Source organism: Propioniciclava sinopodophylli, from assembly GCF_004324755.1.
GTDB lineage: Bacteria > Actinomycetota > Actinomycetes > Propionibacteriales > Propionibacteriaceae > Propioniciclava > Propioniciclava sinopodophylli.
The window spans coordinates 1-55,441 of sequence record NZ_SDMQ01000017.1; the positions used below are offsets into that span (position 1 = coordinate 1).

General features: G+C 69.2%; 51 protein-coding genes, 2 pseudogenes and 1 riboswitch (1 of these 54 cut by a window edge). Of the genes and pseudogenes, 21 read left to right on the plus strand and 32 right to left on the minus strand.

Annotated features, from left to right (window positions below; translation table 11 throughout):
* Window positions 1–203 precede the first annotated feature (203 nt).
* Window positions 204–959 carry an abortive infection family protein gene (locus tag ET989_RS13210; protein WP_206662370.1) on the plus strand — a complete coding sequence of 252 codons (756 nt, stop codon included), beginning with the start codon at window positions 204–206 and terminating at the stop codon, window positions 957–959.
* 97 nt (window positions 960–1,056) lie between these two features.
* Complete coding sequence (locus ET989_RS13215; protein ID WP_131169768.1) at window positions 1,057–2,136, plus strand: hypothetical protein; 1,080 nt, start codon at window positions 1,057–1,059, stop codon at window positions 2,134–2,136.
* Window positions 2,137–2,464: 328 nt separating this feature from the next.
* Here the strand turns inward: ET989_RS13215 and ET989_RS15035 are convergent, their stop codons facing one another.
* The 3 genes from ET989_RS15035 to ET989_RS13230 all read right to left on the minus strand — a co-directional run bounded on the left by ET989_RS15035 (window position 2,465) and on the right by ET989_RS13230 (window position 6,617).
* A complete protein-coding gene (locus tag ET989_RS15035) occupies window positions 2,465–3,001 on the minus strand; it encodes a phosphotransferase (RefSeq protein ID WP_241656356.1) in 537 nt (178 codons plus the stop codon).
* Window positions 3,002–3,879: 878 nt separating this feature from the next.
* On the minus strand, window positions 3,880–4,788 hold the full coding sequence (locus tag ET989_RS16030) for a sensor histidine kinase (RefSeq protein ID WP_131169772.1): 909 nt from the start codon (window positions 4,786–4,788) through the stop codon (window positions 3,880–3,882).
* On the minus strand, window positions 4,785–6,617 hold the full coding sequence (locus tag ET989_RS13230) for an AAA family ATPase (protein ID WP_165490177.1): 1,833 nt from the start codon (window positions 6,615–6,617) through the stop codon (window positions 4,785–4,787). The genes ET989_RS16030 and ET989_RS13230 overlap by 4 nt, the downstream gene beginning before the upstream one ends.
* Before the next feature lie 441 nt (window positions 6,618–7,058).
* Here ET989_RS13230 and ET989_RS15175 point away from each other — a divergent pair, with 441 nt between their 5' ends.
* Window positions 7,059–7,244 carry a hypothetical protein gene (locus ET989_RS15175; RefSeq protein ID WP_180320791.1) on the plus strand — a complete coding sequence of 62 codons (186 nt, stop codon included), beginning with the start codon at window positions 7,059–7,061 and terminating at the stop codon, window positions 7,242–7,244.
* Window positions 7,245–7,350: 106 nt separating this feature from the next.
* On the opposite strand, the pseudogene ET989_RS15690 reads toward ET989_RS15175, so the two are convergent.
* Both ET989_RS15690 and ET989_RS13240 read right to left on the minus strand, forming a co-directional pair.
* Window positions 7,351–7,608 (minus strand): annotated as a pseudogene (locus ET989_RS15690) (helix-turn-helix domain-containing protein); the annotation flags it as partial.
* On the minus strand, window positions 7,493–8,089 hold the full coding sequence (locus ET989_RS13240; RefSeq protein ID WP_010534181.1) for a recombinase family protein: 597 nt from the start codon (window positions 8,087–8,089) through the stop codon (window positions 7,493–7,495). The pseudogene ET989_RS15690 and the gene ET989_RS13240, both read right to left, overlap by 116 nt.
* Before the next feature lie 193 nt (window positions 8,090–8,282).
* On the opposite strand from ET989_RS13240, the gene cmtR reads away from it, so the two are divergent.
* The 3 genes from cmtR to ET989_RS13255 all read left to right on the plus strand — a co-directional run bounded on the left by cmtR (window position 8,283) and on the right by ET989_RS13255 (window position 10,026).
* On the plus strand, window positions 8,283–8,642 hold the full coding sequence (gene cmtR / locus ET989_RS13245) for a Cd(II)/Pb(II)-sensing metalloregulatory transcriptional regulator CmtR (protein WP_006590980.1): 360 nt from the start codon (window positions 8,283–8,285) through the stop codon (window positions 8,640–8,642).
* Window positions 8,639–9,241 carry a cadmium resistance transporter gene (locus ET989_RS13250; RefSeq protein WP_131169776.1) on the plus strand — a complete coding sequence of 201 codons (603 nt, stop codon included), beginning with the start codon at window positions 8,639–8,641 and terminating at the stop codon, window positions 9,239–9,241. Before cmtR ends, ET989_RS13250 begins: the two co-directional genes overlap by 4 nt.
* 224 nt (window positions 9,242–9,465) lie before the next feature.
* The gene (locus ET989_RS13255; RefSeq protein ID WP_241656357.1) at window positions 9,466–10,026 is read left to right on the plus strand and encodes a recombinase family protein; all 561 of its coding nucleotides are present in this window, start codon (window positions 9,466–9,468) and stop codon (window positions 10,024–10,026) included.
* 117 nt (window positions 10,027–10,143) lie between these two features.
* Here ET989_RS13255 and ET989_RS13265 read toward each other — a convergent pair whose 3' ends face one another.
* The 3 genes from ET989_RS13265 to ET989_RS13275 all read right to left on the minus strand — a co-directional run bounded on the left by ET989_RS13265 (window position 10,144) and on the right by ET989_RS13275 (window position 13,420).
* Window positions 10,144–12,378: a copper-translocating P-type ATPase gene (locus ET989_RS13265; RefSeq protein WP_131169780.1), complete on the minus strand. Its 2,235-nt coding sequence runs from the start codon at window positions 12,376–12,378 to the stop codon at window positions 10,144–10,146.
* A gap of 71 nt (window positions 12,379–12,449) precedes the next feature.
* Window positions 12,450–12,782: a heavy-metal-associated domain-containing protein gene (locus tag ET989_RS13270; protein ID WP_131169782.1), complete on the minus strand. Its 333-nt coding sequence runs from the start codon at window positions 12,780–12,782 to the stop codon at window positions 12,450–12,452.
* Between the two features lie 71 nt (window positions 12,783–12,853).
* Complete coding sequence (locus ET989_RS13275; protein ID WP_206662371.1) at window positions 12,854–13,420, minus strand: sensor histidine kinase; 567 nt, start codon at window positions 13,418–13,420, stop codon at window positions 12,854–12,856.
* A gap of 448 nt (window positions 13,421–13,868) precedes the next feature.
* On the opposite strand from ET989_RS13275, the gene ET989_RS16035 reads away from it, so the two are divergent.
* Window positions 13,869–14,138 (plus strand): restriction endonuclease, encoded by a 270-nt coding sequence (locus ET989_RS16035; protein WP_131169861.1) that lies wholly within the window; start codon window positions 13,869–13,871, stop codon window positions 14,136–14,138.
* A gap of 187 nt (window positions 14,139–14,325) precedes the next feature.
* Here ET989_RS16035 and ET989_RS13285 read toward each other — a convergent pair whose 3' ends face one another.
* The 4 genes and pseudogenes from ET989_RS13285 to ET989_RS13300 form a co-directional block, all read right to left on the minus strand.
* Window positions 14,326–14,610 carry a hypothetical protein gene (locus tag ET989_RS13285; protein ID WP_131169784.1) on the minus strand — a complete coding sequence of 95 codons (285 nt, stop codon included), beginning with the start codon at window positions 14,608–14,610 and terminating at the stop codon, window positions 14,326–14,328.
* Between the two features lie 759 nt (window positions 14,611–15,369).
* A pseudogene (locus tag ET989_RS13290) lies at window positions 15,370–17,762 on the minus strand (cobyrinate a,c-diamide synthase).
* Between the two features lie 99 nt (window positions 17,763–17,861).
* Window positions 17,862–19,298, minus strand: coding sequence for a cobyric acid synthase (locus ET989_RS13295; RefSeq protein WP_131169786.1), 1,437 nt, complete (start codon window positions 19,296–19,298; stop codon window positions 17,862–17,864).
* Entirely contained in the window at window positions 19,295–20,239 is a 945-nt protein-coding gene (locus tag ET989_RS13300) for a cobalamin biosynthesis protein (RefSeq protein ID WP_131169788.1), read from the minus strand. Before ET989_RS13300 ends, ET989_RS13295 begins: the two co-directional genes overlap by 4 nt.
* Window positions 20,240–20,272: 33 nt before the next feature.
* Between ET989_RS13300 and ET989_RS13305 the strand changes: the two genes are divergently transcribed.
* Window positions 20,273–21,040 (plus strand): cobalt-precorrin-6A reductase, encoded by a 768-nt coding sequence (locus ET989_RS13305; protein ID WP_131169790.1) that lies wholly within the window; start codon window positions 20,273–20,275, stop codon window positions 21,038–21,040.
* Here ET989_RS13305 and cobA read toward each other — a convergent pair.
* The gene (cobA, locus tag ET989_RS13310; protein WP_131169792.1) at window positions 21,006–21,746 is read right to left on the minus strand and encodes a uroporphyrinogen-III C-methyltransferase; all 741 of its coding nucleotides are present in this window, start codon (window positions 21,744–21,746) and stop codon (window positions 21,006–21,008) included. The genes ET989_RS13305 and cobA overlap by 35 nt on opposite strands.
* Window positions 21,747–21,770: 24 nt before the next feature.
* On the opposite strand from cobA, the gene cbiT reads away from it, so the two are divergent.
* The gene (gene cbiT, locus ET989_RS13315) at window positions 21,771–22,337 is read left to right on the plus strand and encodes a precorrin-6Y C5,15-methyltransferase (decarboxylating) subunit CbiT (RefSeq protein ID WP_131169794.1); all 567 of its coding nucleotides are present in this window, start codon (window positions 21,771–21,773) and stop codon (window positions 22,335–22,337) included.
* Here cbiT and ET989_RS13320 read toward each other — a convergent pair.
* Genes ET989_RS13320 through ET989_RS13335 form a run of 4 tightly spaced genes read right to left on the minus strand, consistent with a single transcriptional unit; the run spans window position 22,312 to window position 24,902 of the window.
* The gene (locus tag ET989_RS13320) at window positions 22,312–23,139 is read right to left on the minus strand and encodes an energy-coupling factor ABC transporter ATP-binding protein (protein ID WP_241656358.1); all 828 of its coding nucleotides are present in this window, start codon (window positions 23,137–23,139) and stop codon (window positions 22,312–22,314) included. The genes cbiT and ET989_RS13320 overlap by 26 nt on opposite strands.
* Window positions 23,136–23,900, minus strand: coding sequence for a cobalt ECF transporter T component CbiQ (gene cbiQ / locus ET989_RS13325; RefSeq protein WP_131169798.1), 765 nt, complete (start codon window positions 23,898–23,900; stop codon window positions 23,136–23,138). The genes ET989_RS13320 and cbiQ overlap by 4 nt, the downstream gene beginning before the upstream one ends.
* Window positions 23,900–24,229 (minus strand): energy-coupling factor ABC transporter substrate-binding protein, encoded by a 330-nt coding sequence (locus ET989_RS13330; protein WP_131169800.1) that lies wholly within the window; start codon window positions 24,227–24,229, stop codon window positions 23,900–23,902. Before ET989_RS13330 ends, cbiQ begins: the two co-directional genes overlap by 1 nt.
* Complete coding sequence (locus ET989_RS13335; RefSeq protein WP_131169803.1) at window positions 24,222–24,902, minus strand: energy-coupling factor ABC transporter permease; 681 nt, start codon at window positions 24,900–24,902, stop codon at window positions 24,222–24,224. The genes ET989_RS13330 and ET989_RS13335 overlap by 8 nt, the downstream gene beginning before the upstream one ends.
* Before the next feature lie 180 nt (window positions 24,903–25,082).
* On the opposite strand from ET989_RS13335, the gene ET989_RS13340 reads away from it, so the two are divergent.
* A complete protein-coding gene (locus tag ET989_RS13340) occupies window positions 25,083–25,751 on the plus strand; it encodes a precorrin-8X methylmutase (RefSeq protein ID WP_131169805.1) in 669 nt (222 codons plus the stop codon).
* Complete coding sequence (cobF, locus tag ET989_RS13345) at window positions 25,744–26,523, plus strand: precorrin-6A synthase (deacetylating) (RefSeq protein ID WP_131169807.1); 780 nt, start codon at window positions 25,744–25,746, stop codon at window positions 26,521–26,523. The genes ET989_RS13340 and cobF overlap by 8 nt, the downstream gene beginning before the upstream one ends.
* Window positions 26,524–26,527: 4 nt before the next feature.
* On the opposite strand, the gene nrdF is transcribed toward cobF, so the two are convergent.
* The 8 genes from nrdF to cobI form a co-directional block, all read right to left on the minus strand.
* Window positions 26,528–27,502 carry a class 1b ribonucleoside-diphosphate reductase subunit beta gene (gene nrdF / locus ET989_RS13350; RefSeq protein WP_131169809.1) on the minus strand — a complete coding sequence of 325 codons (975 nt, stop codon included), beginning with the start codon at window positions 27,500–27,502 and terminating at the stop codon, window positions 26,528–26,530.
* A 23-nt stretch (window positions 27,503–27,525) separates the two neighbouring features.
* On the minus strand, window positions 27,526–29,682 hold the full coding sequence (gene nrdE / locus ET989_RS13355) for a class 1b ribonucleoside-diphosphate reductase subunit alpha (RefSeq protein WP_131169811.1): 2,157 nt from the start codon (window positions 29,680–29,682) through the stop codon (window positions 27,526–27,528).
* Window positions 29,679–30,065 carry a class Ib ribonucleoside-diphosphate reductase assembly flavoprotein NrdI gene (gene nrdI / locus ET989_RS13360; protein WP_206662372.1) on the minus strand — a complete coding sequence of 129 codons (387 nt, stop codon included), beginning with the start codon at window positions 30,063–30,065 and terminating at the stop codon, window positions 29,679–29,681. The genes nrdE and nrdI overlap by 4 nt, the downstream gene beginning before the upstream one ends.
* Window positions 30,066–30,079: 14 nt before the next feature.
* Entirely contained in the window at window positions 30,080–30,328 is a 249-nt protein-coding gene (gene nrdH, locus ET989_RS13365) for a glutaredoxin-like protein NrdH (RefSeq protein ID WP_131169815.1), read from the minus strand.
* Between the two features lie 83 nt (window positions 30,329–30,411).
* A riboswitch (cobalamin riboswitch) is annotated at window positions 30,412–30,633 on the minus strand.
* A 91-nt stretch (window positions 30,634–30,724) separates the two neighbouring features.
* Entirely contained in the window at window positions 30,725–31,966 is a 1,242-nt protein-coding gene (locus tag ET989_RS13370) for a CbiX/SirB N-terminal domain-containing protein (RefSeq protein WP_241656359.1), read from the minus strand.
* A complete protein-coding gene (gene cobJ / locus ET989_RS13375; protein ID WP_131169817.1) occupies window positions 31,963–34,443 on the minus strand; it encodes a precorrin-3B C(17)-methyltransferase in 2,481 nt (826 codons plus the stop codon). Before cobJ ends, ET989_RS13370 begins: the two co-directional genes overlap by 4 nt.
* Complete coding sequence (cobM, locus tag ET989_RS13380; protein WP_131169819.1) at window positions 34,440–35,252, minus strand: precorrin-4 C(11)-methyltransferase; 813 nt, start codon at window positions 35,250–35,252, stop codon at window positions 34,440–34,442. The genes cobJ and cobM overlap by 4 nt, the downstream gene beginning before the upstream one ends.
* On the minus strand, window positions 35,249–35,989 hold the full coding sequence (gene cobI / locus ET989_RS13385) for a precorrin-2 C(20)-methyltransferase (RefSeq protein WP_131169821.1): 741 nt from the start codon (window positions 35,987–35,989) through the stop codon (window positions 35,249–35,251). Before cobI ends, cobM begins: the two co-directional genes overlap by 4 nt.
* A 216-nt stretch (window positions 35,990–36,205) precedes the next feature.
* On the opposite strand from cobI, the gene ET989_RS13390 reads away from it, so the two are divergent.
* From ET989_RS13390 to ET989_RS13400, 3 genes are read left to right on the plus strand one after another with little or no spacing between them, the layout of a single operon-like run.
* The gene (locus ET989_RS13390; RefSeq protein WP_165490179.1) at window positions 36,206–37,588 is read left to right on the plus strand and encodes a PrsW family intramembrane metalloprotease; all 1,383 of its coding nucleotides are present in this window, start codon (window positions 36,206–36,208) and stop codon (window positions 37,586–37,588) included.
* Window positions 37,589–37,594: 6 nt separating this feature from the next.
* On the plus strand, window positions 37,595–39,436 hold the full coding sequence (locus ET989_RS13395) for a GTPase domain-containing protein (protein ID WP_131169825.1): 1,842 nt from the start codon (window positions 37,595–37,597) through the stop codon (window positions 39,434–39,436).
* Window positions 39,426–41,030, plus strand: a complete 1,605-nt coding sequence (locus tag ET989_RS13400; RefSeq protein WP_131169827.1) for a GTPase — start codon at window positions 39,426–39,428, stop codon at window positions 41,028–41,030. Before ET989_RS13395 ends, ET989_RS13400 begins: the two co-directional genes overlap by 11 nt.
* 44 nt (window positions 41,031–41,074) lie before the next feature.
* On the opposite strand, the gene ET989_RS13405 is transcribed toward ET989_RS13400, so the two are convergent.
* Entirely contained in the window at window positions 41,075–41,626 is a 552-nt protein-coding gene (locus ET989_RS13405) for a YceI family protein (protein WP_131169830.1), read from the minus strand.
* A gap of 145 nt (window positions 41,627–41,771) precedes the next feature.
* Between ET989_RS13405 and ET989_RS13410 the strand changes: the two genes are divergently transcribed.
* Both ET989_RS13410 and ET989_RS13415 read left to right on the plus strand, forming a co-directional pair.
* The gene (locus tag ET989_RS13410) at window positions 41,772–42,275 is read left to right on the plus strand and encodes a single-stranded DNA-binding protein (RefSeq protein WP_165490180.1); all 504 of its coding nucleotides are present in this window, start codon (window positions 41,772–41,774) and stop codon (window positions 42,273–42,275) included.
* A 64-nt stretch (window positions 42,276–42,339) separates the two neighbouring features.
* The gene (locus tag ET989_RS13415; RefSeq protein ID WP_131169834.1) at window positions 42,340–43,341 is read left to right on the plus strand and encodes a type IV toxin-antitoxin system AbiEi family antitoxin domain-containing protein; all 1,002 of its coding nucleotides are present in this window, start codon (window positions 42,340–42,342) and stop codon (window positions 43,339–43,341) included.
* 51 nt (window positions 43,342–43,392) lie between these two features.
* On the opposite strand, the gene ettA is transcribed toward ET989_RS13415, so the two are convergent.
* Window positions 43,393–45,075, minus strand: a complete 1,683-nt coding sequence (gene ettA, locus ET989_RS13420) for an energy-dependent translational throttle protein EttA (RefSeq protein ID WP_131169836.1) — start codon at window positions 45,073–45,075, stop codon at window positions 43,393–43,395.
* A gap of 80 nt (window positions 45,076–45,155) precedes the next feature.
* Here ettA and ET989_RS13425 point away from each other — a divergent pair, with 80 nt between their 5' ends.
* Entirely contained in the window at window positions 45,156–45,914 is a 759-nt protein-coding gene (locus ET989_RS13425) for a DsbA family protein (RefSeq protein ID WP_131169838.1), read from the plus strand.
* Complete coding sequence (locus tag ET989_RS13430; RefSeq protein ID WP_131169840.1) at window positions 45,914–46,753, plus strand: cytochrome c biogenesis CcdA family protein; 840 nt, start codon at window positions 45,914–45,916, stop codon at window positions 46,751–46,753. The genes ET989_RS13425 and ET989_RS13430 overlap by 1 nt, the downstream gene beginning before the upstream one ends.
* Before the next feature lie 2 nt (window positions 46,754–46,755).
* Here the strand turns inward: ET989_RS13430 and ET989_RS13435 are convergent, their stop codons facing one another.
* The 3 genes from ET989_RS13435 to ET989_RS13445 are packed head-to-tail and all read right to left on the minus strand — an operon-like array spanning window position 46,756 to window position 50,584.
* Entirely contained in the window at window positions 46,756–47,307 is a 552-nt protein-coding gene (locus tag ET989_RS13435; RefSeq protein WP_131169842.1) for an NUDIX hydrolase, read from the minus strand.
* Entirely contained in the window at window positions 47,304–50,075 is a 2,772-nt protein-coding gene (locus ET989_RS13440; RefSeq protein WP_131169863.1) for an FAD-binding and (Fe-S)-binding domain-containing protein, read from the minus strand. Before ET989_RS13440 ends, ET989_RS13435 begins: the two co-directional genes overlap by 4 nt.
* A gap of 53 nt (window positions 50,076–50,128) precedes the next feature.
* Entirely contained in the window at window positions 50,129–50,584 is a 456-nt protein-coding gene (locus tag ET989_RS13445) for a MarR family winged helix-turn-helix transcriptional regulator (RefSeq protein ID WP_131169845.1), read from the minus strand.
* A 101-nt stretch (window positions 50,585–50,685) separates the two neighbouring features.
* On the opposite strand from ET989_RS13445, the gene ET989_RS13450 reads away from it, so the two are divergent.
* Genes ET989_RS13450 through ET989_RS13460 form a run of 3 tightly spaced genes read left to right on the plus strand, consistent with a single transcriptional unit; the run spans window position 50,686 to window position 54,203 of the window.
* Window positions 50,686–52,500, plus strand: a complete 1,815-nt coding sequence (locus ET989_RS13450; protein ID WP_131169847.1) for an AMP-dependent synthetase/ligase — start codon at window positions 50,686–50,688, stop codon at window positions 52,498–52,500.
* A complete protein-coding gene (locus tag ET989_RS13455; RefSeq protein ID WP_131169849.1) occupies window positions 52,501–53,379 on the plus strand; it encodes an acyl-CoA thioesterase in 879 nt (292 codons plus the stop codon).
* Window positions 53,380–53,408: 29 nt separating this feature from the next.
* A complete protein-coding gene (locus tag ET989_RS13460; RefSeq protein ID WP_165490181.1) occupies window positions 53,409–54,203 on the plus strand; it encodes a shikimate dehydrogenase family protein in 795 nt (264 codons plus the stop codon).
* On the opposite strand, the gene ET989_RS13465 is transcribed toward ET989_RS13460, so the two are convergent.
* On the minus strand, window positions 54,200–54,934 hold the full coding sequence (locus ET989_RS13465) for a DsbA family oxidoreductase (protein WP_131169853.1): 735 nt from the start codon (window positions 54,932–54,934) through the stop codon (window positions 54,200–54,202). The two genes, ET989_RS13460 and ET989_RS13465, sit on opposite strands and share 4 nt — an antisense overlap.
* 16 nt (window positions 54,935–54,950) lie before the next feature.
* On the minus strand, window positions 54,951–55,441 hold the 3' portion of the coding sequence (locus ET989_RS13470) for a DUF4328 domain-containing protein (protein ID WP_165490182.1). The gene runs 244 nt beyond the window's last position; only the last 491 of its 735 coding nucleotides appear in the window; its start codon lies beyond the right edge, outside the window; it ends in the stop codon at window positions 54,951–54,953.

The window sequence follows — 55,441 nt, forward strand, 5'->3', positions numbered from 1 at the left end:
CAACGTCAACCTCGAAGCACCCGACGAAGACGCCTACAACCTGGTCATTGCACTCGCCTCCGGCACCGCGAACTACCAGGACGCCGCGGCTCTACTCACCGAATGGCACTGACGGAGCGCGGCATGAGCGGAAGTCTCGGGAGGCGTCGAGAAGTTGACTCATCGGCCGCCGCGATCCAGTATGCGTGACACACGATCCTGACGTGACGACCTCTTCCGGCAGTGGCTTGCCGTTCCGGGTCCTGAAGAAGGCGACGGACATGTTCGCCCGAGACACCGGCTTCAGTGGGCCCGAACTGCACGACCTGTTTGCTGAGCACACTGACGCGCTCGGCCCCTACCAAGGCTGGGGAGGCGGCGCCGCCTCACGGTGGCAAGTCTTCCAGGATGGTGTCAACGCACTCAGCCCGGCGGATCAACGAAGCTTTCTGCTAGCGCTGTGCGACTACGACGGTTACTGCAAATACGGCATACCTTCGATGGAGGACAGGTCGGCCCTTCGCGCGATGCTCCTTGAGGACACCGTTCCGGGCGCAACGGCGGCCGGCAAGGCGTTGGCCAAGTTGACTGATTGGACCGCGGTGACCAGAGCCTGGCAGGCCGCCCTGGACAAGGTAGACACCGATCGTGAGGGAGCCATCACCGCCACTCGCACGATGCTGGAGAGCATCTGTAAGCACATATGTGACGAGCGCAACGCAATTTATGAGGACGGCTGGGATCTAGCAAGGCTGTACAAGGCAGCGGCTTCATCCATGGAGATTGCCCCGGATCAGCACAGTGAGCAGATCATCAAGCAGATCCTCACGGGTGTCACGACAGTTGTTGGTGGGCTCGCCGCCATGCGCAACACTCTTAGCGATGCCCATGGGAAGAGCAAGCGGGTCAGTCCGGCCAGCGCCGAGGCATGCGAAGCTCGCCGTCAACGCCGGCTTTGCGGTCGCCGGATTCTTGATTGACACTCATGTGGAGAAGAAGTCGTCACAGCACTGACGATGCGGCAGGGTGGCGCGAGCGCCAGGCCGATCGGTGCCATATGCGCGGAAGGACGCCAGAATGACCTCTCCCAGTTCGAAGGCGCGTCGAGCGACACACGCCGCGAAGGTCGCGGCTCGAAGCGCTCAGAGGTGGGGCACGATCAAGTGCTACGTAGAGCGATTCGAACGTCCTGGCGGAGTACCCGACATCTGCCTTCGCGAGAAGCGAACCCGGCGAAGGGTGCGCATCCTCAGTGGCGAACCCCTGCACCAGTATGTTCCGCCACTGTCGAACCTACTTCAGGACTGCCATGCCCACGGCGGCGGGCTCATCGAGCCTCGCAGTCGCCATGAGCATGTCGCCATCGTCGCACCGATCTTCAGGCAGAACGCTCAGGAGATCTCTGTTTGGTTCGACGACGAGTTCTCTGTGACGGTGCACATCATCACGACAGGCGCCACCTCGCCACCCGTCTCCGTCTGGTGCTACATCGAGGAGTACCCCAGCGAGAGCGGGGGTCTCGGCGTCCGACTCCGGCAGAAGTCGACCGGCCGCAAGGTGGAGATGTACGGGAAGTCACAAAACCACTTGGCCACCTTTCTTGCCAGCCCGACTTTCACGGGCGCGCGCGAACACATGCCGAATCTCTATGAGAAGGACGGATATCACGACTACGTGTTGGTCTCTGGAGGGACGGCCGTGGACTCCTACGACTTGCTCCTGTTCAAGGACGGCCCCGAGCTCACGTATCTGCTCGGGCCAACACCGGATACGGCTTACCGAGACGCATTCCGCGTCCTGAAAGAGGAATCTCCTGCGGATGCGCACCATAGGACGGCGCGCAGTCATTTCGAGAGGGGGCACTACCGCGAGGCCGTGCTCTCCGCCCGTCTTGCCGTCGAAATGGCCTGCGGCGAAGGTGGGCCCGGTGTGAAGCGTCGGTTGGCCGGCGCCCCCAGAGATGTGGCGATGGCCGGTAAAGCTCTCTTCGAGAAGCGCAATACCGCCGTACACGAGGGCGGCACGAGAGTCGAACAGCCGGACGCGCGGGAAGCGATTGACGCGATGAGAGTCATCCTTGACTATCTGGCGCCACACCGACCCACCGTGACCGTCGGGGCAGCACTTCCCCGGAAGCCTCTTGGCGGAGGGGTGTAGCTGGACGCCGGAAGCTCCGCCCGGGCTAGGAGAAGCACTTGACGCGGCATGTCCATTCGATCTCTCGGGCACGGGAGAGCTAACGCGCGGCCGGCCACCGCGCGCAGTGCGGCATGGTCGAGCGCGCATGAGGGGTCCAGCCTGAAGGCCACCTTCCCCCACAGGGCGGCCAATACAGGAAGTTCTGAACGCGAAGGTGTTCGAAACCTCAACGACGTCGCTCGTGGACTAACGCCCCTTCTCGAACCCGTTCTCCACGATCCCGCACACCCGACCTCAGAAGCACACTCGTACGGACGGCATCATCCAGCAGCGTACCAACCGGACTTCACCCGCTGAATCCGCGAACTTCTCGAAGAGCGCTACTGGCCACCGCAAGTGCTTGCCAAGGCTCAACATCTGGGTACTTCAGCTGTCGCATAGCGTGTGCATAAGCGACGGCAGCGCAAGCTCGCGCATTTGCAACACTATTCGCCCAAGCACGACAAGCCAGGATGAACTCTGGGTATGGAGACGCCGCAGCGAAGCGCCCCGCGTCAGGCCACTCAGCGCAAACCTCTCGACTCAACCACTCAAGATCCCCCGGCCGGTCTTTGTGAAACAGAACGCTCATCTCAAGGGTGACCGGATCCAGGCAAGATGGCGACTCTCCACAATCACCGAAATCGATCATCACCGGGTTGCCACGCCTGTCGATCAACACGTTCTCGCCATGTAGATCGCCGTGTTGGGGCCAAATGTCCATCTCGACGTCTATCTCTTCCTCTGCAAGAAGTGCATCGATTTGATCCCTGAATGGTTGCAATTTCTTCATGGCCAACTTTTCATTACTCACACGCTCGGCGCGCAGATCACTTAAGGCCACCCTTCGCTTCTCACCACTACTACCCCAAGGCCCAGTGGCTTCACGCAAAGGCCCAAGTGTAGCCGCTGCCACGGAAGGATCCGAGTTCAAGAGCTGGAAGAGGGATCGGCTTCGGCTATCGGCAAGCGTCGAAAATAGGGCCACTCTGCCCCTCAATCCGTGAACGATGGGAGACATAGCTGGTGCAAACGACCCGGGTCGGAGCCTCCCAGCGACGTGTATCTCATATCGGGTGAGCTCCGCTAAGCCGACGCCTGACGGCAAGACCTTAACGAAGCAGTGACCCCGAGAGATTTCCCCTTCGGTGAAAGACACGCGCGCGGTTGCTGCGCCCGACAAGCCGGACAGAAACTGCACCTCAGCGCGATCCGCGCCGATGCGTCGCGCATAGATCTGTGTAGCACGGACCAACATGGCTTGGTCCTCATTGCCAGGCCGTGCATCGACTTCGCAACGACTCCGCACATCCAAGAGCGCGTCGACCATCCTCTTCACGAGGCCTTCCGCTTCGCCTGGCATGTCCTTTTCGGCGAGCTGAACTATCGGAAAGTTGATTACTCCGAACAGCTCACCGACCCCGCCTTGCGAAAGAGCATCCTTAACGTTTCTCCTGGTAGCAAAATTCGTGAGGAATATCAATGGGGTGCCTGGCTGTGTTAGACGAGCGGCAGCATGCACCGCAAGGCCGTGCGCCTCGTCAGCACCTAAACCCTGATCGTGGGCTGGAATGCGCAGATCGCACAAGACTAGATCGAATTACTCCGTCTCCAAGTTCCTCACGGCCGTGCTGTGACTTCTTGCAAAAGAGACGTTGCATCCTGGCACGATATTCTGAAGCCAGCGCGATGTTCGAGCGGCACTGGCGTCTTCGTCTTCCACTAATAGGACTCTCCAGAAGTCGGATCTGAAGTCATTGTCCAGCGGATCTCGCATGCCGTTCCTCCTCCATCTCGCGGCCTAAGGGTTAGACTCCCCCCGAGGGAGTGGATAGCTCTTTGAGCTATAGTCAGTCCCCAGCCAAAGTGATTAGTCTTCGACTTGGTGGTCTGACCCGGTTCCGCTGCCCCAGAAAATCCCGTCGGCAAACCAATGCCCTCATCTAGGACTGTTATCCAAACATCCGAGTCAGTGTGCCCGCAAGTGCAAACTACTTTTCGCCCCGATCCCTCACTGGCCTCTACCGCATTCCTGATGACGTTAACGTATGCCAATTCGAGCAGATCAGGATCCCCAAACACAATGACGGGCTCGTTACGCGCAGTAAGGACCTCATTCTCCCCGTAGCCTGCGTCGCGCGCACCCGAGGCCAAGAAGTCGCCGAGGTCGAACTCGCGGTTGCGTGGCGACGCAGCTGCGTCATGAAGTTGGTGGACAACCCGAAGAAAAGCTCGCATTCGATCGATTGCTCTAGCGGTCTCACTCGACTCGAAATGGTCTGCCAACTCTTCTCTCGCCGAATCGTCGATCCTCATGAGGAGGCCACGACTCTCATGTACGAGCACCCTGGTCACCACGCTAATTGCTTCCGCACGAGCGTCCTCCAAATCCTCGTTCTCGGCAATGCTGATCCACGTCTCTCCACGTTCGAGTGACCCGGTTTCGTCCCGCCAGCGGCGCGACATATCCTCCAGGGCTCGAAGTACCCAGGAGTCCGACTCATTCCTGGCGAGAGCCCTGATCTCCGGAAGTAGGGTTGCATCGCCCACTTCAGCCAGAAGCCTTACACCTTTTAACCGCTCACCCGCTCGCGTGGACCTCAGCTGCACGAGGGCCTGTTCGACGGTCATATGCTCGGTCCTAGCTGGGCGCCATAGAAGCGTGCCCGAGCCGAAAAGGCCTCCGGACCTCCTTCCATAATCTGAGTCACGGACTGAACTATTTCATGAGCGTCGAGCGGGCCGGACTGTCTCACGTAGCCACGGTCACCATCGGAATCCATCACGATAATTCTGTCCGCATTGCCGAGTACAGGGATATTTGCGTTGTGGGATGCAAAGATGAACTGATCCGGCGACGTCCTCCTCCTCAGTGCGGGCACCAGGGTCGAGGCAATAAAGGCGTTATCAAGATGGTCCTCGGGCTGGTCGATGAGAAGCGGGTCTCCATGATGCCCCAAAAGCACGGGGAGGACCACCGTACAGCGCTGGCCGATCGATAGCCGGTCACTCGTCTTGTAGTCCCGACCATCCAAGAGGGACAGAGTAACTCCATCGTCAATGCCAGCGGATACGATTCGGCTCACACCTGATCGTCGTAGTGCGCCCACTATTGCCGCAGCCCGGTCTGGTGTGACGTCGAGCGTATTTGCCAACTTGATGTGTTGACCCAGCTCTACCCAAGAAGCTAATTCGAGTGGCGAGACAGCGCTCACAATCAGGCGAGCCAGGGTGTTGTAGTGCAAGCCGCTACCACGGAGCGCCTCAATTATTGCAGATTCGTATTCCGCGGTGGAGCTAGATCGGGTCACAGAAACCTTCACTAGGGGAAGTAGGCGTGCATTCAGTTGGTCCGCCGCTTCTCGTCTCTCACTGAAGATTCTGCTACGGAGATCGTCTAACTGTTCGTACAGTCCGTCCCTCTGCTTCGAGAGCCTCTGAAATACATCTGTATGCTGACTCAAACGCTTCCTGAGCGCAATCAACTGTCCGTGTTGTTCTTGCAATTCCGCAACACGCCTTGTTGCCGAGCCGACTCCTGCTTGTACTGAGTTAAGCAATTGGCGTAATTGCCTTCCCTGGGAGTCAATTTCGTGCCTACGTTCCGCGGAGCGGTGCTGCGCTTCCGTCAAAATGCCCATCATCTGGCTCGCCAGTTTTTCGGCAGCGGCAAGATGTCGATCGATTGCAGCCAAGCACTCACGGGCAGGTCCTAAGATGACATCCGGTTTCGCAGAAGAAGCCGGCGGGAGCACTTGCTCCGTCTGGCCCTTGGCCGCAAAGAGTGTCCGGGTGAGTGTCTGGCTCGCATGGACTGCTTGCTCGATTGTGGCTGCTTCAAGTGCCGCGGTTTCCGTACTAGCCTGCAGCTTAAGCAGTCTCGAACGCTCGGCCTCGGTAGCCTGCGACGCCGCTAGGATTGACTGCTGCTCGGCCTGGGCGGCCGCTAGTTCCTCCGGTACAGCAGCCAAGGAGGAAATCTGTTCCCGTAGCAGACTTCCCTCTTGGATTGCTGCATGAAGTTCCTGCGTTAGACTCTCAATCTCCGTTTGGAGTCCCAGAAGAGAGCGTCCGGTCCCTTCTCGCGTGGGACGGAAACGGTCCAGAAGGTGAAGTCGCCCTGCAGCTTGGGCACCCACCGCCTCGACTTCGTTTTGAGCCAGGACCGTACAAGGGAATGACCTCCCACCGGATGAAGCAATGTGCCCGGACGACGTTCTGGTGATCACGTATTGAACACCGGAGTCGTTCACCGTTACGGTGACCGCTCCGCCTTCGAGGACCGCCAGAGCCTGTTGATTGCCGATAGCCGCGGCGTCCGCAGTGAAGGCCCCTGCATTCAAGGCATATCGTATGAGTTCTATGAGCGAGGTCTTGCCTGTTCCCCGAGCACCAATGATCACGTTCAAGCCCGGGGTGAACTGTACGTCGAGATTGGCAAGGAAGCCCTCGGCCTCCACCTGAACTCGCTCTATATACACTCTTGGCCTCCGTTGTGAGAGTCCGATGAGTATCTCATGCGGCGCGCCGTCGGGGCTGAGGTCGATGAGCCCTCCATCGCGGGAACCTTGGGGCTTGACGGCGAACGGCGAAGGGTCGCGCGCGAAGTAGAGGTGAGGCACGAGCTACAACGCCACAACGTCGCACAGTCGTGAGCGAACTTGGGCTGTGACTCGCGGACGTCCGGGTCGTATCGGTGAGGAGATCACGTGGTCGGCAGGCGGCGGCGCCCGTCCGACTCTGGGCAGTTGAGTAACCACACGCCCTTCGGCAGAGTCGAGCACACCTGATGGGCGCCCAAGGGGATGAGGGCCGCTTGGCCGCTTGCTCGGACGTCCAACAGGGTGTACTCCATGGACGGCTGAAACAGCTCCCAGCCTGACTGTGACTTCGTCTGCTGAATGGCGGGGTTCTTCGGTCGCTTCGTGGCGGGGTCAGGTGACACCGATGACCAGGGTGCTCTGTGCGGCTTCGATGACGTCGTTGGTGATGGTGTCGAGTTCGTTGATCTTCAGGACCCGCTGGATCTGGGGGAAGAGGCGTTCGAGGAGCCGGAAGTTGCCGCGGGTGATGGGGGTAGTGGCTGAACTGCTTCTCCAGGCCGGGCATGCCGATCAGGATCACGTCGACGAGGTCGGGCGGAAGGCGGCGGGAGCCGGCGTCCGCCCGTGAGGCTGTCTCCAGTCCGGCGTAGCCGTCGGCGCGGTAGCGGGCGTGCCAGCGCTCCAGGGTCCGCAGCCCTACATCGGTCTCGCGAGCTAAGCGCGCGAGGGGCAACTGGTCCTCGACGTGGAGCCTGAGGATTCGCCACCGCGCTCGAGCGTCCACGACGCACCTACTGCAAGGCGTTCTCGCGCCCGCGCTCGGCGCGCTGAAGGGCGCGGTAGACCGTGGAGCGGCCCACGCTGAACAGCTCGGCCAGCTCGCCCACGGTGTGCTCGTCGGCGGCATGTAGCTGGACGAGGTGAGCTTCTTGCCGGGGGGTGAGTTTCGGTGACTTCCCGCGCAGCCGGCCCTTGGCCTTGGCGACCTTCATCCCCTCGCGGGTGCGGGCACGGATGAGGTCGGCTTCGAATTCGGCGACCATCGCCAGCACGTTGAACAACAGTTTCCCCATCGGGTCGGTCGGGTCGTACACCGATCCGGCGATGCTCAGCTTCACTTCCCGCGCCGCGAGGTCGTCGGCGATCTGGTGGGCATCACGGACTGAACGCGCCAGCCGATCGAGCTTGGTGACCACGAACGTATCGCCGTCCCGACAGGCAGCCAGCGCCTGCCGCAGGCCCTCACGGTCGGCGTTGCGGCCCGTGAGCCCGTGATCGACGTAGATGCGCTTGGGATCGACGCCGAACGCCGCGAGTCCGTCACGCTGCGCGGTCAGGTCCTGCTCGTCGGTGGAGACTCGGGCATAGCCGACCTTCAAGGGGGACATGCTCCCCAGTGTGTCATATAGCCTCCCTTCACCGGACAGTTCACCGGACGGGTCTTACGGGACAGCCCGCCAGGCGTGCCGTCGTTCCTCTCGATAAGTAGCGGTGGTGTCCGGTGGGGGTTCCCCTTACGGGCATGCGATCTGGGCTGACGCCTGTGACCGAGTGTTCAGTGCGTGCGGTATAGTTCAGTCCATGCTGACTATTGCTTCGCGTCTCGACGTGATGAACCGCCTGGGTCGTGCACTGGCCGACCCCACTCGATCCCGGATCATCTTGACCCTGCTCGACCATCCCGCTTACCCGGCGGAACTGGCCCGAGATCTGGACCTGACACGCCCGAACGTGTCCAACCACCTGGCATGCCTGCGCGATTGCGGGATCGTCGTCTCCGAGCCCGAGGGTCGTCGGACACGATATGAGATCGCCGATTCGCACCTGGCGCAGGCGCTGACGGCACTGGTCGATGCCACCCTGGCAGTGGACGAAGACGCCCCGTGCATCGATCCCGCCTGCTCGCTTCCCGGATGCGACGCAGCTGGGGAGGGCGCATGATCCTCACCTCGGTCTTGCAGGCGATGGGCCTGTTCGCAGCGACCAACATCGACGACATCATCGTGCTCTCCCTCTTCTTCGCGCGAGGGGCAGGCCAGCGCGGCACTACCGCCCGCATTCTGGCCGGCCAGTACCTCGGATTCGCCGGCATCCTCGGTGCCGCGGTCCTGGTGACCATCGGTGCCGGAGCATTCCTGCCCTCGGCAGCCATCCCGTACTTCGGTCTCATCCCTCTGGGCCTCGGCCTCTGGGCCGCATGGCAGGCCTGGCGCGGAGACGATGACGACGATGACGACGAGGCCAAGGTTGCCGGCAAGAAGGTCGGCGTGTGGACCGTCGCAGGAGTCACCTTCGCCAACGGCGGAGACAACATCGGCGTCTATGTCCCCGTCTTCCTCAGCGTGGAACCTCTCGCAGTGGTCGCCTACTGCATCGTCTTCCTCGCGCTCGTCGCGGTCCTGGTCGTAGTCGCCAAGTTCGTTGCCACCCGGCCGCCGATCGCCGAAGTGCTCGAACGCTGGGAGCACATCCTCTTCCCCATCGTTCTCATCGGCCTCGGCATCGCGATCCTCGTCAGCGGCGGAGCCTTCGGACTCTGACGTAGCGGCAGCGATCCAAACGGCCCCGACCGGGCGCACCCCTCTCGGTTCAGACCGCGACACCTACCTGCAGCCAGTCCTGCGTGATCGCGGCAACAAGACCGCCACGGAGCGCTGCAAAAACCCCGCCACCAAGCGAACGAAGCCACAGCCTGACCGTAAACCTAAGCCTCGCATGCGACACTTTGACGAATGCGACGGAAGGTCTAGATGTGGGTGGACGGGTGTACGGATATGCGCGTGTTAGCTCGAAGGATCAGAACCTGGAGCGCCAACGTGAAGCGCTCGCTGGCGTCGATGTGCTGGTCGAGGAGCAGGTCTCTGGGAAGAATGTCGCCGATCGCGAGAAGCTCCGTACGCTGATGGCGTTCGCGCAGGCGGGGGACACCATTCGGGTGAAGTCGATCGACCGGCTTGCCCGTGACACTCGGGATCTGCTGCGGATCGTGGACGAGTTCGCGGCCAAGGGCGTGGCGATCGAGTTCCTGGACTCACCCATGCTCAACGTGACCACCAAGGAAGGGCGCGCGATGCTGACGGTCTTCGCGGCCTTCGCCGAACTCGAGCGCGAGGCCATCCGCGAGCGTCAGGCCGAAGGGATAGCCCTCGCGAAGGCGGCGGGCAAGTACCGCAAGGCCCGAAGGCTCACCGCTGAGGAGATCGCTGCCGCGCGGTTGCGCATCGAGGTTGGGGTACCCAAGGCGCGGGTGGCCAAGGACCTCGGCGTGAGCCGCCAGACCCTCTACTCGGCGTTGGAGGGCAGGGGCAGCTACTCGGCGGTCTGATGATACGTGTGCGCACCTGGTGTACCAGGTCGAACATCTCCTCTGGGCCGGAGTAGGCATCCTTGTCGATCCCGTAGGGTTGAGGGTTCATATCAGAGTTCGCGCCAAGAGGCGCGATCAGGAGGTCGCGGGTTGAAGGGCAGCCTCCGGCCGGGGGGCGCCGAGGGGGGCCAGGTGGCCCGGGTCCAGGTTGATCCGGCGCAGCAGTTGGGCGTTGAGGGCGACCACGATGGTGGAGGCGGACATCAGGATCGCGCCCACCGCGGGGGAGAGCACGAACCCGATCGGGGCGAGCACGCCGGCGGCCAGCGGCACGGCGAGCACGTTGTAGCCGGTGGCCCACACCAGGTTCTGGATCATCTTGGTGTAGCTGGCCTGGGAGAGCTCGATCATCGACAGCACCGCGCGGGGGTCGTTGCTGGCCAGCACAACGCCGGCGGACTCCATGGCCACGTCGGTGCCGGCGCCGATGGCGATGCCGACCTCGGCCCGCGCCAGTGCCGGGGCGTCGTTGACGCCGTCGCCCACCATGGCCACGGACAGTCCCCGGGACTGCAACTCGGTGACCTTGGTGTCCTTGTCCTGGGGGAGGACCTCGGCGAAGACCTCGTCGATGCCCAGGTCCGCCCCGACGGCCTCGGCGACCTGGCGGGCATCGCCGGTGATCATCGCGACCTTGATGCCGCGGGCGTGCAGGGCGGCCACGGCGGCCCGGGACTCGGGGCGGACCTTGTCCTCCACGGCGACCGCGCCGATAACGGACCCCTCGCGCAGCACGTGCAACACCCCGGCCCCGCGCGCGGTCCAGGAGGCGGTGTGCTCAGTGATCTCCGCCGGCATGGTCAGGTTAAGCTCGCGCAGCATGTTCGGGCCCCCGACGAGGATCTCGGAGCCGTCCACGGTGGCGCGCACCCCGCGGCCCATGGCAGCACTGAAGTCCGTGCCGCGCTTGCGCAACGTGCTGGCCTGCGGGTGCTGCCCGGCGGCGGTGACGATGGCCCGGGCCACGGGGTGCTCGCTGTCAGCCTCGGCCGCGGCGGCCACCGCCAGCAGTTCTGCCTCGGACACGCCGGGCATCGCGGTGACGGCGGTGACGACGTGGGCGCCCTCGGTCAGGGTGCCGGTCTTGTCGAACAGGACCACGTCGATGGTGCGCATCCGCTCCAGGGCCATCCGGTCCTTGATCAGGACCCCGGACTTGGCGGCCTTCTCCGTGGAGAGGGCGATCACCAGCGGGATGGCCAGGCCCAGGGCGTGCGGGCAGGCGATGACCAGCACGGTCACGGTGCGGGTGACCGCGTCGGTGGGCTGGCCGATCGCGGTCCACACGATCGCGGTGATGATCGCCGCGACCAGGGCGAACCAGAACAGCAGGGCCGCCGCCCGGTCGGCCAACGCCTGGGCGCGGGAGGAGGATTCCTGGGCGTCGGCGACCATCCGCTGGATCCCGGCCAGGGTCGTGTCGGTCCCGACGGCGGCCACCTTCACCCGCACGGTGTTGTCGGTGGCCACGGTCCCAGCGACCACCGTGTCCCCGGCCTGGCGCAGCACGGGCTTCGACTCCCCGGTGATCATCGCCTCGTCGAACTCCGCGGCGCCCTCGAGGATGGTCCCGTCGGCCGGCACCCGGGCCCCGGCCCGCACTAGCACCACATCGCCCACGGCCAACTCGGTGATCGGCACGGTGATGGTGTCACCGTCCACGACCTTCTCGGCCTCCTCCGGCAGCAGCGCCGCCAGCGCGTCCAAGGCGGAGGAGGCCGCGCCCAGGGCGCGCATCTCCATCCAGTGGCCCAGCAGCATGATGACCACCAGCAGCGCCAGCTCCCACCAGAAGTCCAGCATCAGGTCCCCGATGCCCAGGGTCGTGACCCAGGAGGCGACGAAGGCCACCGTGATGGCCATCGCGATCAGCAGCATCATCCCGGGCTGGCGGGCGCGCAACTCGGTCAGCCCGCCCTTCAGGAAGGGCATGCCGCCATAGAGGTAGATCACGGTGCCCAGCACCGGGGCGATCCACGCCGAGCCCGGGAACTCGGGGACGTGGTAGCCCAGCAGTTGCCCGACCATGTGGCTGAAGAACACCACCGGGATGGAGAGCACCAGTGAGACCCAGAACCGGTTCTTGAACATCGCGGTGGAATGCCCGGCGTGCTGACCGTGGTCGTGGACCTGGTGGTCCTCGTCCAGGGCCGAGTGGGCGTGACCCTGCGGCATGGCCTGACCGTGGGTGTCGGCGTCCGCGGGGTGGTGGGCGTGGCCGGCGTGCCGGTCGCGATTGGCGTGGGGGTTCGGGTCTGGGTGCTCGGCGGTCTGGCCGGTGGGGTGCTCGGGGTGGTGCGGGGTGCTCATGGTGTTCCTTCTGCTCGGCGGCCTACGCGGTGGCCTACTCGGGGATGAAGCTCCGGCGCTGAGGGGATGGGTCAGTGGGTGAGGACGCGGTAGCCGGCCGCTTCGATAGCGGCCTGCACGGCCCCTGCGGAGGCGGGCCCGGTCACGGTGACGGGGGAGGCCCCGCCGGCGACCAGTTCGACCCGGACGTCGTCCGCCCCGTCCAGGGCGCTCACCGCCTCGGCGACGGAGCCCACGCAGTGTCCGCAGGTCATGCCCTCCACCTGGTAGGTCGCGGTGCCTGCGCTCGTCCCGGTCGGATCGGCACTTTGGCGCCCGGCGGGGGCCGGGGTGTCGGCGGCCGGGGCGCAGCACGAGCAGTCGGTGGTGGCCATCGGCAGCGGGGTGCGGGGGGATTCGGTCATGACGGTCTCCTGCAGGTCTTGGGGCGGCACCGGACGGCACCTCCACCCCCGGTATATACCCCACGGGGGTATCATTCAAGGGATGGGACGCCGATGTTCGCGGTGGATGAACGGGTGCGCCGGTCCGTGGGTTGTTCGGTGGGCAGGTCGATGGTGAACGTCGCCCCGGCCGTGGTGGAGGTCGCGGTCAGGGTTCCGCCGTGGGCCTGGACCAGGGCGCGGGAGATGGCCAGGCCGACCCCGGAGCCGCCGTGGTCCCGGTCGCGGGCGGTGTCCCCGCGGTAGAAGCGTTCGAAGATGTGCGGCAGATGCTCGGGGGAGATGCCCTCGCCGGTGTCGGCGACCCGGAGGGTGACCTTCGACGGGCCCTGCCGGGCCTCGAGGGTGACCCGGCCGCCGGGCGGGGTGTGGCGCAGGGCGTTGGTGAGCAGGTTGCCCAGCACCTGACCCATGCGCTGTCGGTCCACGTCCACGGCCAGGCCCGGATCGGCGTCCAGGGCCAGGGCCACGCCCTTGGCGGCGTAGGCCTCGCGGTGGGCCTCGGCGGCGGCGTGCAGCAGCTCGGCCACGGGTTCGGTGGTGCGGTCCAGCCCGATCCGTCCCTCCTCGGCGCGGGAGACGTCGTTGATGTCCTCCACCAGCGGTCCTGAGCGCGAAACCAGCCAACCAGGAGCGCTGGCTGCCACAGGCCCGCATCATCCCGGGCCAGAACGTGACGGACCGTCCTGGCTGGTTCTGTGGCGCGCATCCGAGCAATGCGGTCGCCCAGAGTGCCCAACTCCGAGGTGATGCGCGAGGACATGCAGCAAGGATACGAACAAATGGTCCAGCTGATCGATTGATGAGTGGGTGGCTGAATGGTGCGGGCTCGGCGACAGGATCTACTAGGCCGAGGGGGAGTGCCACTCGGAGGCTCCTGCCCGCCGATAGGCTGCCAAGCACGGGGCACGCACAGCAGCGGCGCTCCCACCCGTGTACCGAGGAGGACACCCCGTGGCGACCCGCACCACTGTCCAGCAGGTCATCGACGAGTTCCGCACCACATACGACACGAACGTGGCACGCGGGGAAGCGTTCGAGAAGCTGATGGTCGCCTACTTCCGGCTGGACCCCACCCTTGCGGCCGAGTATGACCTCGTGGAGCGCTGGCCCAACTGGAACCACAACGAGGGCACCCACGACTCAGGCATCGACCTGGTGGCGCGTACCACCGCAACCGGCGAGTGGACGGCCATGATTCCTGGACGAGGGTGCCGACCTCCGCAACTCCACCTACGCCAACGGTGGCGAGATCCTTTGCCAGCCCCACGGGATCGAGGGTGTCGCTGTAGTACGAGGTGGCGTCAGCGTCCTTGATTCGGCGTTGGGCGGGCCGGCCAAGAACCCGCTGAAGCCGCGCCCACGTGCCGCAATGCGGCGTGTGGGCGCGGCATTGTTGGACCCGGGCGTCGACGGGCTGGTGGCGACAGGCACGCCGGGGGAGGATGGGGCTTCGGCCCCAGCTTCTTCGAACCGACTAGGCCAACCCGATGCTGCGGCCACCTCACCTGCAACCAGGCCCCACTCGGAGTGCTCGGTAGCCCGCGTTCGCCAAGGTCCACGGGCCCGTGCTGTCGGTCTCGGGGCCTTGCAGTCCGCCGGCCAAGAACCGAACCAGTCGTGTCGGTGAGTTGTAGCCGGCGTTGACGTGGGCCAAGGTGGCGGCCCCCCTAACGAGCGTCTCAATGGAGACCTGGCTGGCAACCAACCTGTCGAAGTACTCGATCACCTTGAGTGCATCCCCGGCGGTGGGGTCGAGCAGCGACAAGCGGCCGCGAAGCTCGTGCATTCCTCGATCCCCTTTCGCACGGTGCGCACGGTGGCCTGCCGGGCTAGGGGCTGACGCACCCGTGAGTCTCTCGACCATAGAGGGCAGTAACTCGTGGCGCCAGCGTCGCGGAAGAGCGCGTGGACCTGACAGCGCGCGGGTACATGTGCGGGGCCCGCCAGCACCGCGGGAGTTGGGCCATGCCTGGGTTCTCCGATTGGGTCTGTCTCACGCGAGACTGAGCTGGAGCGGCACCAACTTTGGTACCAACGACCCCCGCAGTTGCTCGTTCTGGGGCCACTGGGCAAGTCTCGCCACGCGGCCGGTTCCAGCGTTGCGGCTACGGGAAACAAGGGTCAGCAGCGGTCATAAGTGGACGTCGCGCTCACTCAGAGGCTTCGTGGTCCAAGACTGGCTGCTGCAGTCGCGATGATCTTCGGTCTGCGCTTCGGGCGGGCTCGTATGGAGGCGAGGTGGCCCACCTGCAGTCGCCGCCGACCCCGGTTCCCGCTCTTCGGTCGGATGGTTCGGGCCTGCGGGTGTCGGTACCGAGTTTGGTACCGACCACCCCCTTTAGCTGCCGTTCCTAGGTGCCACTACGGGGAACGCCGCTGATGCCCGATATTGAGCGTGGCGACAAGGGGGTTCAGGGGTCTCCAGGGACGCTCGCGGGTAGGGTCTGATCTAGTCCGATGGTTGCCCGTTCGAGTCGGGCCGGGGGCGCTGTCATACGCGGTCAGCGCCTTGATTGGCGCCAATCAGTGTCATCGTGACGGCACCTCAGCCAGACGTGGACGGGTGGCTGCCGGCGGCCTGTGCGATGGCTGCGAGGGCTTCGGCCAAGGCTGTTGACGTGGCCTCGTCGCGGACGGCGGCCCTGAACCAGTCGGGGCCGAGTCCGGGGAACGTCTCCCCGCGACGGACAGCGAACCCGTGCCTGGCGAGCCGTGGTCGGATGGATTCCCGCCCCAGTCTGGTGCTGGGGACGAGGACGAACGGCGTCCGGGGGGTGCCGGCGACAGGGAACCCCACGTTGGCCAGTGCTGAGCACAGCAAAGCGCGGTCGTTGTCGGTCTGACGGGCCGCAGCCCCGGCCTCAGCGAGGGCTTCGGGCGTGTTGCAGACCACGAGGGCGTCGAGGGCTGGGGTGGAGGTGGCCCAAGGGCGCTGGCGGTGCGCCAGCACTTCGACGAGGCGGGGGTCTCCCACCACGTATCCGGCCCTGATTCCGGGGATTCCCCACATCTTGGTGAGGGACCGAACGACCAGCATCCCGGTCAGGTCGTCGCCGTTGAGAACCGACTCTTGCTCTCCGGGGACGAAGTCCATGAAGGCCTCGTCGACGACCACGATCCGGTCCGGTCGGCGGAGGGACCGGATGGCCGCGGCGGGGTGGAGGGTGCCTGTGGGGTTGGTGGGGTTGCCGATCACGACGAGGTCGCCGTGGGGGACCTTGTCGGGGTCGAGCAGGAACGCGGGTGCGGGCAGCACGTGCCTGGTCACAGGGAGGCCGGCGTCGGTCAGCGCAGACTCGGGTTCGGTGAACTGGGGGTGGACCACGACGGGTTGCGTCGGTCGGAGGGATTCGGCGACCAGGGTGAACGCCGCCGCCGCGCCGGCGACGGGTAGGACGTAATGGGGTGGGACGCCGTGGCGGTTCGCGAGTGCCGCCATGGCTTCTCGGGGGTCGGGGTAGATGGCCCAGCGGGCGGGGTCGTGGGTCAGTGCGTGCAGCAGCCAGGCGGGGGCCGGGCTCCGGACGTTGACGGCCAGGTCGATGAGGCCGGGGGCGGTGTCGGAGTCCCCGTGGTGGCGGAGGTTCATGGGTGCGCCCGGTGGAAGTGCGTGGCGGCCTCGGCGAAGCGCCGGGCCTGCTCGGGGTGCCCGGCCCAGTGGACGTGGTGGTAGCTGGCCTGGACGCCCCTGCTGAGGTGGGGGTGGCTGTCGGTCGGTTCGACCGTGGTGCGGTGGAACTCGTGGAAGCGATACGTCTCGCCGGTCCGCACGGTCAGTCCGTCGTGGGGGACAGTGGACTGCTGGTACCCCAGCGTGAGCCGCTCCGACATGCGAGCGGCGAGCGGCAGGACGCCGGCCATGGGGGCGCCGTCGAGGCTCCGACACAGGTAGAGCAGCCCGGCGCACTCGGCGTAGGTGGGAAGCCCCGCCTCCACGGCCGCTCTCACGTGGGTGAGGAGCGTGGTGTTGGCGGCGAGTTCGCTGGCGAACACTTCGGGGAAGCCGCCACCCAGGTACAGCCCGGCAGTTCGGTCGGGCAGGTTGGGGTCGGTGAGGGGGTCGAACTCGACCACGTCGCATCCGGCTGCCTCCAGCAGCTCGGTGGTCTCGGCGTAGCGGAACGTGAACGCCCGTCCAGCCGCGATGGCGATCCGTGGGCGCTGCTGCGACCTGGTGGGGGCGTCCATGGCCAGTGCCCTGACCGGCGACCAGGGCTCGGTGTCGAGGGGGGCCGCAGTGCGGGCCAGGTCCAGCAACGCATCGAGGTCGACGTGGTCGGCCACGAGCGCGGCCGCCGAATCGACCACCGCCTGTGCGGCGGCCCGTTCGGCGGCGGGTACCAATCCCAGATGCCTCGAGGGCACGACGAGAGCGGTGCTGCGCGGTATCGAGCCCAGGAGCGGCAGGCTCACCTGCCCCAACGCGTCGGCGACCTCGGCCAGCGCGCGCGGCGAGCCCACCCGGTTCAGGATCACGCCGGCGACGCGCGGCGCGTCGGGGTGCACGGCGAGTCCGTGTGCGACGGCGGCGGCGGTGCGGGAGGAGTGGGCGGCGTCCACGACGAGCACGACCGGCGTGTCGGTGAGCTGGGCGACGTGCGCGGTGGAGCCGAAGCCCCGGCGTCCGTCGACCTCGCCGAGCTTGCCGTCGTAGAGCCCCATCACGCCCTCGATCACGGCCACGTGGGCTCCGGCTGAGCCGTGCAGCAGAAGGGGGGAGATCAGGTCGGCCCCGCAGAGCCAGGGGTCGAGGTTGCGGCCGGGGCGTCCGGTGGCCAGCGCGTGGTAGCCGGGGTCGATGTAGTCGGGGCCGACCTTGAACGGCGCGACGTCGAGCCCGCGGGCCCGCAGTGCGGCCATCAGCCCGAACGCCACGGTGGTCTTGCCGGCCCCCGAGGTGGGCGCGGCCAGGGCGAACCGAGGCAGTGCGGTCACCATGCGATGCCCGCCTGCCCCCGCGCGCCGCGGCCGGCGTGGACGATCAGCGGGGGCTTGGTGCGCCGTGCGCGCGTGGTTTCGCCGTGGGACGGTGCCATCTCAACTCCTCAACGCCAGCAGGGCGTCCAGGTCGAGGTGGGCCTCGACGGCATCCGCCAGCGTGTCGATCATGGTCTCACGGGCTGCCGCGTACCCCGGCCCGGGGGTCGGTCGCCAGTCGCTGCCGGCCAGTTCGGTGACGTGGGTCAGGAAGGCCACACGGAATGCGTCGTCCTCGAATGCCCCGTGCAGCATTGTGCCGAACGTCGCGTCGTCGCGGACGCCGTCCAGGAATGCTTCCCCGCTCCGCGCCGTCACCTGGCCGTGGTGGATCTCGTAGCCGGACACCTCGAGGTTCCGCCACCTGTAGGAGGACCGCCGCGTGGTGCGCTCACCGAAGACGAACTCGACCGGCAGCACGCCCAGCCCGGCGACGTGGCCTGCACCGGACTCGATGTCGTCGGTGATCGTCCTGGCGAGCATCTCGAAGCCGCCGCAGATGCCGAGCGTGGGGCGTCCGGACGCATGCCGCTTCTTCACCACTTGGTCGAGGCCACGGTCGCGCAGCCAGGCGAGGTCGTTCAGCGTCGCGCGCGTGCCCGGCACGACCAGCAGGTCGGACGCTGCCGCCACGGCCGGGTCGGTGGTCACGTCGACGCGCACCCCCGGCGTCGCGGCCAGCGCCTCGACGTCGGTGGAGTTGGAGATCCGGGGCAGGCGGAGCACCGCCACCCGCAGCTCGTGGCCCTCGCGGTGCTGGGCCCCTGCGGACCAGCGGGCGATGTCGAGGGCGTCCTCGCCGTCGAGCCAGACGCCGTCGAGCCAGGGCAGCACACCGAAACACGGCAGACCGGTGCGGCGGGTGATCTCGGCCAGGCCGGGGTCCAGCACCGTCTGGTCGCCACGGAACTTGTTGATCACGTATCCGGACAACAGGCGCTGGTCGGCGGGCTCGAGCAGCGCCCAGGTGCCGTACAGGCTGGCGAGGACGCCACCGCGGTCGATGTCGCCAACGATGACCACCGGGAGGTCGAAACGCTTGGCCAACCCCATGTTGACGTAGTCGCGTTCGCGCAGGTTGATCTCGGCTGGCGACCCGGCCCCCTCGACCACGACGAGGTCGTGTTTGCCGGCGAGATCGGCGTAGGCGGCGTAGGCGGACTCGGCCAGGTGGGCCCGGCCGGTGGCGTACTCACCGGCCTCGAGGACGCCGGCGTCCCGGCCCCGCAGCACGACGTGGGCGCGCCGGTCGCTGCCGGGCTTGAGCAACACCGGGTTGAGCAGGGTGGACGGCTCGACGCCCGCCGCCTGCGCCTGCAGGTACTGGGCGCGGCCGATCTCGCCGCCGTCGGCGCAGATCGCGGAGTTGTTCGACATGTTCTGCGCCTTGAACGGCGTGACCGTCAGGCCGCGGCGGGCGAAGGCACGGCACAGGCCGGTGACGACGAGCGACTTGCCGGCGTCCGAGCTGGTGCCGGCGATGAGCAGGCCGGTCATCGGGTCCTCCTGGTGACGAGGGCGGCGGTGGTGCCCGCCAGGGCCGTGGCCGCAGCCGTGACGGCGGTGACCAGGCGGGCCGCCTGACGGACGTCCCCGGCGCTCGGGTGGGGCCAGTCGGGGTTGCCCAACGTACCGCGGACCTCGACGCGGTCACCATAGGTGTTGGCGCCGCCGAGCCGGACGCCCAACGCCCCGGCCCACGCCGCCTCGCACCAGCCACCGTTGGGGCTGGGGTGGTCGGCGGCGTCGCGCAGCATGGTGGTGGCGGCCCGGCGGGGGATGCCGCCGGCCAGCGGGGCGACGGCGCAGGCGAGCGCGCCGGTGAGCCGGGCGGACGCCCAGCCGAGCAGGTCGTCCAGGTGAGCCGAGGCGGTGCCGAAGTGGGCGTAGCGGTCGTTGCGGTGGCCGACCATGGCATCCAGGGTGTTGACGGCCCGATGGGCGGCCATGCCTGGCATGCCCGCCACCGCCGCCCAGCACAGGGTGGCGACGACGGCGTCGTTGGTGTTCTCGGCCAGGGACTCGACGGTGGCCCGGCCCAGGTCATCGGTGGACAGGCCGTCGGGGGAGCGCCCGCACAGGTTCGGGAGTTGAGCGCGGGCAGCGCCCAGGTCGCCGGTGGCGAGCCGGTCTGCCATGGCGTGACCCTCGCGGGCGAGCGACCGGGCCCCGAGGCACGCCCAGGTGACAACGGCGGTGGCCAGGGTGTGCGCGACCGGGTGGCGGCGGGTCAGCCGCTCGGCGGCGACACCGCACGCCAGGACGGGTGCGACCGCGACCGCGGTGAAGGCGGCGCCGCGTGAGCGTGAGTCGGCGTACAGTTCCCGCTCAACCGTCGCTGCCCACGACCCGAAGGCCGCGACGGGATGGCCGCGCCGTGGGTCGCCGAGGACCGCGTCAGCGGCGACGCCGAGCACCAGGCCGAGGGCGCGGCTCATCGGGCACCGCGCGGGCGGTTAGGGTCGAGGACCATGAGGGTTCTCGTGCTCGCCGGCACCGGCGACGGGCAGGCGGTGGCGCAGGCGCTGCGGGCGTCCGGGCTGGAGGTGGTGGAGTCGGTGGCGGGCCGGACGGCGGCGGCTCGGGGCCGGGCTGTGCACGAGGGCGTGCGCGTCGGTGGGTTCGGCGGCGCCGACGGGCTGGCCGCCTGGCTGCGCGAGCACGACGTCGGCGCGGTCGTGGACGCCACGCACCCGTTCGCGCAGCGGATGACGGTCAACGCCGTCGAGGCCTGCACCCGCGCCGGGGTTCCGGTGGCGCGGTGGGTGCGGCCGTCGTGGCTGGAGCGCCCCGACGCCGCGTCGTGGCTGTGCGTGCCCGACCATGCGGCGGCCGTCCGTGGGGCGGCCGGGAAGGGTCGGGTCCTGCTCACGGTCGGACGCCAGGAGCTGGCGGCGTACCGGGAGCTGCACGACGTGGTCGCCCGGGTCACAGAGCCGACCGCCGGCTGGGTCACCCCCAACGGTTGGGAACTGGTGGTCGCCCGGGGGCCGTTCGACGCGGCTGCCGAACACGACCTCATGGCCGACCGAGGCGTGCGCGTGCTCGTGACCAAGGATTCCGGCGGTGCCAGCACCGCCGCCAAGCTCGATGCGGCGGCGACGCTGGGGGTGCAGGTCGTGATGATCACGCGTCCGGCCGACCCTGACGGCATCCCGAGGCTCACCGACACCGACGCCGCCATCCGGTGGGCCAGCGCGGCGCTCACCGCAGGTCCAGCCCGGCCACGTCCCCGATGACGGTGACGGACGGGGGCCGCACGCTGTTGCTGACCGCCAGGTCGGCGATCGTGGCCAGCGTGCCGCGCACGACCTGCATGGCGGGGCTGGCTGCCTTGGTCACGACCGCGGCGGGCGTGTCTGCGGGGAGGCCACCCTCGGCCAGCGCCGCCGCGATGGCCGGCAGATGGCGCACCCCCATCAGGAGCACCAGCGTGGTCCCGCTCTGCGCGAGGGCTGCCCAGTCGATGTGGCAGTGCGGGTCGTCGGGAGCGACGTGCCCCGACACCACCGTGAACCCCTGCGACACGCCCCGGTGCGTGACCGGGATGCCCGCCAGCTCGGGGGCCGCGACCGCCGACGTGACGCCGGGGACGACGGCGACAGCAACGCCGGCGTCCGCGCACGCGATGAACTCCTCACCGCCGCGCCCGAACACGAACGGGTCGCCACCCTTGAGCCGTACGACGTGCCGCCCCGCCCGGGCGTGCTCGATGAGCAGGGCGTTGATCTCCTCCTGCGGGGTCGCTGGGCCGTGCGGGGTCTTGCCGACGTTGACGACCTCGGTGCCGTTGACCAGCGTGCTCACATCCGGAGCGAGGTGGTCGGTGAGGATGATGTCGGCCGACTGCAGCGCGCGCAGGCCGGCGAGGGTGAGCAGGTCGGGGTCGCCGGGGCCGCCTCCCACCAGGGTGACGCGGCCGGGTGCAGGGTCTGGGGAGGTCATGGGGCTCCTTGTAGGGTCTGGGTCGTGGATGACTGGGGAACGCTGCCGGGGTTGCCCGACGAGGCCTTCGAGCACGACGGGCTGATCACCAAACTGCACCAGCGGGCCTGCGCGTTCGCGCTGTTGCGTCCCCTGCCAGGGCAGCTGTTGTGGGACATCGGCGCCGGTTCTGGCGCGATGGCCATCGAGTGGTGCCGCGCCGCGCCGGGTGCGCGGGCGATCGGGGTGGAGCGCAAGCCGGAGCGGGCCGCGCGGGCGCGCCGCAACGTCGCGAAGCTCGCGCCCGGGGCCGTCGAGGTGGTGGAGGGTGCCGCCGTCGACGTGGTCGCTGACCTCGAGCCCCCCGATGCCGTGTTCATCGGCGGGGGTGCGACGTCCGGGGTGCTCGACGCCTGCTGGGAGGCGCTGAAGCCCGGCGGGCGGATCGTCGTGCACGGCGTCACGCTGGAGACCGAGGCGATCCTGGCGGACGCGTTCCGGGTCCATGGCGGGCAACTCGCGCGGCTGTCCGTCGAGTTCGCCGAGCCCATCGGCCGGTTCTGGGGCTGGAAACCGTTGCGGCCGGTCACGCAGTGGTCCTGTTCTCGGTGAGGCGGGCCTGGATGAGGGCTGCCATCTCGTCCAACGTCCGCGGGCGCCCGCGCAGCCCCAGGCGGGGGGCGAGGCGGAGCGTCCAGGGCGGGGTGAGCCGGGCAGAGGCCAGCAGGGCCTGATCGTCCAGCATCTCTGCGACGGGGCCCTGGCGGACCATGCCGTCGACGACGATGGCAGCCGCGTCCGCCCACGCCAGGGCCCAGTCGACATCATGAGTGGCGACCAGCAGGCTGGTGCCGTCGCTGTGCAGCCGGTCGAGGATCGCGGTCATCTCGGCGACCCCTTCGGGGTCGAGTCCGGCGGTGGGTTCGTCGAGCAGCAGCACCGATGGGGCCATGGCGATCGCGCCGGCGAGCGCCACCTTCTTCTGCTCGCCGTAGCTGAGTTGGTGCGTGGCGCGTTCGGCCAGGTGCTCGATGCCGAGCATCGCCAGCGTGTCATCAACGCGGGCTCGCACCTCGGCGACCGGTAGCCCGAGGTTCATCGGCCCGAAGCTCACGTCCTGGGTCACGTCGGCGGAAAACAGCTGGTCCGCGGCGTCCTGGAGTACGAGTTGGACGGCCGACCGGTGCTCGCGCAGGCCCCGGCGGCCGTGCTCGAGCCGGACGCCGTCGCGCGCGATGTCGCCCCGCTCAGGACGGTGCGCCCCCGACAAGCAGCGCAGCAGGGTGGTCTTGCCGCAGCCGTTCGCTCCCAGCAGGGCCACCCTGCCCCCGTCGGGCAACGTGATGGAGGCGCCGCTCAGCACCGGCTCGCGGCCGGGGAAGCGGGCGACCAGGTCACGGGCGGTGAGCATCATGTGAGGATCACCGCCAGGTTCGCCGCCCAGACGGCGCCGACGACCGCGAGGGCCGTGGCCAGGAACGCGGGCGAGGCGCTGCGGGCGCGGGGGAGCGTGGGCAGGTCGCCGGTGTAGCCGCGTCCCTCGAGACCGGCCTGGAGGCGGGCCGCGTGGGCCCACGACCGGATCAGGAGTGAGCCGGTGGCGCTCGCGGCGGTGGCGACCGAGATGCGCCCCAACCTGGCCGTTTGGGCCGCGTGGATCGCCAGCGCCGAACTCAGGAGCACGAACAGGAGCCGGTAAGTGAGCGAGGCGATGTCGACCAGGGGAGATGGCATCCCCAGGCTGCGGAGCCAGGTCAGGAGGTCGACCATCGGGGTGGTGGTGGCCAGCAGCATGACGGACAGGGTGCCCGAAACCCCGCGGGAGAAGGCGGTGACGCCCTTGCTGACCGTGGCCGGATCGGCCCACAGCGGCCCCCACGCGAAGAAGGCGTTCGGGGTGGGCGTCCCGCCCAGGACGACCGCAACAGTGACGCCGCCGATCACCAGGAAGGTGAGCGCCGGCGCCATCGCGATCGCCAACGTGCGCGGCGGGATCCGTGCGGGACCGCACGTCAGCGCCACACAGGCGATCGCGACGAGGACGCAGCCGGGCCACGGTGGTGACACCAACGCGGTGACGAGGAGGCCGACGCTGAGCACGACCTTCTCGCCGACGCGCACCGCGCGCCAAGGACCCTGCCACGCCGCGTCGTCGAGGGCGGTGAGGTGGGCCATCAGGTGCGGTTGTGCTCGCTTGCGACCGTTTCGCGTTCGACCTTGCGGCCACGGAGGTTGCCCAGCGCGTAGCCCAGGACGCCGGCCCCGAGGGCCGCCTGCAGGCCGAACAGGCCCGACTCGATCTCGCCGGACCCGGGCTCGAAGATGGGATCGAACCAGGGCTCGGTCCCGTCCTGTTCGAGCATGGTGGTGACCGCGGCGTCCGTGCCGCCGAAGGCTTCCTCATCAGGTGAGGTGGGCCGGGGGGCCAGCGCGAACGGCATGGCGAAGAGGATCACGAGCAGGGCCACCAACACGGGGGTGATCCATCGATTCTGCTCACGCATGGGCGGCGTCCTTCACGGGAGCGGCGATGATGCCGCGGCGGGCGAGTTCGGGAGGGACGACCTTGGCCAGGAAGCGGAACAGCAGGACGCCGACGATGCCTTCCATGATGGCGAGCGGGACTTGGGTGAGGGCGAACACCGTGGCGAACTTGCCGAAGGCCCCGAGCAGGTCGGGGTCGGGGTAGGCCAGCGCCAGCTGCAACGACGTCACCACGTAGGTGACCAGGTTGGCCGTGGCCATCGCGAAGAAGACGCTGACCTCCATGGGCGCCCGGGCACCGCGCAGGGCGACCCAGACCGCGTAGCCGGCCCACGGGCCGGCGATGGCCATGGAGAACACGTTCGCGCCCAGGGTGGTGAGGCCGCCGTGGGCCAGGAGCAGGGCCTGGAACACGAGGACGACCGTGCCCATGAAGGCCATCACGGGTGGCTTGAACAAGATGGCACCTGCGCCGGTGCCGGTGGGGTGGGAGGAACTGCCGGTGACGCTGGGCAGCTTGATGGCGCTCATCATGAACGTGAACGCCCCCGCGGCAGCGAGCAACAGCTTGCTCTCGGGGTTCTCCTTGGCCTGAGTGATGACGGATCGTGCCCCGTGCACCACGAACGGCGCCGAGGCCAAGCCCCAGACGACGCAGTGGGTGAGGGGTAGGAACCCTTCAGCAATGTGCATCAGCACTCGTCCCTTCTCGAGATGGCGCGTCTCGATCCTGGTCCGACGAATCGAGTTCCTGACTTCCCGCTGATGCGGTGCACAGTGGCGCGACCGTGCCGGCTCCTCCCGGCTTCCTCGTCACTCGTCGGGCACTATGAGATGGTGCCTTTACCTTCCCACAGCGGCGAAAGGAACGCCATGAGCGACGCCCCTTCCTACGACTACCTCACCGACGGGGCGGCCATCTACGCCGAGTCGTTCCGGATCATCCGGGAGGAGTCCGACTTGGGGCGCTTCCCCGACGACCTCTCGAAGGTAGTCGTCCGCATGATCCACGCCGCCGCCCAGACCGACCTGGTCGACGACATCGCGTGGACGCGCGGCGTCGTGGCGTCCTGCCGCGCAGCCCTGATCGCCGGGGCGCCGATCCTGTGCGACTCGTCGATGGTCGCCACCGGCATCATCCGATCCCGGCTGCCTGCGAACAACGAGGTGGTCTGCCACCTGCGCGACCCACGACTGGCGGCGTTGGCGTCCGAGTTGGGCACGACGAAGACCGCTGCGGCCATCGAGTTGTGGAAGCCGCAACTGGAGGGCGCGGTCGTGGCGATCGGGAACGCGCCGACGTCGCTGTTCAGGCTGCTGGAGGTGGTGCGCGACACCGGCGTGAAGCCCGCGGGCGTGATCGGCATCCCGGTCGGGTTCGTGGGTGCGGCCGAGTCGAAGGCAGCGCTGGCCGAGAACCCGTTCGGGCTCGAGTTCCTGACCGTGCTCGGACGCCGTGGCGGCTCGGCCATCGCGGTGGCCGCGGTGAACGCCATCGCGTCGACCGCCGAGACCACCAACGAGGCCCGCACCGATGCGTGAGCTGGTGCTGATCGGGGTCGGAGCCGGGGATCCGGAGTGGGTGACCCTCGCGGCCGTCCGCGCGATCCAGGAGATCGACGTCCTGTTCGTCGTGGTCAAGGAGCGCGAGTACGACGACCTCGTCGAGGCGCGGCGTTCGATCATCGAGCGGCACCGGACCCGTCCGCTGACGATGGTCGAACTGCTCGACCCGCCCCGGCCGTGGCAGTCGGTGCCGGACTATCCGGCGGCGGTGGCTGCCTGGCGGGCGCATCGACTGGAGTCGTGGGGCCAGGCGGTCGCCGGGCACCTGGGCGAGGGGCAGAGTGGTGGCTTCCTGGTCTGGGGCGACCCGAGCCTGTACGAGAGCACGCTGGCGATCGTGGAACAACTGGTGGCGTCGGCGTCCGAGGAGATCACCTACCGGGTGATCCCCGGCGTGAGCAGCGTGTTGGCGCTGGCCGCGGCGCATCGGATTCCGCTGAACCGGCAGGGCAGGGCCGTGCAGATCTCGCCCGCCCGAATGCTGGCGGGCGGTATGCCCGAGGGCGTGGACGACGTGGTGGTGATGCTCGACGGCAAGCAGGCGTTCGCGTCCATTGACCCGGCCGGGCTCGACATCTACTGGGGTGCGTACCTGGGTACACCCGAGCAACTGTTGGTCAGCGGCCCGTTGGGGGACGTGGCCGAGGAGATCATCCGGGTGCGTGCGGACGCCGCCGCGCGCCTCGGGTGGGTGTTCGACACCTACCTGCTCCGGCGTCGGGACCGGGAGCCGGCGCGCGGCGGTTGATCGCTCAGAACTCCCAGTCCTCGTCCTCGGTGTTGACGGCCTTGCCCATCACATAGGACGACCCCGACCCGGAGAAGAAGTCGTGGTTCTCGTCCGCGTTGGGGGACAGTGCGGCCAGGATGGCCGGCGAAACCGCCACGGCTTCCTTGGGGAACAGCCCTTCGTAGCCCAGGTTCATCAGGGCCTTGTTGGCGTTGTAGCGCAGGAACATCTTGACGTCCTCGGTCAGGCCGATCGGGTCGTAGAGGTCCTCGGTGTAGGACTCCTCGTTGTCGTAGAGCTCGAACAACAGGTCGAAGGTGTAGTCCTTCAACTCGTCGCGGCGGGCCTGGTCGGCCTCCTTGAGTGCCTGCTGGTACTTGTAGCCGATGTAGTAGCCATGGACGGCCTCGTCGCGGATGATGAGGCGGATCAGGTCGGCGGTGTTGGTCAGCTTCGCCCGGCTGGACCAGTACATGGGGGCGTAGAAGCCGGAGTAGAACAGGAACGACTCCAGCATGGTGGAGGCGACCTTGCGCTTCTCGGGGTCCTCGCCGTAGTAGTAGTCGAGGATGATCTGCGCCTTGCGCTGCAGGTACTCGTTCTCCTCGCTCCAGCGGAAGGCCTCGTCGATCTCAGCGGTCGGGATCAGCGTCGAGAAGATGGAGCTGTAGCTCTTGGCGTGCACCGACTCCATGAAGGCGATGTTGGTGTAGACGGCCTCCTCGTGGGGCGTCCGGGCGTCGGGGATGAGCGACACCGCACCCACGGTCCCCTGGATCGTGTCCAGCATGGTCAGGCCCGTGAAGACGCGCGTGGTCATGAGTTGTTCGTACGGCTTGAGGGTGCGCCAGCTGGGGATGTCGTTGGACAGGGGCACCTTCTCGGGCAGCCAGAAGTTGCTGGTCAGCCGGTCCCAGACGTCTTGGTCGATGTCGTCGGTGATGCGGTTCCAGTTGATGGCCTGGACGCCGCGCAGCAGGGTGGGTTTCCTGGTCATGGTTGTTTCTCGCTTCCAATTGGTCAGAGCATGCAGCTGACGCAGCCGTCTACCTCGGTGCCCGCGAGCGCTAGCTGCCGCAGTCGGATGTAGTAGAGGGTCTTGATGCCCTTGCGCCAGGCGTAGATCTGGGCCCTGTTGATGTCTCGCGTGGTGGCCGTGTCGGGGAAGAACAGCGTCAGCGACAGGCCTTGATCGACGTGCTTGGTCGCCTCGGCGTAGGTGTCGATGATCTTCTCCGGGCCGATCTCGTAGGCGTCGGCGTAGTACTCCAGGTTGTCGTTGGTCATGAAGGGCGCCGGGTAGTAGACGCGGCCGATCTTGCCCTCCTTGCGGATCTCGACCTTGGCCACGATGGGGTGGATCGAGCTCGTGGAGTGGTTGATGTAGCTGATCGATCCGGTCGGGGGCACCGCCTGCAGGTTCTGGTTGTACAGCCCGTGCTCGGCCACCTCCGACGCCAGCGCGCGCCAGTCCTGGGGCGTGGGCAGGTGGATGGCGGCGTCCGCGAACAGCTGCGCGACCTTCGGTGTCCGCGGCGTCCAGTCGCCGTCGATGTACTTGGTGAAGTACTCACCACTGGCGTACGCGCTGCGCTCGAATCCGTCGAACCGCTCGCCGCGCTCACGGGCGATCCGGCAGGAGGCCGCGACGGCGTGGAACGTCACCGTGTAGAAGTACAGGTTGGTGAAGTCGAGGCCCTCGTCGGATCCGTAGTGGATGGATTCGCGCGCGAGGTAGCCGTGCAGGTTCATCTGGCCCAGGCCGATGGCGTGGCTCATCGCGTTACCGCGCTCGATGCTGGGGGCGCAGGCGATGTTGGACTGGTCGGAGACGGCCGTCAGGGCCCGCACGGCGGTCTCGATGGTCTGCCCGAAGTGTGGCGAATCCATCGCCTTGGCGATGTTGAGCGAGCCCAGGTTGCAGGAGATGTCCTTGCCGACCTCGTCGAAGCCCAGGTCCTCGGTGTAGGTCGAGGGCGTCGAGACTTGCAGGATCTCCGAGCACAGGTTCGACATCGTCACGCGACCGTCGATCGGGTTGGCGGCGTTCACCGAGTCCTCGAACATCAGGTACGGGTAGCCGGACTCGAACTGGATCTCGGCGAGGGTCTGGAAGAACTTGCGGGCGTTGATCTTCTTCTTCGTGATCCGCTTGTCCTCGACCATCTCCCGGTACTTCTCGGTGACGGAGATCTCGCTGAATGCGACGCCGTAGACCCGTTCGATGTCGTAGGGGCTGAACAGGTACATGTCCTCGTTGTTGCGCGCCAGCTCGAAGGTGATGTCCGGGATCACGACGCCGAGGCTGAGGGTCTTGATGCGGATCTTCTCGTCGGCGTTCTCCCGCTTGGTATCGAGGAAGGCCAGGATGTCGGGGTGATGCGCGTGCAGGTACACCGCGCCTGCACCCTGGCGGGCGCCGAGCTGGTTGGCGTAGGAGAACGAGTCCTCCAGCAGTTTCATCACCGGGATCACTCCGGACGACTGGTTCTGGATCTTCTTGATCGGCGCGCCCTCATTGCGGATGTTCGTCAGGGACAGCGCGACGCCCCCTCCGCGCTTGGACAACTGCAACGAGGAGTTGATCGCCCGAGCGATGGACTCCATGTTGTCCTCGATGCGCAGCAGGAAGCAGGAGACCAGCTCGCCCCGGGACGCCTTGCCGGCGTTCAGGAATGTCGGGGTGGCCGGCTGGAAGCGTCCGGCCATGATCTCATCGACGATGCTCTCGGCGAGCGGACGGTCACCCGCGGCCAGCGTCAGCGCCACCAGACAGACCCGATCCTCGAACCGCTCGAGGTAGCGGCGGCCGTCGAAGGTCTTGAGCGTGTAGGAGGTGTAGTACTTGAACGCGCCCATGAACGTCGGGAACCGGAACTTCACCGCGTACGCACGCTTGAACAGGGCCTTGACGAAGTCGAAGTCGTAGGCAGCCAGCACCTCGGGCTCGTAGTAGCCCTCCTCGACGAGGTAGTCGAGTTTCTCGCGCAGCGAATGGAAGAAGACGGTGTTCTGGTTGACGTGCTGCAGGAAGTACTCGCGCGCCGCCTGCCGGTCGGCCTCGAACTGGATGCGGCCGTCGGCGTCGTAGAGGTTCAACAGCGCGTTGAGGGCGTGGTAGTCGCGTTCGCCGGCGACGGTCTCGTCGCCGGTGTCGGTGAGCAGCGTGGTGGTCATGGGTGCAAGAGCCTTTCGTGGATGCGCTCGACGTCGTCGGGCGTGCCCAGCAGTTCGAAGCGGTCGAGGTGCGGCACGTGGCACTTGCGGGCCACGATGTCGCCGGCCAGGCAGTAGGCCTCGCCGAAGTTGGTGTTACCGGCGGAGATCACTCCGCGCAGGAGGGCCCGGTTGTCCGGGTTGTTGAGGAACCGAATCACCTGCTTGGGCACAGCCCCGCCGGTGTTGCCGCCCCCGTAGGTCGGCACGATGAGCACGTACGGATCCTGGACCGTCAGCGGCTCATCGTGGGCGCGCAGCGGGATGCGGGCGGCATCCACCCGCAGCTTCTGCACGAAGCGGTGGGTGTTTTCCGACGCCGACGAGAAGTAGACGACGCGCACGGCAGGTCGCGCGCTCAGGCGACGTGGACGCGCTGCGCCGCAGCCTTGATGCGGTCCGGGCGGAAACCGGCCCAGTGGTCATCGCCGTCGACCACGACCGGAACCTGCTGGTAGCCCATCGCCATCACGTCGAGGAGGGCAGCCTCGTCCTCGGCCAGGTCGATCACCTCGTAGTGGAGGCCGAGCTTGTCCATGGCGCGGTAGGTCGCCGTGCACTGAACGCAGGCGGGCTTGCTGTAGACGGTGATGGTGCTGGTCGACATGCTCTCTCCTCGAAGCAAGGGGACTCGAGGGCAGGGGAGCGCACAGCGCCCTGGTCTTCCCACGAGACCGATGGTAGGAAACCGGGCGAGCCCGGGCGCTGGCAGGTCTTCGGACTCGAGGGCGGGCGCGGACGCGCTTGCCTAGTGGGCGACGCTTCCCAGCCGTGCGGCCAGTGCTTGATGTCGCCGTTCGTTCCCTCTTACCGCTGCGGGGCAGTCCCGGATTCGCACCGGGTTCCCTCTTGCCTCGCCTCAACCCCTACATGTTGTGGGTGCCTTGGCGAACCAGCACTACGGATAGTAATCACATCGATGTAATCTGTAAAGCCCTTCCCCGCTGCCCGGAGTCGGCCGGAGTCGGCCGCACCGGGGCGTCGGGTCGCCGGTGGGGCGGTGTCACAAGGCCGCGATGGCCGCGACGGCGGCGTCCCGGGCCCGCTTCGAGCGATGGGGCACGCGGTCGCCGATGACGCCCACGGTGAGGCCCTCGAACGTGCCGGTGGCCGGCGTCCGGGCGGTGCCGGCGTCGGACCGGTCGGCGCGCACGCAGAAGATGCCGCGCGCCTCGCAGGCGTCGGCGACCATCGCGTTGGCGTCCGGATCGTCGGTGGCGGCGATGGCGTACCGGGCGCCTTCCACGTCGGACTCGGTGACCGGACGCAGCTCAAGCGTGAGGGCACCACCGAACGCCCAGGCTTCGAGGTCGGGGCAGGCAGCGAGGGCGACGACGTGCAACTCGGCGCCCGCGGCGAGCAGTGCGGGAACGCGGCGTGCGGCGACCGTGCCCGCACCGGCCATGAGCACCCGGCGGCCGCGCAGGTCGAGCCCGGCCAGGTACATCGGTGAGCCTTCCCCAGGCGATGTGTGCAGTCCCCGCCGCCCGGCCGATGCCTTGGCGGCGCCCGTCCGATAGCGGTCGACGACGACCTCGGCCAGAGCGTCGCAGTCGCCAATGACGTCGGCCAGCCGGACCTCGATCCCGTGGTTGGCCGCCCAGTCTGCCGCCTGTTTGGCCGCCGAGTTCTGCAGCCGGCCGGGGAACATGTAGTTCGGCGCGATCACGATGCGCTGGAACCCCACCGCCTTGAGCTGGTTCAGCGCGTCGATCAGCGACGGACGCACCACCTGGATGTAGGCGGGCACCGTGAACCCGTAACCGCCCTCCTCCCCGACAACCCGGCTCAGGCGCGCGTGATCGGCGTTGGCCCGGGTCACCGAACACCCGCGGCCGAGGAAGACGACACCGACCTGCTCGGGCGTCCAGTCGCCGAGCTGCGCCGCGACGCGCTCGATGACGGCCGCGCGCAGGCGGGAGTCCGGACCCAGGTGCGGGGTCGTGATGACCGTCGCGGAACCCACGCGGGCGCAGCCCTCGGCGACCGCCTCAGGGATGTCCTCCAACACGTGGCCGCCCTGGCCCAGCATCAGCGGCACGACGACGGCGCGTCGGTCGGGCTGCGTCTCGAGCGCGGACGCCAGCGCATCGGCGATGGTGGGGGTGTCGAGCTCGACGTAGGCGTCCCGGACGTCGACGTCGGACAGCATGGCTGCCACCCGCTGTGTGAGGGCGCGGCCGACGGCCTGGCCCTCGGCGGAGCGGGTGCCGTGGATCGCGATGACGAGCGCAGGGTTGTTCACAGGGACTCCTTGTCGGGGTTCATCCAGTGGTAGTCCCGCGGGGTCACCATCGCGGACGCCCCTTGTCCCGTCGGCACGAGCTTGGTCGTGGACGATCCCACGATCACGATCGAGTGCATGTCGACCCAGTCCGGGTCGAAGTCGGCCAGCGCGGCGACGCGGTGGTTCTGGTTCGGGCGGGAGGCATCCTGCACGACGGCGACCGGTGTCGTGGGTGGACGCCGTGCGCCCAGGATCTCCAGGGCGCGGGGCAGGTGCGCCAGCCGCTTCTTACTGCGCGGGTTGTAGAGCGCGACCACGAAATCGCCGTCGGCTGCTGCCTGCAGGCGACGCTCGATGGTGTACCAATCGGTGTGCAGGTCGCTGAGCGAGATCGTGACGTGGTCGTGCCCCAGCGGCGCACCGAGGATCGCCGACGCCGCCAACTCAGCGGTCACGCCCGGCACCACCTGGACGTCCACGCCCTCGGTGCCCTTCTCGAGCAGCGGTGAGGCCATCGCGTAGATCGCCGGGTCGCCGCCGCAGACCAGCGACACCGAGCGCCCCTCCCGGGCCTTGGCGATGGCGAACTCGATGCGGTGCTCCTCGGTGCCCATGCCGATGGCCATGATCTCGGTTCCGGGGCGCAACAGATGCCGGATCTGCGCCACATAGGGCCGGTACCCGACCACCACGGCGGATGCGCGCAGGACGTCGCGGGCGCGGGGCGTCAACAGGTCGTCGGCACCCGGGCCGAGCCCCACGACGGCCAGCGTGCCGATGGGGGCGATTCGGCCGATCGCGATGGTCGCCTCGCCATTCTTGCGCTTCTCGACGATGAGGTCCGCTCCGTGCGCGACCACGGACGCCTCCGCCACGCTCGGTGTGCCCACCGCCGTCAGCGGGGCGTCGCTCGGGTTGGGGACGGTGACGTCCGCGAGGACGTCAGCGGGGTAGGTGATGAACGGCACCCCGAGTTGGGCGGCCAGCTGGATCAGGCCCGCCTCGTCGGCCTTGGCGTCCACGCTGGTCAGCGCCGTGATCGACGCCCGCGCCCACCCGCTCTCGGCGAGGGTTTGGCCGAGCAGGACGTCGAGCGTGGTGGCAGGAGTGCCGCGGTTGCAGCCCATGCCGACGACCAGGCTCTTGGGGTGGAGGGTGACGGTCGGCAGGTCGTGGGCGGCGGAGTCGGGCGGCGGAGCCTCAGCGTCCGAGACCACGATGCGGGCGGCCGGGTCGCCGAGATCGGGGAGCTCGGTCTCGTGGGTACCTCGGCGCTCAACGCGCGCGACCCCCGGCTCGCGGACGTTCGTCGGCAGCGGCGGGAGCGGCCACGGCTGTTCGCGGACAAGTTGCACGGGCGCCCCGTCGAGCAGGGCGCGGGTGACGCCGGCGAGATCGCCGGAGGTGGCCCAGCCGAGTGTGTCCAGTCCCGGGATACCCGTGGCGTCGGTGGCCGTGGTGACCGCCGGGGTCGCGCCGAGGATGTCCGCCACCCGGCGGGCCAGTTCATTGGCGCCGCCGACGTGTCCACCGACCAGGGGCACGACGAACGCAGCGGCCTCGTCGACCACCACCACGCCCGGGTCGGTCTTCTTGTCGGCGAGAAGGGGCGCGATCAGCCGGGTGGTGGCGCCGAGGGCGAGGTGGCTGATGATCAGGTCGCACTCGGCCCACGCGGCGGCGAGGTGCTCGGACGCCTTGCCGTCGTAGCGCCGAGTCGCCCCCAGGGCTGCATCGATGGCGTCGGCGTGGGCCCGTGCGGCGGGAGAGTTGGTGAGTTGGCCGAGCACGCGGGCGGCACGGTCAGCGGGACGCACCGGGGCCGGTGCCGACGCCGGACGGGTGGCCGCGGGGGCCGCGCCGGCGAGGCCGGACTGGGTGCCGAGGGCCGCGGGGTCATCAGGATGGTGGGCCAGCACCAGCACCACGTGTGGCTGGGCCGGCTCGGTGACGCGCAGCGCTTCGGCTTCGTTCAGCACGCGGACCCGCTCGTCGGCCTCGCCCAGCCGCTCGGCCAACACGTACCAGCGCCCCAGCCCGGTGGTCGCAGAGACGATCTGTGGCAGTCCCGTCCGGTGGTCGGTCAGGACGCCGACCTTCGGGTGCTCCCCGCACGCCAACAGCGCCGGGGTCGGGTCATTGCCGTGGGCGGACACGAACAGGGCGTCGTCCCAGGGCAGGGCCACTGCGGCGAACGCGGCCGGCAGCGAGCCCACCTCGGGCACGACACGCACGGGCAGTCCTGCCATGCGGATCCGCCGCACGACGCCGTAGAACAGTGGGTCGCCGGACGCGATGACCACGGCGTCCTCGCCGTCCTGCAACGCAGACAGTGCCTCGATCGCCGGGGTGATGGGACCCAGGACCACGCGTCGGGGTTCCGGGACGCCGAGCGCGTCCAAATGGCGCAGCCCGCCGACCACCAGGGAAGCTGTGCCGAGGGCGTCCACCAGCGAAGGGCGGGGGGAGCCCAGGTAGCCGAACACGGTGATCATGCCCGGGCCCCCTTCGTGCGCAGGTCGTCGGCGGCGGCCGGGTCGGCGGCACGGTACTCGTGCCGGAAACCGGGGTGGTACAGGTGCGAGCGCTTCGCCACGGGGGCCTCGGCCAGGGCAGGGCCGACCAGGATCACCGTGTGCTTCCACCAGTGGTGGTCCTTCATCGTGGCCGACAGCTCGTCCAGACGACACCGAATCAGCACCTCGTCGGGCCAGCTCACCTTGTGCCCGATGATCACGGGCGTTTCGGGCGGGTAGCCGCCGGCGAGCAGTTCCTCCTGCAGGGCCCGGTTGCGCGCGGCCGACAGGTACAGCGCCATCGTGGTGCCGTGGCGCGCAAATTCCCGGACGCGCTCGCGCGGCGGCATGGGCGTCCGGCCGCCCTCGAGGCGGGTGAGGATCAACGACTGGGCCACCTCGGGCAGCGTCAGCTCGACCTCCGCTGCGGCGGCAGCCGCCGAGAAGGCGGACACCCCCGGGATCGACTCGAACGCGATGCCGACCGCGCGGCACTGGTCGCGTTGCTCGGCGGTGGCCCCGTAGATGGCCGGGTCTCCGGTGTGCACCCGAGCCACCAGCAGGCCCTCGTCGCGGGCCCGCTCGTACAGCGGGGTGAGGTCTTCCAGCGAGGCGGAGGCGGAGTCGATCAACTCGGCACCGCGCTTGTGGCCGGCGACCAGATCGGGGCTGACCAGAGAGGACGCCCAGATGATGATGTCGGCCTCGGCGAGGACGCGCGCGCCGCGCACCGTGATCAGGTCGGGGGCGCCTGGACCGGCCCCGACGAAGACGACCTTTCCCTTCACAGCCTGCCTCCTCGTTGGGCGCGGCGCCCGGTGATGATCATGGTCCCGAAGTAAGGCACCTCGTCGAAGTCGGCGGGGGAGCCGATGACCTGCTCGGGCGTCCCCACGTTGATGCCCACGATCGCCTCGGCGTCCTCGCCCAACCTGTCGACGTACTCGCGCAGCTCGGCGTAGTGCCGGCCGATCTTGTAGGCGACGATCGTGTCCGCCTCGGCTCCCAGCGCGGCCAGGTCGCCGACGCCGCGCTTGACCGGGACGAGACCCAAACGCTCATCGCCCTCGACCAACGGCGTCCGAGACGCCGCGGCCAGCGCCTGCATCGCCGTGATGCCCGGCACCACCTCGACCTCGACGTCGCCGAACCGTTCGAGGACGGCGTCGGCCAGGTAGCTGAACGTCGAGTACACGCTGGGATCGCCCACGGTTGCGAACGCCACCACGTCGGCCCCGGTCTCGAAGGCGTCGCAGGCGACCGCGGCAGACGTCTGCCACGCAGCAGCCCGGCGCGCGGTCACGCCGGACGGGTCACTCATGCTGAAAGGCACACGAACGATCCGCGAGGAGGCCTCCGGGCAGGCGGCGGCGAGCACACGTTCGGCGCGTCCGGGTCCGTCGCCGGACGCCTCGGTTGCGGGGACCAGAACGACATCCGCAGTGCTGACAATGCGGTGGGCTTTGAGGGTGAGAAGATCGGGATCGCCCGGACCAACGCCGACCCCTATCAAGCGGCGGGACATCGCATGCCTCTCCGGCCCCTGCTGCGGAGGCCACGATGGGGCGCCGGGCCAGGCGACCGGGCTCGTCCCCTCGATCGGGGCATCACCGTTGCGCGACAGCATCGGGATCACACCGACTTCGCTGGATTCGACGCGCCGGCCATCGGCCGACGCCGTCAAACTACCACTGTGAAGCTGCCGGGCACGCCGTCGGTCTTCCCGACTACGCTGGGGCGCATGAGTCTCGACCACCTCGCGCTGCGCGAACGCCGCGCGAACGGGCTCCCGGTCGAGCCGACCGGCCCGCAGCAGCACTGGGCCAGGCGCATCCTCACCAGCCCGTACACGTGGCTGCTCATCGGAATGACGCTCATCTTCGCCGCCTGCCTGTGGTGGATGTACGCCACCTCGATGCAGGACACCCCGGTCGAGGGCGGCGTGATCCCCGGCCTCAACGCCTCGGCGATCCGGCGCTCGGCCCAGCTCGCGCTGCCGACGCTCGCCGCGTGGATCGTGGTGTTCCTCGCCGTCGACCGCTTCCGGCCCATGCGCCCCATCCTGTGGTGGCTCGCGCTCGGCTGGGGTGCGGCGGTCGCCACGGCGCTGTCGATGGTGATCAACACGTGGGCCGGCCAGGAGATGGCGATCGTCGGCAACGGCGACCCCGCGACGGGCGCCCGCACGGCCGTCTTCGTCGCCCCCTTCGTCGAGGAGGCCACCAAGGCCACGATCCTGTTCCTGATCGCGATGGCGCTGCGCCACCGGCTGGTCACGCGCATCCAGGGCGTCGCGCTCGCCGGGCTGTCCGGGGCGGGCTTCGCCTTCACCGAGAACATCCTCTACTACAGCCGCGCCATCGTGTACGCCTCGACGACCATCGAAGCAGGTGACCCCGAGGCCGCACTGAACGAGATCGTCCTCCTGCGCGGCCTCAAGACCGCCTTCGGCCACCCCCTGTTCACCGTGCTCGCGGGCATCGCCCTGGTCATCGCGCTGCGGTCGGCGAGCAAGACCGTGCGCATCCTCGCCCCGGTCGCCGGCTACCTCGTCGCCGCGCTGGCCCACATGGTCTTCAACTTCCTGGCCAGCACCGGCACGGATGCCAACTCGATGGCCATCATCGGCTGGATCATCACCCTCAGCATCGCCATCCAGGTGGTCCGGGCGGTGCTCGCCGAGGGCCGCCGCCACCGCGACCGCCTGGCCGACTACGTCGCCATGTGCTGGCTGCCCGAGGAGGCCGTCGTCGCGTTCAGCCGCCAGCGCACCCGCTGGCACAGCCTCTTCAACGCGATCAGCTACGGCTGGCGTCCGTGGCTGGCCACCCTCCGCCTGCAGCGGACGATGAGCGAGCTCGTCCACCTGCGCGACTCGATGGTGCGCGGCCTCGTGGACGCCGCGGGTCACGGACGCGAGCGCGAGCTGCTCCAGCGCTCCCGCGAGCTGTGGCCGATCGCCATCACCGACCCCAAGGTGCAGCGCTTCCAGCTGCCCCGCATCCCGAACCCCCTGCGCCGCTTCCGTCGCCGCCGCACGGTGCCTGCCACTACGGGGGACGTGCCGCTAGGCTCGCCGCAGTATTCACCGGTGGATCCCCGGTGGGCGCCACCGAAAGGGTAGGACGGGATGAGCACAGAGGCACTGACCGAGGCGTTGACAGAACTGAGGGACGCCCTGGCCTCGGTCCGGCTGCCGCTCGCGCTGCCGGACAGCGAGGCGGCCGGTAAGAGCGCCCGCGACATGGTCACCCAGCTGGACGACTACATCCTGCCGCGGCTGGCCACGCTGGACGCCCCGCTGTTGACCGTGATCGGCGGCTCGACCGGCGCCGGCAAGTCCACCCTGGTGAACTCGCTGGTCGGACGCGTCGTGTCGCGCCCGGGCGTCATCCGGCCCACGACCAAGTCGCCGGTGCTGGTGCACCACCCAGACGACCTCGACTTCTTCCAGTCCGACCGCATCCTGCCCGGGCTGGGCCGCTCGTTCGACCAGGCGCACGACACGAGCACGCTGCAGCTGGTCGCCGAGCCGTCCCTGCCCCACGGCCTCGCGCTGCTGGACGCCCCGGACATCGACTCGGTCGTGGCCGAGAACCGCGCGCTGGCCGCCCAGCTGTTGGCGGCCGCCGACCTGTGGCTGTTCGTCACCTCCGCGGCGCGCTACGCGGACGCCGTGCCGTGGGAGTACCTGCGCGCCGCCGCCGACCGCGCCGCCGCCGTCGCCGTCGTGCTCGACCGCGTCCCGCCCGCCGCGATGGGCGAGGTCCCGCCGCACCTGGGCCGCCTGATGACCGAGCGCGGTCTGGCCAACTCGCCGCTGTTCGCCGTGCCCGAGACGAGCGTGGACTCCCAGGGCCTCCTACCGGACGCCGCCGTCTCGCCCATCCGCTCCTGGCTGGCCACGCTGGCCGCCGACCAGGCCAGCCGGCAGGCCGTCGTGCTCCAGACCCTCGACGGGGCCATCGGCTCGCTGGTGGCCCGCTCGCCCGAGGTCGCCGGCGCGGTCGATGGCCAGGTCGAGGCGCTGGCCCAGCTGCGCACCGACGCCGAGAAGAGCTACGCCGAGGCCGTCCGCACCATCGGCGTCCAGACCGCCGACGGCACGCTGCTGCGGGGCGAGGTGCTCGCCCGCTGGCAGGACTTCGTGGGCACCGGCGAGTTCATGCGCGCCGTCGAACAGAAGATCGGCTGGCTGCGCGACAAGATCTGGTCGACCCTCAAGGGCGAGCCTCCGCAGGCCAACGAGGTCAAGCTCGCCGTCGAGTCGGGCTTGGAGGCCCTCGTCCGCGAGGAGGGCGACGCCGCCGCCGAGCGCGCCGAGGCCTCGTGGGCGGCCAACGCGGCCGGACGCCAGGTGCTGCAGTCCGCCCGTGAGGACCTCTCCCACAGCTCGCCCGACTTCCCGGGTGCGGTGTCGCGGGCCATCCGCGACTGGCAGGGCGACGTGCTCGACATCGTCTCCGAGGTGGGCCAGTCCAAGCGCAACACCGCCCGCTACCTCGCCCTCGGCGTCAACGGCCTCGGCGTCGCGCTCATGGTCGTCGTGTTCAGCCAGACCGGCGGCATCACCGGCGCCGAGGTCGGCGTCGCCGGCGGCACCGCCCTGCTGGCCCAGCGCCTGCTCGAGGCCGTCTTCGGCGAGGACGCCGTCCGCCGCCTCGCCAAGCAGGCCAAGGACCGCCTCGACGAGCGCGTCGAGGCCCTCATGGCCGACGAGCTCAACCGCTTCCTGCGCGCGCTGGCCGCCACGGGTGCGGACGCGGCCATCGCAGACGCCGTGCGCACGGCGTCCGACGCGCTCGCCGAGCACCGGAGCGGCGACCCCGTCCTGGGTCGCGTCGAGCGCGCCGAGCTGGACCCGGCCCGCCGCTCGCTGCCCGCCGCCGAACAGCCCGCGCTGACCGGCGAGGTGCTCGAGCCGCGCGACGAGTCCGAGGGCTACCGCGTGGAGGTGCGCGATGGCGCGTGACCTGAAGCCCAGCATCGCGATGCGCCTCAAGAGCCTCGACGAGGCCATCGACCTGGCCCGCGGCCGGGCGTCCGATGAGGTCGTTGAAGCGGCCGACGCCGTCGTCGACCGCGCGGGGCACCGCCTGTCCATCGCCGGCGAGCACACGGTCGTCGCCCTGGCCGGGGCCACCGGCTCGGGCAAGTCGTCCACGTTCAACGCGATCTCCGGCACCAAGCTGGCGCGCACCGGCGTCACCCGCCCGACCACCAGCGAGGCCATGTCGGTCTCGTGGGGCACCGAACAGCCCGTCGAGTTGCTCGACTGGCTGGACGTCCAGCGCCGCCACCTCGTGGCGTCCGGGGAGTCCGCCTTCCAGGACCTGGTGCTGCTCGACCTGCCCGACCACGACTCGACCGAGGTCGGCCACCGGCTCACCGTCGACCGGCTCGTCGAGCTCGTCGACATGCTGGTCTGGGTCGTCGACCCGCAGAAGTACGCCGACGGCGCGTTGCACGACGGGTACCTCAAGCCGCTGGCCGACCACGCCGAGGTGATGGTCGTCGTCCTCAACCAGGTCGACCGCCTCGACGCCACCCAGCGCGCGGACGCCCTGGCCGACCTGCGTCGCCTGCTCGACGCCGAGGGGCTCACCCGCACCAAGGTGATGGCCATGTCGGCCCTGACGGGGGAGGGCGTGGCCGAACTGCGCGCCCTGCTCGAGGAGGTCGCCAAGGCCAAGGCCATGAAGACCCAACGTTTCACCGCGGACGTCCTGCGCCACGCCGGTCTGCTGGCCGCCGAGCTCGGCACCAGCCCGGTGCCCCGCCTCGGCGGCGACGTCATCGACCGCCTCAACGAGACCATGGCCGAGGCCGCCGCCGTGCCGGTCGTGACGGACGGGGTCCTCAAGGCGTGGCGGCACCGCGGCACGATCGCGACCGGTTGGCCGATGGTCAGTTGGCTCAAGCGGCTCAAGCCCGACCCGCTACGCAAGCTCCGCGTCGGACTCTCGCCGCGGGAGCTGAGCCCCACCGACGTCAGCCGCACGTCGCTGCCGAAGGCGACGTCGGTGCAGAAGGCGCGTTTGGACGCCGCCCTGCGCGGCCTGCTGGACGCCGCGACCGACGGCGTCCCGCGGGGGTGGGCCGACCAGATCCGGCGGGTCGGTCGCGGCAACGAGAAGCTGCTCGCCGACCGCCTCGACCAGGCGGTAGCGACCACCGACCTGCGCATGGACCGAGGCCATGGCTGGTGGGTGCTCGTCACGATCCTGCAGTGGATCCTGTTCCTCGCGCTCATCGTCGGCGCGGTCTGGCTCGCGCTGCCGCTGGTCTTCGCGCTGCTGCAGATGCCGATCGACCTGCCGGTCATCGCGTGGCAGGGCTGGCCGGTGCAGACGGTGCTCGTGGCCGGCGGCATCGCCGGGGGCGTGGTGCTCGCGCTGCTGAGCCGCGTGTTCGTCGAGGCGGGTGCGCAGGTCAAGGCGCGCCAGGCCCGCAAGGAACTCACCGACGCGATCTCCGAGGTGACCGCCGTCGAGGTCGTCCAGCCGATCCAGGCCGAGCTCGACCGGCTCACCGCGGCCCGCGAGGCCGCCAAGCGCGCCGCCTAGGGTCCCTGAGGTGCGAGCGCAGCGAGCCTCGAAGGGCCGCTGCTTCAGGGCCCGCCGTCCGCCTGCTTGATCGCCGAGACCTCGAACTCGAGCTTGATCGCGTCGCTGACCAGCACGCCGCCGGTCTCGAGCACGGCGTTCCAGGTGAGCCCGAAGTCGGAGCGGCTGACGGTCGCCGACCCGGTGAAGCCGATGCGCTCGTTGCCGAACGGGTCCTTGGCCCCGCCCTCGTACTCGAACGCCACCTTCACCGGACGAGTGGCGTCGCGGATCGTGAGGTCGCCGTCCGCCTCCACGTGGGTCTCGTCGAGCACGCGGAAGTCCGTCCCGACGAAGGTGACCGCGGGGAAGCGCGACGCGTCGAAGAAGTCGGGGCTGCGCAGGTGCCCGTCGCGATTGGCGTCGCGTGAGTTGACGCTGCTGACCTTGACGCTGACCAGAAGCGCGGAGTGCTGCGGTGTGGCGCCATCGATGAGGGCCCACCCGTGGAACGACTCGAACGTGCCCCGCACCTTCGCGATGCCGGCGTGACGTGCGACGAAGGCGATGCTGCTGTGCGCGGGGTCGAGGTGGTACAGGCCGGCGAGTTCGGTCATGGGCAGCACGTGGGGTCCCTTTCTGTCCACAGGCGGGTTCGAGCGCGTGAGCGGGTTTTCCACAGGCGCCGGAATCGACTGCACCACGGTAAGTCTTTCCGCCCATTGTCTCGTTCACCAACGCACTCAGAGGAAAGGGAGTCTCATGGAAGCGGACATCGTCATCGAGGGCAACGTCGGCCAGGCGGTCGAGTGGCGCGAGCACCCCGTCTACGGCGGGCGGGCGACCTTCAGCGTCGCCGTCACCCCCGGCTACCGGCGGGGGGAGGATTGGGTCGACCTGAACACGATGTGGTTCCGGGTCACGTGCTGGCGGCAGATGGCAGTCCACGTCCGCGACAGTGTCGGCAAGGGGGACGCGGTCGTGGTCAAGGGGAAGCTGCGCCTCGACAAGTGGGTCGACGACCACGGCACCGAGCGACAGGAGTTCTCCATCAAGGCCGACTGGGTCGGTCACAGCCTCAAGCGTGGGAAGGCCGCCTTCGAGCGGACGCGTTCGCGCCCCGAGCCCGAGGAGCCCAGCTACCTGACCGACGCCGAGTCGGCGCGGCTGGCTGCGATCGAGGCCCAGTACATCGCCCTGGGCTCCGGTGAGGTGGTGGACGCCGATGGCGTGGTCCACGAGGCCCCGGAACCGGCCGCGCTCTGAGGCATCGTGAAGCGGTTCCTCCCTCGCAACGCGGATCGAATCAGCGTTACGAGGGAGGAACCGCGTGACCAAGGCCCACCACAGGGATTGGGGTGTCATGGAAGCACTTCTGATGCTGGTGAAGGAGCAGGGGTTCGTCACCACGCGTCAGGCCGCTGCGCTCGGGGCATCGGCCAACACCTTGAGCAGGCTCGTCGCGGGCGGGCAGCTCGTGCGACCGATCAGCTGTGTGCACCTCCCCGCAGCTGCATGGGGAGCGCTCACGCCGGAACGGAAACACGCGCTCCTGGTAAAGGGAGTCCTGGCCGATCATCCGGGCTGGGTCGCCAGTCACCACAGTGCACTGGCCCTGAGCGGAGTGCCGCTGTGGGACGTACCGTTCGGCACCGTGCACGTGGCTGGGCAGCAGCGCAACAGCGTCCGGCGATCCTCAGTCCACCTGCACGTGCTGCGCCCTGGTGACCCGGTGGGGGAGGCGAGCGGCAACCGTGTGATCACCCCCGGCCTCGCCACGCTGCAGGTGGCCGCCCGCTTCGGCGTCACCGCAGGAGTCGTGGCAGCGGACGCCTGCCTGGCAGCAGGCCTGACGTCGTCGACGACCCTCCGCCGACTCGCAATGTCGGATCGCTGGCGCTACGGCGTGGCGGCCGTGCGGCTAGTGGTCGCCCTCGCCGACGGGCGAGCCGAGTCCGCGATGGAGAGCGTGCTGCGCTCCCACCTCAGCGATGCCGGCTGGGGACTGGAACCGCAAGCCAACCTCGGGGGTCCCGGCGCCGGGTACCGCGCCGACCTGCTGGTGGAGGGGCGTGTCGTCGTGGAGTACGACGGCGAGGAGAAGTACGCGGGTCCCGAGGGCCATCAGGCACTTCTGGCCGAGAAGGCGCGCGAGGATCACCTCCGGGCAGAGGGGTACGGCTTTGTCCGAATCACCAAGGCTCGCATCGGACGTCCGGCAGCTGTGCGTCGCTTGGTCGCCCGAGCACTGGCCGATCGCGGCGCTCACAAAGCGATTCCTCCCTCGCAACGCGGATCGAATCAGCGTTACGAGGGAGGAACCGCTGTGTGAGGCCCAGTCAGCGGACGCACGTGATGCGCAGGCGCTGCTGAGAGCGATGAATCAGTCGCGCTTGAGGCGGCGGTGCTTGGAGGCGTGCGGGCGGGCGGCCTCGGCGCCGAGACGGGCGACCTTGTTCTGCTCGTAGTCGGCGAAGTTGCCCTCGAACCAGAACCACCTGGCCTGGTTCTCGTCGTCGCCCTCCCAGGCCAGGATGTGGGTCGCGACCCGGTCGAGGAACCAGCGATCGTGGGAGATCACGACGGCGCAGCCGGGGAACTCCAGCAGCGCGTCCTCCAGCGACTGGAGCGTCTCGACGTCCAGGTCGTTGGTCGGCTCGTCCAGCAGCAGCACGTTGCCGCCCTGCTTCAGCGTCAGCGCCAGGTTGAGGCGGTTGCGCTCACCGCCGGACAGGACGCCGGCGAGCTTCTGCTGGTCGGGGCCCTTGAAGCCGAACGAGGCGACGTAGGCGCGCGAGGGCATCTCGAAGTTGGCGACCTTGATGTGGTCCAGGCCGTCAGAGACGACCTCCCACACGTTCTTCTTCGGGTCGATGCCGGAGCGGTTCTGGTCGACGTAGCTGAACGAGACCGTCTTGCCGACCTTCAGCTCGCCCGAGTCGGGCTCTTCGGCGCCGGTCACCATCTTGAACAGCGTGGTCTTGCCGACGCCGTTGGGGCCGATGATGCCGACGATGCCGGCGCGGGGGAGCGTGAAGGACAGGTCGTCGATCAGGACGCGGTCGCCGAACCCCTTGGTGAGGTTGGACGCCTCGAGCACGTCCGAGCCCAGGCGGGGGCCGGGCGGGATGTTGATCTCGGCCGGGTCGATCGCGCGGTTCTTCTCGGCCTCGGACGCCAGTTCCTCGTACCGGGCCAGGCGGGCGCGGTTCTTGGCCTGGCGGGCCTTCGGGTTGGCGCGCACCCACTCCAGCTCGCGCTCCAGGATCTTGGCGCGCTTGGCGTCCTTCTTGCCCTCGATCTGCAGGCGGGAGCGCTTGGTCTCCAGGTAGGTGGAGTAGTTGCCCTCGTAGGGGTGCAGCTTGCCGCGGTCGATCTCGCAGATCCACTCGGCGACGTTGTCGAGGAAGTACCGGTCGTGGGTGACGGCCAGGACGGCGCCCGGGTAGTTCTTGAGGTGGCCCTCCAGCCAGTTGACGCTCTCGGCGTCCAGGTGGTTGGTGGGCTCATCGAGCAGGAGCAGGTCGGGCTGGGCGAGCAGGAGCTTCACCATGGCGACGCGGCGGCGCTCACCACCCGACAGCACGTCGACGGGGGTGTCGCCGGGCGGGCACTGGAGGGCGTCCATCGCCTGCTCGAGCTGGGACTCCAGGTCCCACGCGTTGAGGTGGTCGAGTTCCTCCTGAAGGGTGCCCATCTCGGCCATCAGGGAGTCGAAGTCGGCGTCCGGCTCGGCCATCTCCATGCCGATCGCGTTGAAGCGCTCGACCTTGGCCAGCGTGTCGGCCACGGCCTCCTGCACGTTCTCCATGACCGTCTTGTCCTCGGTCAGCGGGGGCTCCTGCAGCAGGATGCCGACGGTCTTGCCCTTGCCGAGCATCGCGTCGCCGTTGTTGGGCTTCTCGAGCCCGGCCATGATCTTGAGCAGGGTCGACTTGCCGGCGCCGTTGGGGCCGACGACGCCGATCTTGGCGCCCTCGTAGAACGACAGCGTGACGTTGTCGAGGATGAGCTTCTCGCCCAACGACTTGCGCACGTTGTGCATGGTGAACACGAACTCGGGCATGAACCGTCCTTGTGAGGTCTGGTGGGAGGAGATCGGCACCCAGTATAGGGACGGCCCGCGCACCGACTACGGTGAAGCCCATGTCGAGCGTCGCGTCAGTCCCCACGAACCAGCCGGCCCCCAGCAGCCGCCCGGGTGGCCGCTGGATCGCGGCTTGGGTGCTGAGCCTCGCGCTGGCGTTCCTGCTGGGCATGCAGGTGCGTCCGGTCACCCCGGTGGACGCCGCGGCCCCGGCTCCCCAGCCGGCCACGGCGTCCGCCACGCCCGAGGTGAACCCGGAGCTGGAACGCTTCCTGCTCGACCTGCCGCGTCGCGATGCGGCGGACGCCCTCGCGATGGGGTCGGTCGACGCCAAGGTCGTCATGACCAACTGGTCCGACTACCGCTGCCCCTTCTGCGCCGTGTGGCACCAGCGGACGCTCCCGGCCCTGCAGAAGTACGTGGACGACGGGTCGCTGCGCATCGAGTTCCGCGACCTGGCGATGTTCGGCGAGCAGTCGGAGGACACCGCTGTCGCCGCCCGCGCCGCCGGGCAGCAGGGCAAGTTCTGGGAGTTCCAGGCGGCCGTCTTCGCCGCCGCTCCGCCCAGCGGCCACCCCGACATCACGTCCGACAAGATCCTCGAGTTCGCCCGCACGGCCGGCGTCGCCGACCTGGCCGCCTTCGAGGCGGGGCTCGCCGACGACTCGCTGCGCGCCGCGGTGGCCGCCGACTCCGCCGAGGCCCACCAACTGGGCATCTCCGGCACACCGTTCTTCGTCATCGGCGGACAGGCGCTCAGCGGCGCCCAGCCGACGGAAGTGTTCGAGTCGGTGATCGCCCAGGAGCTCGCGCGCTGATGCCCGACATCGGCTACCTCGGTGCCCTGCTGGGCGGCGTGGCCACGATCGTGAGCCCCTGCTCGGTGATGCTCCTGCCAGCCTTTTTCGCCTACGCGTTCGGAACCAGGGCCACCCTGCTGGGTCGAACCGGCCTGTTCTACCTCGGGCTCCTCACCACGCTGGTGCCGCTGGGCGCGGCCGCCGGCAGCTTCGGCGCGCTGTTCAACGCGTTCCGCTCCACCGTCATCGTCGTGGCCGCACTCGTCATCATCGCCTTCGGGGTCGTGCAGGCCCTCGGCATCACGGTGCCGCTGCCGGCCTCGGCCCGCCCGGGCGCCGACCCGACCAGCGCCATCTCGGTCTACGCGCTCGGCACCGTCTACGGCATCGCGGGCACGTGCGCCGGACCGATCCTGGGGTCGGTGCTGACCGTGGCCGCCCTCGGACAGGACGCTGTTCGCGGCGGCCTGCTCCTGGCCATCTTCGCGGTCGGGATGGTGGTGCCGCTGGTCGCCCTGGCCCTGGCCTGGGACGCCCTCGACCTGGGCCGCCGCCCTTGGCTCAGGCCGCGCCCGGTCCAGCTCGGCCCGATCCACACGACCGTGGGCAACGTCGTCTCCGGTGCGCTGTTCGTCGGGCTCGGCGTCCTCTTCTGGGCCACCGAGGGGCTCTCGTCGGTGGGCGGCGTGCTCGGCGCGGCCGAGCAACAAGACCTGGAGTCGCGCATCCTCGCCTCCGACGGCGGCGGGTGGAGCGACATTGCCGTCGTCGTGGTGCTGTTTGCGGTGGCCGGCGCCCTGGTGTGGGCGGCCGACCGGTTCAGCCGGCGTTCCGGCGCAGGGCGAGCCAGCCGATGAGCTCACCGCTCCAGTGTCAGCCTGACAAGGCCGGATTGCACCAGTTCGCGGACCTCGTCGAACACGTCGGCCGGCAAGCCGTCGACCGGCCACCACCGCACGTCGTGGGACTCGTCCGAGACCACCAGCTCCGCTCCCGGGCGCGCCCGGCCCACGAACCGCACGTCGTAGTGCCGGGTCGGCTCGGTGTAGCCGCGGCAGGTGATCGGGTGGCAGTCGAGCGTGACGGGGGACGGGTCGAGGTCGACCTCCAGCCCCAGCTCCTCGCGCACCTCGCGGCGGGCGGCGTCGGCCAGCGTCGCGTCCGCAGGCTCCAGGTGGCCGCCGGGGGCCAGCCAGGCGCCCACGATGCCGTGCAGCACCAGGCCGACGTGGGCCAGGTCGTGGCTGAACACCATCGCGGAAGCCGTGAGGTGCCCCGGCGAGCACGACCGTGCGGTGGCGTCCGGGCGGGCGGCGAGGAAGCCGAGGTACGCCTGCGCCAACGCGGCCTGGCTGGGGGAGGGGGCGTCCCACCCCGCCAGCGCGCGGATGGCGTCGGCGTGCAGGCTCATCGGTGGACCGTGTGGGCGGCGACGAGCTCGGCGAAGGTCAGGGCCTGGCGGTCCTGCAGATCCTGCAACTGGGTGCGGCAGGAGAATCCGTCGGCCAGCACGATGGCGTTAGGCCCGGCGGCGTCCAAGGCCGGACCGAGGTGGGTCTCGAACACCTTCACCGAGAAGTCGTAGTGGCCGTCGATCATGCCGTGGTTGCCGGCAAGCCCACAACACCCCTGCACGCGGACGAGGTGCGCGCCCGAGGAGGCGAGCAGACGCTGCTCGGCGGCCCAGCCCATCACGGACGCCTCGTGGCAGTGCGGCTGGGCGACGACGGTGTGGCCGGTCAGGTCGGGCATGGTGAAGTCCGGGTCCTCGGCGAGGAACTCGGCCAGCGTACGCACCGAGCCGGCGACCTCGGCGACCCGGGGGTCGCCGTGCAGCAGCTCCAGCGCGTCCGACCGCCACACCGCCAGGCACGACGGCTCGGTGCCGACGATGCGGACGCCGCGGGCCGCGTACGGGTGCAGCACGTCGGTGGCGTTGCGGAGCTCCTTCACCGCACCGTCGAGCTGGCCGGTGGTGATCCAGGTCAGGCCGCAGCAGGCCTTGCGCTCCAGGAGGCGGGGCGTCCAGCCGTTGGCGATGAGCAGGCCGGCCATCGCCGCGACGTGGGTGCCCTCGAAGGCGTCGGAGAAGGAGTCGACCCAGAGCACGACCTCGCCCTTGGCGGTGGGGGAGGCGCCGGACAGGGCGCGGCGCCCCTCGAGCTCGGCCCGGGCGGACGCCCGGTTCGAGCCCAGCGCGAACCGCGGCATGCCGCGGTGCTGGTCGATGCCGGCCACGGCCTTGAGCACGTTGTTCAGCACGGGCGTCTGCATGACGACGTTCATCAGCCTCGGCAGCACGGGGTTGGACGACACCAGCCGCCCCCACATCGGGAGCAGGCCCATCGTGTAGTGGTCGCGGGGCCGCAGCCGGCGCTTGTACGCCTCGTACTGGACGCGTGACTTGTAGGCGGCCATGTCGGTGCCGGTCGGGCAGTCGCGCGAGCAGCCCTTGCAGGACAGGCACAGGTCGAGGGCGTCGTGCACCTCGACCGAGCGCCAGCCGTCGGTGACGAGCGTGCCGTTGACCATCTCCTGCAGGATGCGGGCGCGGCCGCGCGTGGAATCCTTCTCCTCGCGGGTCGCCTGCCAGCTGGGGCACATGACGCCGCCGCCGGTCGAGGCCACGCACTTGCCGACGCCAGTGCAGCGGTGGACGTCGTCGACGAACTGCCGGTGCGTGCGGAACAGCGGCGAGCGGCGGACGCCGGGGGCGCGCAGGTCGGCGTCCAGCGGGGCGGGGTCGACGAGGACGCCCGGGTTGAGCAGGTCCTCGGGGTCGAAGATCTGCTTGACCGCGGCGAACAGGGCCATGGCTTCGGGGGAGTACATCCGGCCGAGCAGTTCGGAGCGGGCCCGGCCGTCGCCGTGCTCGCCCGACATCGAGCCGCCGTAGGACGCCGCGAGGTCGGCCGCCTCCTCCACGAAGGCCCGATAGCGGGCGGCTCCGTCGCCCACCTGGGTGAGCGGGAAGTCGATGCGGCAGTGGACGCAGCCGTCGCCGAAGTGCCCGTACGGCAGCCCCTCCAGGTCGTGCTTGCGCAGCAGGGCGTCGAGGTCGCGCAGGTAGTCGCCGAGGCGCTCGGGCGGGACGGCCGAGTCCTCCCAGCCGGCGTAGGCCGGACGCGACAGGCTGACGCCGGCCAGCCCGGCCCCGTCGGCGCGGATCTTCCACAGGGCGGCGGCGACGATCAGGTCGTCGACGACCTCGCCGTCGAGGCAGCCGGACGCCGCGAGCAGCCTGCGGGCACGCTCGGCCAGGGCGTCGGCGTCTGTGTCGACGAGCTCGACGAAGATCCAGCCGTCACCCTCGGGCAGGCGCGGCACGGCGTCCACGCCGAGGGTGCGGGCGACGACGTCGACGATGCGGCGGTCCATGCCCTCCACGGCGGTCGGGGAGAAGGGCAGGATTGCTGGCATCGCGTCCGCCGCGTCCGCCATCGTGGGGTAGCCCAGGGCGAGCATCACCTTGTGGGGGGCGTCTGCGACGAGACGCACGGTGGCGCGCGTGATCACGGCCAATGTGCCCTCGCTGCCGGCCAGGAACTTGGCCACGTCGAAGCCGCGCTCGGGCAGCAGCCACTCCAGCGAGTAGCCGGACACCTGCCGGGAGAACGTGCCGAACTGCGTGCGGATGATGCCCAGGTTGGCCTGGACGAGCTCGTGCAGCGCCCGCAGGGTGGGCGAGTCGGACGCCGTGAGGTCGACCCGCGAGTCGAGCGTGAGGCGCTCGCCGGTGCCCGTGATGACGTCGAGGGCGACGACGTTGTCGGACGAGCGGCCGTAACCCAGGGCGCGGGGGCCGCACGCGTTGTTGCCGATCATCCCGCCGATGGTGCAGCGGGTGAAGGTGGAGGGGTCGGGCCCGAAGCGCAGGCCGACCTGCTGGGCCGCGCGGGAGAGCACGTCCTGCACGACCCCCGGGTCGACCACCGCGGTGCGCTCCGCCGCGTCGATGGAGTGGATGGTGGTGAGGTGTCGTGCCACGTCCACCACGACGCCCGGCCCGACCGCGTTGCCGGCGCACGATGTGCCGGCGCCGCGGGTCGTGAGGGGTAACCGGGACGCGCGCGCAGCGTCCACGACGGCGGAGAGTTCGGCGGCGTCGCGCGGGTGGGCTACGCCCTGCGGCACGACGCGGTACAGGGATGCGTCGGTGGAGTAGAGGGCCCGGGTCATCGTGGTCTCGTCCAGACCCGGGATGGTGTCGGCGACGACGGTGCTCACCCGGGTCAGTGTGCCACCTCGGTGACGGCCGTCATCGCCCGTCCCAGCGCCCTGAAGTCGTCGGGGTCGACCACGTCGACCAGCACCTCGCGCACGGACGCCACGTGGGCCGGGGCGGCGGACTCGAGCAGGGCGAAACCCTCGTCGGTGAGGGCCGCGATGACGCCGCGCCGGTCGTCGGAGCACGGCATGCGGTTGAGCAAGCCCTTTTTCTCCATGCGGGCGACCGTGTGGGTCAGCCGGGAGCGGGACTGGCGTGCGGCCTCGGCGAGGTCGCTCATCCGCATGCGCCGCTCGTCGGCCTCCGACAGGCGGACGAGGATCTCGTACTCGCCCAGGTCGAGGCCGTAGGGGCGGAGGACGGTGTCGAGGTGCGCGTCGATCCGCGCCGCTCCATCGAGGTAGACACGCCACACCTTCTGTTGCTCGCTGTCCAGCCAGCGCGGGGATGTGGCGTCCATAACGCCAGCATAGTCCGATTTGACGGTTCAATCGCCGCCCTCTGGCCCCTACACTGACCCGGAAACAGGTGGGCGCCGGGCCGCGCCTGGGGAGGAACACGATGACCGACATCCAGACCGTGCTGGAAAACCGGCCACCGACTGTTGGCGCGATGTTCAACGGCCGCGTCGCGGCGACGCCGAACAACGAGGCCATGCGGTACCCCGACGCGTCCGACAACTGGGTGTCGTTGACGTGGGCGCAGATGCGCGAGGTCGTGTGGGAGATCGGTGCCGGCCTGCTGGCGATCGGCATGCAGCCCGAGGAGCGCGTCGCGCTGGCGTCCAACACCCGCTACGAGTGGGTGCTGCTCGACCTGGCTATCAACTGCGCCGGCGGCGCCACCACGACCGTCTACCCGAACACCCAGGGACCCGAGTTCGCGCACATCATCACGCACTCGGACTCGAAGTACTTCGTCGCCGAGAACGTCGAGCAGCTGGAGAAGCTGCGCCAGCTCGTGCCGGGCGACCAGATCCGCGAGGTGATCCTGCTCGACGGCACCGCCGAGGGCACCATCAGCAAGGAGGGCCTGCGCGAGAAGGGCCGCGCCCTGCTGGCCGAGAACCCGTCCGCGATGGACGACGCGGTCGCCAACACCGGCCCGGGCACCCTGGCCACCCTGATCTACACCTCCGGCACCACGGGCATGCCCAAGGGCGTCGAGCTGCTGCACAGCAACTGGACGTACGAGGGCGTCGCGATCGACTGCATGAACATCATCGGTGCCGACTCGCTGCAGTACTTCTGGCTGCCGCTGAGTCACGTGTTCGGCAAGGCCGTCATGATGATCCAGCTGCAGGTCGGCTTCGCGTCCGTCGTCGACGGTCGCCTCGACCGCATCGTGCCGGGCCTGGGCGCCACCAGCCCGTCGTTCATGTGCGGCGCGCCGCGCATCTTCGAGAAGGTCCGCAACGCGGTGAAGGCCAACTCGGCCGGCGGTGTGAAGGGCCAGATCGCCCGCTGGGCGTTCCACGTGGGCCGCCAGTCCAACGAGTACCGCGTGAAGGGCGAGAAGATGCCCGCCGCGCTCGGCCTGCAGTACAAGGTGGCCGACAAGCTTGTCTTCTCCAAGCTGAAGGACCGGCTCGGCGGCAACATCGAGTTCCTGATCTCGGGCGCCGCCAAACTGAGCTCGCAGGTGCAGGAGTGGTTCTACTCCGCCGGCATCGTGATCGTGGAGGGCTACGGCGCGACCGAGACCTCCGCCGTCGCGTGCGTGAACCACCCGGCCACCCCGCGCTTCGGCACGGTCGGCCCGGCCCTGCCCGGCACCGAGCTGCGCATCGCCGAGGATGGCGAGGTGCTCATCAAGGGCCCCGGGATCATGCGCGGCTATCACAAGGACCCCGAGCAGACCGCCGAGGTGCTCGTCGACGGCTGGTACCACACCGGTGACATCGGTGAGCTGGACGACGACGGCTACCTCAAGATCACCGATCGCAAGAAGGACCTGATGAAGACCTCGGGCGGCAAGTTCGTCGCGCCGCAGAAGGTCGAGGGCGCCATGGCCGCCAACATCCCCTACGTGTCGCAGGCGATTGCGGTGGGCGACGGCAGGAAGTACGTCTCCGCGCTGTTCACCATCGACCCGGGCGCCATGGAGAGCTGGGCCCAGCGCCACGGCAAGGAGGGCCTGAGCTACGCCGAGCTGACGCAGCTGCCCGAGTTCCGTGCCTCCATCGACCGGTTCCTGGCCCGCGCCAACGCGAAGTTGGAGCGCTGGGAGACGGTCAAGCGCTACGCCGTCCTGGACCACGAGCTCACGGTCGAGGGGGGCGGCGTGACTGCCAACATGAAGCTGCGCCGCAGCGCCGTCGCCAAGCGGTACGCCGACTTGGTCGACTCCCTGTACGACGCGGAGGACGAGGACTGAGTGGGGCCCCACCGGGTTCGTGTGCCCCTGCGCTGGGTCGACCTCGACGCCCAGGGGCACGCGAACAACGCAGCGCTCGTGGACTACCTCCAGGAGGCGCGCGTCGACTGGCTCCTGACGGGGCCGAACGCCCACCTGCTGGGCAACGGCATCATCGTCGTCGGCCACCAGGTCGAGTACACGGGGCCGATCTTCTTCACGCCCGAACCCCTTGACGTGGAGTTGCACGTGGGCGACGTGGGTGCGGCTCGGTTCAGCGTGGGGTACCGCGTCCACCAGGGCGGCCAGTTGGTCGCCCGGGCGCGGACGGTCCTGTGCAACTACGACTTCACCACCGGACGCCCCACGCGGCTGACTGACGAGGAGCGGGCGTGGTTCGAGGCCCGTTCGGTCGCGCTGGAGCCCCTGCGTGAGGTGCCCGCCCACGCGGTGGGACCCCACCACCACACGCATGCGTTCCAGGTGCGCTGGTCGGACCTGGACGCCTACGGGCACGCGAACAACACGCGCTTCTTCGACTACGTCGCCGAGGCCCGGATCGCGTTCAAGAACCTGCTGATGGACAACTCCATCCGCTCCAACCCGCACGACGAGGTCGAGCACGCGTGGATGGTCGCGCGGCAGGACCTGCGCTACATCGGCCAGGTGACGCACCGCCTCGAGCCCTACGAGGTGCGCACCGGCGTGGCCGCGATCGGGCGCACGTCCATGACGCTGGGCGCTGAGGTGGTCGACCCGCTCACCGAGCAGGTGATGTCGCGCTCGACGACGATCCTCGTCCACGGTGACGCGACGGGGCGACCGCAGCCCCTCCCGGACGCCCTGCACCGGGCCGCGGACGTGTGGCCCACGACCCCGACGCGACGGCCGCTCCTGTGACACCAGCCCCCACCACCCATCGCTGCGCCGTGCTGGGCCGGCCCATCGAGCACTCCCTGAGCCCGCTGATCCACACCACCGCCTACGCGGTACTGGGCATCGCGGACGACTGGTCCTACGGGCGCCACGAGGTCGACGAGGCCGGGCTGGCCGGCTTCGTCGCCGGCTGCGGCCCCGAATGGGTGGGGCTGTCGTGCACCGCGCCGCTCAAGCAGGCGGTGCTCGACCTCGGGAGGCCCACGGAGCGGGCCCGGCTGCTGGCGTCCGGCAACACGTTCCTGTTCAACGACGGCGACCCTTGGGTGGAGAACACCGACGTCACGGGCCTGGTCGGCGCATTCGCGCGCGCGGGCGTCACGTCGGCGTCCACCGCGCTGCTGCTGGGCAACGGCGCGACCGCGCGCTCGGCGCTGGCGGCGCTGGCCGAGATGGGGGTGACGGACGCCCTGGTGCTGTGCCGGTCGCGCGAGCGCGCCGAGGCATCGCTGGGCAGCCTGGGGGAGCACCTGGGCGTCGGGCTGGAATACGGGCCGTGGGGCACGGTGCCGGACGCCGACGCGACCGACGTGCTCGTCTCGACGGTGTCGACGCCCCTGCCGCCCGAGGTGGCCGCGGGGCTGGTGTCGATGACCCGCGCGTGCTTCGAGGCGACCTACAACCACTACCCGACCGAGCTGGACCGGGCCGCGCGCGCGGCCGGGGTCGTGCAGCTGTCGGGCATCGATCTGCTGGTGGGCCAGGCTGTCGACCAGGTCCGGCTCATGACGGGCCGAGCGTGCCCGCCCGGGCCGCTGCTGGAGGTCGCCTACGCCGCCCTCGATTAGGCGCAGCCGTCGGGGCCGCAGGCCGGGCCGGTGGCGTCCTGCCTCAGGCCGGGAATCGTCAGAGTCTTGAAGGCCGGCTCGGGGTGGACCTCGTCCCAGACCTGAGCCAGCGCCTGGGTGAACACCTCCAGCGGCTGGGCTCCCGAGATGCCGTACTTCTCGTGCAGGACGAAGAAGGGCACCCCGCTGATGCCGAGCTTGCGGGCCGCGTCCACGTCGGCGGCGACGCGGGCCTCGAACCCCTCGTCGTCGAGGGCGGTTCGGGCGGCGCCGGCGTCCAGACCGGCCTCGGTGGCCAGGCGGACCAGCACGTCGGCGTCCGAGACGGACTCGCCGTCGGTGAAGTGGGCCCGGAACAGGCCGAGCTTGAGGTCGTGCGCCAGCCGGCCGGTCGGGTCGGCCTGCTGGGCGGCGTGCAGCAGGCGGTGGGCCTTGCGCGAGTTCGCGACCTGGAGGGTGTCGAAGTCCATCGTGAGGCCCTCGGAGGCGGCCGCCGCGGACACGTGGCCGAACATCTCCTTGACCGACGCCTCGGGGAGGCCCTTGCGCTGGGCCAGGTACTGGGTCTCGGTGCCGTCGTAGGCGTCCGGCAGCGTCGGGTCGAGCTGGAAGCTGTGCAGCGTGACCTCGACGCCGTCGCGGTGCTCGAAGGCGGCCAGCGCGCGGTCGAACCGGGTCAGGCCGATGTAGCACCACGGGCAGGCGATGTCGGACCAGATGTCGATCTTCATGGCCACCCCAACGCGGTCAGGACGGGTCCTGTTCCCGCTTGCCACCGGTCTGCCGGGTGAGCTTGCCGACCATGCGCCAGGCGAGGGGGGTGGCCGCCGTGAGAGCGAGGGACCCGACGGCCGCTACCGAGGGCCCCATGACCGGGGAGGACACCGACAGCACGCCGCCGAGGCCGACCACGAGGCCTCCGGTGAGCCACAGACCCCACCACACGGGCAGCCAGCCGGGCCGGCGTCCGGTCGTGAGGCGGAACAGGTCGGCCACGTTGCCGTACGGCAGCCACCACAGCGCCACCGGGACGAGCCAGGAGCCGGCGTGCCAGCCGGGCGAGCGGCGGGTGGTACCGGGTGGGAACGAGTGGGCGAGGCGGTACTGCCACAGCATCCAGAACAGGCCGGCGACGAGCAGCAGGCCGGATGCCGCGCCCGTCAGGGCGAGGGCCACGTCCTCGGTGAGCCACTCCGGGGGCTCGGCACCGCGCCAGGCCCGGGCGCCCCACGCCAGCG

What these genes read in the sequence shown, in the direction of transcription:
- ET989_RS13215 (WP_131169768.1), top strand. Translation starts at nt 1,057, where the DNA reads ATGACCTCTCCCAGTTCGAAGGCGCGTCGAGCGACACACGCCGCGAAG.
- ET989_RS16030 (WP_131169772.1), bottom strand. Translation starts at nt 4,788, where the DNA reads ATGACCGTCGAACAGGCCCTCGTGCAGCTGAGGTCCACGCGAGCGGGT.
- ET989_RS15175 (WP_180320791.1), top strand. Translation starts at nt 7,059, where the DNA reads ATGGCGGGGTTCTTCGGTCGCTTCGTGGCGGGGTCAGGTGACACCGAT.
- ET989_RS13240 (WP_010534181.1), bottom strand. Translation starts at nt 8,089, where the DNA reads ATGTCCCCCTTGAAGGTCGGCTATGCCCGAGTCTCCACCGACGAGCAG.
- cmtR (WP_006590980.1), top strand. Translation starts at nt 8,283, where the DNA reads ATGCTGACTATTGCTTCGCGTCTCGACGTGATGAACCGCCTGGGTCGT.
- ET989_RS13250 (WP_131169776.1), top strand. Translation starts at nt 8,639, where the DNA reads ATGATCCTCACCTCGGTCTTGCAGGCGATGGGCCTGTTCGCAGCGACC.
- ET989_RS13265 (WP_131169780.1), bottom strand. Translation starts at nt 12,378, where the DNA reads ATGAGCACCCCGCACCACCCCGAGCACCCCACCGGCCAGACCGCCGAG.
- ET989_RS13270 (WP_131169782.1), bottom strand. Translation starts at nt 12,782, where the DNA reads ATGACCGAATCCCCCCGCACCCCGCTGCCGATGGCCACCACCGACTGC.
- ET989_RS16035 (WP_131169861.1), top strand. Translation starts at nt 13,869, where the DNA reads ATGGTCGCCTACTTCCGGCTGGACCCCACCCTTGCGGCCGAGTATGAC.
- ET989_RS13285 (WP_131169784.1), bottom strand. Translation starts at nt 14,610, where the DNA reads ATGCACGAGCTTCGCGGCCGCTTGTCGCTGCTCGACCCCACCGCCGGG.
- ET989_RS13295 (WP_131169786.1), bottom strand. Translation starts at nt 19,298, where the DNA reads ATGACCGGCCTGCTCATCGCCGGCACCAGCTCGGACGCCGGCAAGTCG.
- ET989_RS13300 (WP_131169788.1), bottom strand. Translation starts at nt 20,239, where the DNA reads ATGAGCCGCGCCCTCGGCCTGGTGCTCGGCGTCGCCGCTGACGCGGTC.
- ET989_RS13305 (WP_131169790.1), top strand. Translation starts at nt 20,273, where the DNA reads ATGAGGGTTCTCGTGCTCGCCGGCACCGGCGACGGGCAGGCGGTGGCG.
- cobA (WP_131169792.1), bottom strand. Translation starts at nt 21,746, where the DNA reads ATGACCTCCCCAGACCCTGCACCCGGCCGCGTCACCCTGGTGGGAGGC.
- ET989_RS13320 (WP_241656358.1), bottom strand. Translation starts at nt 23,139, where the DNA reads ATGATGCTCACCGCCCGTGACCTGGTCGCCCGCTTCCCCGGCCGCGAG.
- cbiQ (WP_131169798.1), bottom strand. Translation starts at nt 23,900, where the DNA reads ATGGCCCACCTCACCGCCCTCGACGACGCGGCGTGGCAGGGTCCTTGG.
- ET989_RS13330 (WP_131169800.1), bottom strand. Translation starts at nt 24,229, where the DNA reads ATGCGTGAGCAGAATCGATGGATCACCCCCGTGTTGGTGGCCCTGCTC.
- ET989_RS13335 (WP_131169803.1), bottom strand. Translation starts at nt 24,902, where the DNA reads ATGCACATTGCTGAAGGGTTCCTACCCCTCACCCACTGCGTCGTCTGG.
- ET989_RS13340 (WP_131169805.1), top strand. Translation starts at nt 25,083, where the DNA reads ATGAGCGACGCCCCTTCCTACGACTACCTCACCGACGGGGCGGCCATC.
- cobF (WP_131169807.1), top strand. Translation starts at nt 25,744, where the DNA reads ATGCGTGAGCTGGTGCTGATCGGGGTCGGAGCCGGGGATCCGGAGTGG.
- nrdF (WP_131169809.1), bottom strand. Translation starts at nt 27,502, where the DNA reads ATGACCAGGAAACCCACCCTGCTGCGCGGCGTCCAGGCCATCAACTGG.
- nrdE (WP_131169811.1), bottom strand. Translation starts at nt 29,682, where the DNA reads ATGACCACCACGCTGCTCACCGACACCGGCGACGAGACCGTCGCCGGC.
- nrdH (WP_131169815.1), bottom strand. Translation starts at nt 30,328, where the DNA reads ATGTCGACCAGCACCATCACCGTCTACAGCAAGCCCGCCTGCGTTCAG.
- cobJ (WP_131169817.1), bottom strand. Translation starts at nt 34,443, where the DNA reads ATGATCACCGTGTTCGGCTACCTGGGCTCCCCCCGCCCTTCGCTGGTG.
- cobI (WP_131169821.1), bottom strand. Translation starts at nt 35,989, where the DNA reads ATGTCCCGCCGCTTGATAGGGGTCGGCGTTGGTCCGGGCGATCCCGAT.
- ET989_RS13390 (WP_165490179.1), top strand. Translation starts at nt 36,206, where the DNA reads ATGAGTCTCGACCACCTCGCGCTGCGCGAACGCCGCGCGAACGGGCTC.
- ET989_RS13395 (WP_131169825.1), top strand. Translation starts at nt 37,595, where the DNA reads ATGAGCACAGAGGCACTGACCGAGGCGTTGACAGAACTGAGGGACGCC.
- ET989_RS13400 (WP_131169827.1), top strand. Translation starts at nt 39,426, where the DNA reads ATGGCGCGTGACCTGAAGCCCAGCATCGCGATGCGCCTCAAGAGCCTC.
- ET989_RS13405 (WP_131169830.1), bottom strand. Translation starts at nt 41,626, where the DNA reads ATGACCGAACTCGCCGGCCTGTACCACCTCGACCCCGCGCACAGCAGC.
- ET989_RS13410 (WP_165490180.1), top strand. Translation starts at nt 41,772, where the DNA reads ATGGAAGCGGACATCGTCATCGAGGGCAACGTCGGCCAGGCGGTCGAG.
- ettA (WP_131169836.1), bottom strand. Translation starts at nt 45,075, where the DNA reads ATGCCCGAGTTCGTGTTCACCATGCACAACGTGCGCAAGTCGTTGGGC.
- ET989_RS13425 (WP_131169838.1), top strand. Translation starts at nt 45,156, where the DNA reads ATGTCGAGCGTCGCGTCAGTCCCCACGAACCAGCCGGCCCCCAGCAGC.
- ET989_RS13430 (WP_131169840.1), top strand. Translation starts at nt 45,914, where the DNA reads ATGCCCGACATCGGCTACCTCGGTGCCCTGCTGGGCGGCGTGGCCACG.
- ET989_RS13435 (WP_131169842.1), bottom strand. Translation starts at nt 47,307, where the DNA reads ATGAGCCTGCACGCCGACGCCATCCGCGCGCTGGCGGGGTGGGACGCC.
- ET989_RS13440 (WP_131169863.1), bottom strand. Translation starts at nt 50,075, where the DNA reads ATGACCCGGGCCCTCTACTCCACCGACGCATCCCTGTACCGCGTCGTG.
- ET989_RS13445 (WP_131169845.1), bottom strand. Translation starts at nt 50,584, where the DNA reads ATGGACGCCACATCCCCGCGCTGGCTGGACAGCGAGCAACAGAAGGTG.
- ET989_RS13450 (WP_131169847.1), top strand. Translation starts at nt 50,686, where the DNA reads ATGACCGACATCCAGACCGTGCTGGAAAACCGGCCACCGACTGTTGGC.
- ET989_RS13465 (WP_131169853.1), bottom strand. Translation starts at nt 54,934, where the DNA reads ATGAAGATCGACATCTGGTCCGACATCGCCTGCCCGTGGTGCTACATC.